The 57671-nt window shown below is 59.3% G+C and carries 40 protein-coding genes, 8 pseudogenes and 1 riboswitch; of the genes and pseudogenes, 25 read left to right on the top strand and 23 right to left on the bottom strand.

The window, feature by feature from the left end; all coding sequences use genetic code 11:
• Positions 1-125: 125 nt before the first annotated feature.
• The 11 genes and pseudogenes from EN786_RS16320 to EN786_RS39470 form a co-directional block, all read right to left on the bottom strand.
• Positions 126-908, bottom strand: a pseudogene (locus EN786_RS16320) (sensor histidine kinase); the annotation flags it as partial.
• Positions 909-937: 29 nt separating this feature from the next.
• A complete protein-coding gene (locus tag EN786_RS16315) occupies positions 938-1570 on the bottom strand; it encodes an Hsp20/alpha crystallin family protein (protein ID WP_126057616.1) in 633 nt (210 codons plus the stop codon).
• Between the two features lie 531 nt (positions 1571-2101).
• Positions 2102-2326 carry a DUF982 domain-containing protein gene (locus tag EN786_RS16310; protein ID WP_245454712.1) on the bottom strand — a complete coding sequence of 75 codons (225 nt, stop codon included), beginning with the start codon at positions 2324-2326 and terminating at the stop codon, positions 2102-2104.
• 627 nt (positions 2327-2953) lie between these two features.
• A complete protein-coding gene (locus tag EN786_RS16300) occupies positions 2954-3769 on the bottom strand; it encodes a hydroxymethylpyrimidine/phosphomethylpyrimidine kinase (RefSeq protein ID WP_126057617.1) in 816 nt (271 codons plus the stop codon).
• On the bottom strand, positions 3760-4365 hold the full coding sequence (locus tag EN786_RS16295; RefSeq protein ID WP_126057618.1) for a thiamine phosphate synthase: 606 nt from the start codon (positions 4363-4365) through the stop codon (positions 3760-3762). Before EN786_RS16295 ends, EN786_RS16300 begins: the two co-directional genes overlap by 10 nt.
• Positions 4362-5135, bottom strand: a complete 774-nt coding sequence (locus EN786_RS16290; protein WP_126057619.1) for a thiazole synthase — start codon at positions 5133-5135, stop codon at positions 4362-4364. Before EN786_RS16290 ends, EN786_RS16295 begins: the two co-directional genes overlap by 4 nt.
• 1 nt (position 5136) lies before the next feature.
• Positions 5137-5334 (bottom strand): sulfur carrier protein ThiS, encoded by a 198-nt coding sequence (gene thiS, locus EN786_RS16285; protein ID WP_126057620.1) that lies wholly within the window; start codon positions 5332-5334, stop codon positions 5137-5139.
• Entirely contained in the window at positions 5303-6304 is a 1002-nt protein-coding gene (gene thiO, locus EN786_RS16280; RefSeq protein ID WP_126057621.1) for a glycine oxidase ThiO, read from the bottom strand. Before thiO ends, thiS begins: the two co-directional genes overlap by 32 nt.
• Positions 6301-8136 carry a phosphomethylpyrimidine synthase ThiC gene (thiC, locus tag EN786_RS16275; RefSeq protein WP_126063809.1) on the bottom strand — a complete coding sequence of 612 codons (1836 nt, stop codon included), beginning with the start codon at positions 8134-8136 and terminating at the stop codon, positions 6301-6303. The genes thiO and thiC overlap by 4 nt, the downstream gene beginning before the upstream one ends.
• 103 nt (positions 8137-8239) lie before the next feature.
• Positions 8240-8356, bottom strand: a riboswitch (TPP riboswitch).
• Between the two features lie 121 nt (positions 8357-8477).
• Positions 8478-8705, bottom strand: a complete 228-nt coding sequence (locus EN786_RS16270; RefSeq protein WP_245454713.1) for a hypothetical protein — start codon at positions 8703-8705, stop codon at positions 8478-8480.
• 662 nt (positions 8706-9367) lie between these two features.
• On the bottom strand, positions 9368-9829 hold the full coding sequence (locus EN786_RS39470) for a hypothetical protein (protein WP_306283303.1): 462 nt from the start codon (positions 9827-9829) through the stop codon (positions 9368-9370).
• An 898-nt stretch (positions 9830-10727) separates the two neighbouring features.
• Here EN786_RS39470 and EN786_RS38635 point away from each other — a divergent pair.
• The 3 genes and pseudogenes from EN786_RS38635 (at position 10728) to EN786_RS16250 (ending at position 12816) form a co-directional block, all read left to right on the top strand.
• Positions 10728-11250, top strand: a pseudogene (locus tag EN786_RS38635) (SMC-Scp complex subunit ScpB).
• Between the two features lie 533 nt (positions 11251-11783).
• A complete protein-coding gene (locus EN786_RS16255) occupies positions 11784-12434 on the top strand; it encodes a DUF433 domain-containing protein (RefSeq protein WP_126057624.1) in 651 nt (216 codons plus the stop codon).
• 4 nt (positions 12435-12438) lie between these two features.
• Complete coding sequence (locus tag EN786_RS16250; RefSeq protein WP_126057625.1) at positions 12439-12816, top strand: DUF5615 family PIN-like protein; 378 nt, start codon at positions 12439-12441, stop codon at positions 12814-12816.
• 21 nt (positions 12817-12837) lie between these two features.
• Here the strand turns inward: EN786_RS16250 and EN786_RS16245 are convergent, their stop codons facing one another.
• The 3 genes from EN786_RS16245 to EN786_RS16235 are packed head-to-tail and all read right to left on the bottom strand — an operon-like array spanning position 12838 to position 22569.
• A complete protein-coding gene (locus EN786_RS16245; RefSeq protein WP_126063810.1) occupies positions 12838-15471 on the bottom strand; it encodes an ATP-binding protein in 2634 nt (877 codons plus the stop codon).
• Positions 15468-16592: a DNA repair exonuclease gene (locus EN786_RS16240; protein WP_126057626.1), complete on the bottom strand. Its 1125-nt coding sequence runs from the start codon at positions 16590-16592 to the stop codon at positions 15468-15470. Before EN786_RS16240 ends, EN786_RS16245 begins: the two co-directional genes overlap by 4 nt.
• Before the next feature lie 13 nt (positions 16593-16605).
• Positions 16606-22569, bottom strand: coding sequence for a DUF3320 domain-containing protein (locus tag EN786_RS16235; RefSeq protein ID WP_126057627.1), 5964 nt, complete (start codon positions 22567-22569; stop codon positions 16606-16608).
• Between the two features lie 671 nt (positions 22570-23240).
• On the opposite strand from EN786_RS16235, the gene EN786_RS16230 reads away from it, so the two are divergent.
• The gene (locus tag EN786_RS16230; RefSeq protein ID WP_126063811.1) at positions 23241-25925 is read left to right on the top strand and encodes an AAA family ATPase; all 2685 of its coding nucleotides are present in this window, start codon (positions 23241-23243) and stop codon (positions 25923-25925) included.
• A 21-nt stretch (positions 25926-25946) separates the two neighbouring features.
• On the opposite strand, the gene EN786_RS16225 is transcribed toward EN786_RS16230, so the two are convergent.
• On the bottom strand, positions 25947-26276 hold the full coding sequence (locus EN786_RS16225; protein WP_186815491.1) for a hypothetical protein: 330 nt from the start codon (positions 26274-26276) through the stop codon (positions 25947-25949).
• Between the two features lie 59 nt (positions 26277-26335).
• Here EN786_RS16225 and EN786_RS16220 point away from each other — a divergent pair, with 59 nt between their 5' ends.
• Genes EN786_RS16220 through EN786_RS16210 form a run of 3 tightly spaced genes read left to right on the top strand, consistent with a single transcriptional unit; the run spans position 26336 to position 30914 of the window.
• Positions 26336-27793, top strand: coding sequence for a metallophosphoesterase (locus tag EN786_RS16220; protein ID WP_126057628.1), 1458 nt, complete (start codon positions 26336-26338; stop codon positions 27791-27793).
• 2 nt (positions 27794-27795) lie between these two features.
• The gene (locus tag EN786_RS16215) at positions 27796-29862 is read left to right on the top strand and encodes a hypothetical protein (RefSeq protein WP_126057629.1); all 2067 of its coding nucleotides are present in this window, start codon (positions 27796-27798) and stop codon (positions 29860-29862) included.
• Entirely contained in the window at positions 29859-30914 is a 1056-nt protein-coding gene (locus tag EN786_RS16210) for a hypothetical protein (protein ID WP_126057630.1), read from the top strand. Before EN786_RS16215 ends, EN786_RS16210 begins: the two co-directional genes overlap by 4 nt.
• 606 nt (positions 30915-31520) lie before the next feature.
• Here the strand turns inward: EN786_RS16210 and EN786_RS16205 are convergent.
• Positions 31521-32579 (bottom strand): class I SAM-dependent methyltransferase, encoded by a 1059-nt coding sequence (locus EN786_RS16205; RefSeq protein WP_024504268.1) that lies wholly within the window; start codon positions 32577-32579, stop codon positions 31521-31523.
• Between the two features lie 57 nt (positions 32580-32636).
• Positions 32637-32857 (bottom strand): annotated as a pseudogene (locus EN786_RS16200) (insulinase family protein); the annotation flags it as partial.
• 1054 nt (positions 32858-33911) lie between these two features.
• Here EN786_RS16200 and EN786_RS38630 point away from each other — a divergent pair.
• Positions 33912-34277: an extracellular solute-binding protein gene (locus EN786_RS38630; RefSeq protein ID WP_245454714.1), complete on the top strand. Its 366-nt coding sequence runs from the start codon at positions 33912-33914 to the stop codon at positions 34275-34277.
• A gap of 464 nt (positions 34278-34741) precedes the next feature.
• Here the strand turns inward: EN786_RS38630 and EN786_RS16190 are convergent, their stop codons facing one another.
• The 3 genes and pseudogenes from EN786_RS16190 to EN786_RS38625 all read right to left on the bottom strand — a co-directional run.
• Positions 34742-36196: a glutamate synthase subunit beta gene (locus tag EN786_RS16190; protein ID WP_024504270.1), complete on the bottom strand. Its 1455-nt coding sequence runs from the start codon at positions 36194-36196 to the stop codon at positions 34742-34744.
• A 41-nt stretch (positions 36197-36237) separates the two neighbouring features.
• Positions 36238-36401 (bottom strand): annotated as a pseudogene (locus EN786_RS16185) (thioredoxin domain-containing protein); the annotation flags it as partial.
• Positions 36402-36676: 275 nt separating this feature from the next.
• Positions 36677-36862: pseudogene (locus EN786_RS38625) on the bottom strand (pyridoxal-phosphate dependent enzyme); the annotation flags it as partial.
• Here EN786_RS38625 and EN786_RS16175 point away from each other — a divergent pair.
• Positions 36777-37730: a TauD/TfdA family dioxygenase gene (locus tag EN786_RS16175; protein WP_024504271.1), complete on the top strand. Its 954-nt coding sequence runs from the start codon at positions 36777-36779 to the stop codon at positions 37728-37730. The pseudogene EN786_RS38625 and the gene EN786_RS16175 overlap by 86 nt on opposite strands.
• Positions 37731-38324: 594 nt before the next feature.
• Here the strand turns inward: EN786_RS16175 and EN786_RS37725 are convergent.
• Positions 38325-38594 (bottom strand): hypothetical protein, encoded by a 270-nt coding sequence (locus EN786_RS37725; RefSeq protein WP_024504272.1) that lies wholly within the window; start codon positions 38592-38594, stop codon positions 38325-38327.
• Positions 38595-39587: 993 nt separating this feature from the next.
• Between EN786_RS37725 and EN786_RS16165 the strand changes: the two are divergent.
• Positions 39588-39734, top strand: a pseudogene (locus EN786_RS16165) (multicopper oxidase domain-containing protein); the annotation flags it as partial.
• A 104-nt stretch (positions 39735-39838) separates the two neighbouring features.
• Here the strand turns inward: EN786_RS16165 and EN786_RS38620 are convergent.
• Positions 39839-39967, bottom strand: a pseudogene (locus tag EN786_RS38620) (LysR family transcriptional regulator); the annotation flags it as partial.
• A gap of 370 nt (positions 39968-40337) precedes the next feature.
• On the opposite strand from EN786_RS38620, the gene EN786_RS16160 reads away from it, so the two are divergent.
• The 11 genes from EN786_RS16160 to EN786_RS16110 all read left to right on the top strand — a co-directional run bounded on the left by EN786_RS16160 (position 40338) and on the right by EN786_RS16110 (position 52253).
• Positions 40338-40619 carry an acyl carrier protein gene (locus EN786_RS16160; RefSeq protein WP_029356603.1) on the top strand — a complete coding sequence of 94 codons (282 nt, stop codon included), beginning with the start codon at positions 40338-40340 and terminating at the stop codon, positions 40617-40619.
• Entirely contained in the window at positions 40620-41828 is a 1209-nt protein-coding gene (locus tag EN786_RS16155; RefSeq protein ID WP_126057631.1) for a beta-ketoacyl-[acyl-carrier-protein] synthase family protein, read from the top strand.
• Positions 41829-42681: 853 nt separating this feature from the next.
• Positions 42682-43272: a NodA family N-acyltransferase gene (locus EN786_RS16150; protein WP_024505875.1), complete on the top strand. Its 591-nt coding sequence runs from the start codon at positions 42682-42684 to the stop codon at positions 43270-43272.
• Positions 43269-43928 (top strand): chitooligosaccharide deacetylase NodB, encoded by a 660-nt coding sequence (gene nodB / locus EN786_RS16145; RefSeq protein ID WP_126057632.1) that lies wholly within the window; start codon positions 43269-43271, stop codon positions 43926-43928. The genes EN786_RS16150 and nodB overlap by 4 nt, the downstream gene beginning before the upstream one ends.
• Before the next feature lie 15 nt (positions 43929-43943).
• Positions 43944-45269, top strand: coding sequence for a chitooligosaccharide synthase NodC (gene nodC, locus EN786_RS16140; protein ID WP_032899868.1), 1326 nt, complete (start codon positions 43944-43946; stop codon positions 45267-45269).
• Positions 45270-45529: 260 nt separating this feature from the next.
• Positions 45530-46444 (top strand): nodulation factor ABC transporter ATP-binding protein NodI, encoded by a 915-nt coding sequence (gene nodI / locus EN786_RS16135; protein ID WP_024505873.1) that lies wholly within the window; start codon positions 45530-45532, stop codon positions 46442-46444.
• A gap of 3 nt (positions 46445-46447) precedes the next feature.
• Positions 46448-47236 carry an ABC transporter permease gene (locus EN786_RS16130; RefSeq protein WP_029356621.1) on the top strand — a complete coding sequence of 263 codons (789 nt, stop codon included), beginning with the start codon at positions 46448-46450 and terminating at the stop codon, positions 47234-47236.
• Between the two features lie 289 nt (positions 47237-47525).
• Positions 47526-48287, top strand: coding sequence for a sulfotransferase (locus EN786_RS16125; RefSeq protein WP_024505871.1), 762 nt, complete (start codon positions 47526-47528; stop codon positions 48285-48287).
• Positions 48288-48664: 377 nt separating this feature from the next.
• Positions 48665-49951, top strand: coding sequence for a dicarboxylate/amino acid:cation symporter (locus EN786_RS16120; RefSeq protein WP_126063813.1), 1287 nt, complete (start codon positions 48665-48667; stop codon positions 49949-49951).
• A 272-nt stretch (positions 49952-50223) separates the two neighbouring features.
• Positions 50224-51285 (top strand): LacI family DNA-binding transcriptional regulator, encoded by a 1062-nt coding sequence (locus tag EN786_RS16115; RefSeq protein WP_024505889.1) that lies wholly within the window; start codon positions 50224-50226, stop codon positions 51283-51285.
• Positions 51286-51449: 164 nt separating this feature from the next.
• Positions 51450-52253, top strand: a complete 804-nt coding sequence (locus tag EN786_RS16110; RefSeq protein ID WP_135908660.1) for a TIM barrel protein — start codon at positions 51450-51452, stop codon at positions 52251-52253.
• Between the two features lie 48 nt (positions 52254-52301).
• Here EN786_RS16110 and EN786_RS16105 read toward each other — a convergent pair whose 3' ends face one another.
• Positions 52302-53219 carry a LysR family transcriptional regulator gene (locus EN786_RS16105; protein WP_024505887.1) on the bottom strand — a complete coding sequence of 306 codons (918 nt, stop codon included), beginning with the start codon at positions 53217-53219 and terminating at the stop codon, positions 52302-52304.
• A 701-nt stretch (positions 53220-53920) separates the two neighbouring features.
• Here EN786_RS16105 and EN786_RS39465 point away from each other — a divergent pair.
• The 4 genes and pseudogenes from EN786_RS39465 to EN786_RS16090 form a co-directional block, all read left to right on the top strand.
• A pseudogene (locus tag EN786_RS39465) lies at positions 53921-54295 on the top strand (IS110 family transposase); the annotation flags it as partial.
• Positions 54296-54386: 91 nt separating this feature from the next.
• Positions 54387-54911, top strand: a complete 525-nt coding sequence (locus tag EN786_RS39460) for a transposase (protein WP_245265439.1) — start codon at positions 54387-54389, stop codon at positions 54909-54911.
• A gap of 1218 nt (positions 54912-56129) precedes the next feature.
• Positions 56130-56411, top strand: a complete 282-nt coding sequence (locus tag EN786_RS16095; RefSeq protein WP_126057635.1) for an acyl carrier protein — start codon at positions 56130-56132, stop codon at positions 56409-56411.
• Positions 56412-57620: a beta-ketoacyl-[acyl-carrier-protein] synthase family protein gene (locus tag EN786_RS16090; protein ID WP_127231680.1), complete on the top strand. Its 1209-nt coding sequence runs from the start codon at positions 56412-56414 to the stop codon at positions 57618-57620. It begins immediately after the preceding gene.
• The last annotated feature ends 51 nt before the right edge of the window (positions 57621-57671 follow it).

Below are 57671 nucleotides of genomic sequence, written 5' to 3'. Positions count from 1 at the left end.
CGACTGAGAGGTTTCGGCTTATGCGATGCGACTGGCAGTCCTGCGCTCCGGGGACAAGGCCGTGGCGGCAGAAGATCCCCTGGACATCAGGCGATGTCCGGAAGGCAGCATCGTAGTAACGGTTTTTACGCCGCTCGCGGCACGCGCGAGGTGAACGTCGCCCGGGTGACCGACACGCTGGTGCCGTCAATATCGCTGATAATCTCCACCCTGGCCTCCAGTTGTTTCACCAGTGCTTCGACGATGGCTGTTCCAAGTCCGGTAGCCGGTACGTCGTTGGCGATCTTGCCGACGCCATTGTCCGAAACCGTCAGTTTCCAGTCACTGCCCGCGGTCTCGTAGCTCACCTGGATGCGAGCGCCGGTTCTCTTCTTGGGGAAAGCATATTTGATGGCGTTGAGCACGAGTTCGGTGACAATTAGTCCCAGACTGACTGCCCTTTGCGAATCTATCCTGCCGCCTTCGGCCATTACGGTGACCGTGATCGGCTGGGCTTCGCCGACCATCGACGAGGCGAGGCTGCTGCACAATTTCGGTAGGTAAGAGCCGACATCGATCTCGTCGACGCCGGCGGAGGTGTGGAGATGGCGTTGCACCTCGGCCACGGACAGAACGCGCTGATGGGCGTCCTTGAGATGCTGGCGCGTCTCTTCCGACGTCACCGAGCGTGCCTTCAGCAACAGGATCGAGGCAATGATCTGCAGGCTGTTGGCAACCCGATGCTCCATCTCGCGCAGCAGGACGTCTTTCTGCCGAAGCAGGTCTTCGGTGCGACCGAGCAGTTCTTCCTTCTCCCGCTCGATGATACGACGGGCCGTTATGTCATTGAAGGCGAGAAGGATGGTGATGGCCGAACTATGGTCGTAAAGCACCTTGCGGGCATTGAGCAGCATGGTGCGACGGCCGATCCGCGTTCCTGAGCCATGCTTGCCTCCCTCTATCCCTTGATCTGGATCTTCTTCGGCCGATCCGCCTCCGGCCGGTGCAACTCGACTTCGAGCAGCCCGTTGGCGAAACGCGCCTCGACCCGTTCCGGGTCGACGCGGAATGGCAATTGCACTGTCCGGGAGAAGGTCCCATAGGCGCGCTCACGGCGGTGCCAGACGGATTTCTCGTCCTCCGTTCGAGGCTCGCGCGTTCCCTTCAATGTCAGAATGTTCTCGCGCACCGTGAGGCCGATTTCGTCAGGTGATATCCCCGGCAGTTCCGCGGCCACCGCCACGCTGTCCTCGCCAGTCCAAAGATTGATCGGCGGAAACTCCTGAGCGGCGCTGGCGGTCAGCCCGGCCAAACGCTGGTTTACTTCCTGTTGCATGCGCCGCATTTCCACAAACGGATCGAACCCGATGCGGCCGAAATCCGACAAAAGCATGTACATCCTCCTATGATTCACGACCTTGCATGATTGCCACGCGCGACACGTGCGTGCGCACCGGAAGCGGAATCGATCGATGGCAACAGGAGGGGCGATCAGCACAGAGACCGAGCGGCCCGATCGCGCAACCTCGCAGAATGCGAGAAAGAGGGGTTCGGGCAGACGCCGGAACACATCCTCCTTGCGAAGCGACATGAACCGAACTCGATCCACCGTAGGGCCGGACCGTCATTCCCGTGCCAGGACCCGATAGCGGCATCCGGCTTTATCATTAGGTGGCCCCAAATGGCCTTTCACGAGGTGATCTTTGACATTCCACCAGTCACCTCTTCGGCAACAGCGGGGTCCCTTCGAATCCGTAGCCACGTTGCCTCTAGTCGCTGATTTGGCTTCCCTTTGCGCAACTGTCGGGATCGACGAAGCGTCCCGAATTGCACCGCGGTTCGATCAACTGATCGCAGGCGACGCGCCGCATCGTCATGGTAGCTGACGAATGAATCGGCATGACACGTCGCAGTGACCGAGACATCAAGCCAGCACCTATGTCGGCTTGCCGCAAGTCAAAAGAATCCAGCCCTGCGTGCCGCGTTCGCTGACCTTCGCCAGTGACGCCATTTGCATTTCGGCCGGACAGATGGGCACAGACATGTGCAATTCCCGCATCGCCCATTATTGGAACTCACAAGGCGGCGTTCTTTCCGTCTTGGCGAGCAGCGGGCCAACGCGTTACCGGCGGTGATCTTCCTGCAGCTTTAAATCAGTCGCCACCAACGACGAAATCAGATTTGGCCAGCACGCCGGCAATCCTGGCAAATCCCACAATGCTTGCCGCGCCTGCTCGGGTGTCATCTGTCCGGCGATCGCTGCGTTGCTGCTTCTCACCGCGCAACTGAATACCGGTCCCCGACGCGCTTTTGGCCACTGATTCAGGAATACGAGCGCTTCGCGCACTGTGTTGATGTCGTGACGACGTCGTTGGTCTTAACCTGGACCGGCGATAGGAAAGCCAGACCGGTTATTCTTACCTCCCTGCGATCGCACGCTGGATCTTTCATTCGGTGGTTGGTTGCGTGACAGGTTTCGAACGTTAGGTCTTGTTTTCTCTGGAAGATCGGGCTGTACGACATAATCCAAATGTTGCGACGCAGCGAAGGCTTCTGCTGGTTCCCGAGTTGAAAAAGCCAGTTGCACCTGGATGAGTGTGTCGCCGCCACCCAATAGCCCATCAGATGTTCAATGGCAGGCGGCGTCCGACGCTCGAACAGCAAGCGCCACGGCCGGCGGGTAGCCGATGCCACAGCTTTGGAGCTGCCCCGGATACTATTATAAGACCGATTGACGCGGGGCTCGACGCGTTTGCGGCAAATAAGCTCGAGTGTGGACAGAGATGTGACGTTCTATTGAGTCGCTGACCCAATCGGTAGCGACCTGGTGATCCACGCAACCAATTCCGGTCGTTTCTGTCACTAAGAACTCGATATTCGCTATTTGCACCTCGAAAGTCGCATAATTGGCAGTGAGAAACTCAACGCGTTGTGAGGATGGCATAGAGAAGCAGTAGCCCCTTCTCTAGTCTCGCTACGGGAAAAATTCTGGAAAATGGGTCTGCTTGGCTGGACGCAGAACGCTGTGGTTATTCAGCCGGCATTTCTGAAGCCTCTCCAAGACAAACAGCTTGCCTTCGCGCACGCTGTCTTCGAGCGGCTTCGGCTTCGCCAGATGCGCCGCAATCGCGCTGGCCAGCATGCAACCTGTCCCGCGCATCGATGTGGCAAGGCGCGGTGCATCGAAGCGGATGGGTTCGTGCCCGGAGCGTAACAGAATATCGGTCGACCGGGTTCCCGACGCATGCCCACCCTTGATCAGCAGGGCTTGAGGGCCGGCGGCCAGCAGTCTTTTTCCTTGTTGGAGCGCTCCGTCCTCATCCACTGCCAGTTCGGAGCCACTAAGGAGCGCCAGTTCAGGGAGGTTGGGCGTGACAATGCAGCAAAGCGGCATAAGATCGCGCTTCATGGCAGCGATAGCGCCTGCTTGCAGAAGTGCGCGGCCTGAGGTGGAGGCCAGCACAGGGTCGAGTACTGCGGGGACATGCGGAAATTTGCGCAGCACTGCGGCAACGGCAACAATGATCTTGGCAGTCGCCAGCATGCCGATCTTGATTGTGGCCACGTCGTTGGCCTGCAGCGCGGCGCACATCTGATTGGCCACCAGGCTAGGTGGCGAATAATAGATTTCGATCACGGCGTCATGCGTTTGCACCGTTAGCGCTGTGACGGCGAGACAGGTGCGCACGCCAATGGCAGAGATCGTCTCGATATCGCGTGCAATTCCAGCACCGCCACTGGAGTCCGATCCACCGACGACAAGCACATGTGGTTCTCGCCTCAGCGCCATTGGTCCGTCTTTTCGATCCATTCTCGCGTGCGCGCCTCGGGGTCGTCGTTGAGCGTGATGTCGGTCACCACCGCCGCGCTGTCCGCGCCAGCCGCAAAGACACCGTCGAGCCGCTCAGGGTTGAGGCCACCAATGGCGACCAATTGAAACGGCGCGACCTGGCGCTTCCATTCGCTGATCCGTTCGACCCCTTGCGGCGCCCATTTCATCTTCTTCAGGATGGTCGGATAGATGGGTCCAAGCGCTATGTAGTCAGGCTCGGCGGCCATCGCCGTTTCCAGCTCCTGATGATCATGTGTGCTCAGTCCGAGCCTTACGCCGGCTGCCCGTATCGCCAAGAGGTCAGCGGTCTGCAAATCCTCCTGGCCGAGATGTATGAAGTCGCAGCCTTCCTCGATTGCCAGGCGCCAGTGGTCGTTGACGATGAGTTGGCACTGGTATCGAGCACACAAGGCCTTCGCGGTGCGGATCTCCGCGCGCAACCCAGCCTCATCCACGGTCTTGATGCGCAGTTGCAGAAGCCGGACTCCGAGTGGGACCAGCCGTTCGATCCAGGCAGCGCTGTCGACGATCAGATAAAAGGGATCGAGCTTCATGAAAAAACGGCCCTGCCGACCATCGGTGTCGATGGCACGGCGACGTCGCGCGGTTCGAGCATTCCCGAACTGAACGCCTCACGACCGGCGTCGACCGCCTTACCGAAAGCACGCGCCATGCCGACCGGATATGCCGCCTTGGCGACCGCTGTGTTCAGGAGCACGGCGTCAAAGCCGAGTTCCATGACGGTGGCCGCGTGCGACGGCCGTCCGAGCCCCGCATCCACAATCAGCGGGACGCCAGGGAAATATCCGCGCATCGAGCGCAGCGCCGTCATGTTGACCGGTCCCAAGGCGGAACCGATCGGTGCGCACCACGGCATCAGGACCTTGCAGCCCGTTTCCAGCAGCCGCTCGGCGACAACGAGATCGTCGGTGGTATAGGGGAATACCGCAAAGCCGTCCTCGCACAGGATGCGGGCGGCTTCAACCAGACCGAACACATCCGGCTGTAGCGTGTCGTGATTGCCGATCACTTCGAGCTTGATCCAGTTGGTGCCGAAGACCTCGCGCGCCATTTTCGCGGTGGTGACGGCTTCCTTGACGGAGAGGCAGCCGGCGGTATTGGGCAGGATTCTGGCGCCCAGCGAGCGGATCAACGACCAGAATTGTTCGCCGGCTCTACCGCCCGCCATCTCACGCCGCAACGAGACGGTCACCACCGACGTGCCCGACGCCTTGACTGCATCGGCAAGGATGGCCGGCGAAGGATATTGAGCGGTGCCGAGAAGCAGGCGCGACGAAAGCTCGGTTCCATAAAGCTCCAACATGCTAGCCGCCCTGCATGGGCGAGAGGATTTCGATCCGGTCGCCGTCGCTCAACTGGAACTCCGTGCGGTTGGCTTTGTGCACGAGGTCGCCGTTGACGGCGGTGGCGAGCCAATCGCCCTCATAGTCGAGCGCGGCAAGCAACTCGGCCAGCGTGGTGGCGGCAATCTCACGCGCCTCGCCGTTGACCATCAGTTTCATGAGCATGCTCCTTGGTTCTGTCTTGACTGAAAACCAGGCCGGCAGCCTGGCGCGCCATGGCGGGGGCGAGGAGAAAACCGTGACGATAAAGACCGTTGATCGCGATGATCTCACCGTCTGTTTCGACGCGTGGCAAATTGTCGGGAAATGCCGGACGGACACCCACACCGGTTTCAACGATCTCGGCCTCACCAAAGGCCGGATGGAGGGCATGGGCGGCGCCCAGCAGCTCCATCATGGAACGCGCCGTCACCGGTCCGGCGCTCTGGCTTTCAATCATCGTCGCTCCGATCATGAAACGGTGATCGGTGCGCGGCACGGCATAAAGCGGAAAGCGTGGATGAAGCAAACGGACCGGCCGCGACAGCGAGACATCAGGCGTGCGAAGGATCAGCATTTCGCCGCGAACACCGCGCAGCCTGTCATCGGCCGCTGCCATTCCCATGCAGTCTATCTGACGGGCGAAACCCGAAACAGGCCGGGCGTCGCAGCCGAAGTGGAATTTGACACCCATGGTCGCAAGGTTGTCATGAAGTGCCGCCATCGCCTGGCGTGGGTCGAGGTGAGCCTCGTTGGGGAAGAGCAATCCACGCCGGAAGCGGCCGGCGAGGTCGGGTTCCAGGAGCGCAATTTCGTTTTCATCGACGCGCCTATGCCCTGACGTGCGACTGGCGAACCGGTCAAGCTCACCGGCATCACGCGGCGCGGCCACGACCAATGTCCCGGCCCGTGTCACCTGACCCGACAGCACCGCATCCCACCAGTCGGCAGCGTCGCGTCCGAGATCCAGCACCGGCTGCTCCGCGCTTTCGCGCTCGCACCATGGCGCCAGCATGCCGCCGGCGAACCACGACGCGTTGCCGCCAAGGCCATGCCGCATCTCGGCGACTGTGACCGTCGCGCCGCGGGCGGCGAGTTCGAAAGCGACGGTGAGGCCGGCAACGCCGGCCCCTTTGACGAGCACCCTCATGATGGTTTGGGAGCCTCCGGCACGACCGGTACGCCAGTCTCGTCCGCCGGCATGTAGAGATCGCCGCCCTCCCGGTATTTTGCCGCCATTGCCGCCATGCCTTCCTTCTGAGCCTCGGCACGGATGTCGTGGGAAATGCGCATGGAGCAGAATTTCGGCCCGCACATCGAACAGAAATGTGCCAGCTTGTGCGCCTCCTTGGGCAAGGTCTGGTCGTGGAAGGACCGTGCGGTTTCGGGGTCGAGCGACAGGTTGAACTGGTCCTCCCAGCGGAACTCGAAGCGCGCGCGCGAAAGGGCATCATCCCTGGTTTTCGCTGCCGGATGGCCCTTCGCCAGATCGGCTGCATGGGCGGCTATCTTGTAAGTGATCACCCCAATCTTGACGTCGTTGCGGTCGGGAAGGCCGAGATGCTCTTTCGGCGTGACGTAGCAAAGCATTGCGGTGCCGAACCAGCCTATCATGGCGGCACCTATCCCTGAGGTGATGTGGTCATAGCCCGGCGCGATGTCGGTCGTCAGCGGCCCCAACGTGTAGAACGGCGCCTCACCGCACACTGCGAGCTGCTTGTCCATGTTCTGCCTGATCTTGTGCATGGGGACATGGCCCGGGCCTTCGATCATCACCTGGCAGTCCTTTGCCCAGGCAATCTTGGTGAGTTCTCCAAGTGTTTCCAGTTCGGCGAATTGCGCCGCGTCGTTCGCATCGGCGATTGAACCGGGACGAAGGCCGTCGCCGAGCGAGAAGGAAACGTCATAGGCTCTGGCGATGTCGCAGATCTCCTCGAAATGCTCGTAGAGGAAGCTCTCCCGGTGATGGTGCAGGCACCATTTGGCCATGATCGAGCCGCCGCGCGAGACGATGCCCGTGACCCGGTCGACGGTCAGCGGTATGTAGTGCAGCCGCACGCCGGCGTGGATGGTGAAATAGTCGACGCCTTGCTCGGCCTGCTCGATCAGCGTGTCGCGATAGACCTCCCAGTTGAGGTCCTCGGCGATGCCGCCGACCTTTTCGAGCGCCTGATAGAGCGGCACCGTGCCGATCGGCACCGGTGCATTGCGCACGATCCAGTCGCGGATGTTGTGGATGTTGCGGCCGGTCGACAGGTCCATCACCGTATCGGCGCCCCAGCGGATCGCCCACACCATCTTTTCGACCTCTTCGGCCATCGACGATGTGACAGCCGAGTTACCGATGTTGGCGTTGATCTTCACCAGGAAATTTCGCCCGATGATCATCGGTTCGCTCTCGGGATGATTGATGTTGGCGGGAATGATTGCGCGTCCGCGCGCCACCTCGTCGCGCACGAATTCGGGTGTGACGAAATCTGGGATCGCCGCGCCGAAGGCTTCGCCGTCGCGTTGCAGCTTGCCGCGCATCACCTCGCGGCCGAGATTCTCGCGGATGGCTACGAACTCCATTTCTGGCGTGATGATGCCGGCGCGCGCATAGGCAAGTTGGGTCACCGCCTTGCCCTGCTTGGCCTTGAGCGGCCGATTGCGTATCGGAAATTCCGGTGTCAGGCGCTCGCCGGTGGCGAATCCATTGTCTTCCGGCCGGACGTGGCGGCCGTCATAGGCTTCGACATCGCAACGCGCCGTGACCCATTCGTGGCGAAGCCGGGCAAGGCCTTTTTCGATGCTGGTTTGGACTGATGGATCGGTGTAGGGGCCGGACGGATCGTAGACGGTGACGGGCGGTTCGCCGGCCGTCGGATGGACGGAAATCTCGCGCATCGGCACCCTGATCTGCGGGTAGAGGACGCCGGGCTTGTGGATTTTCCGCGAGGCGGGCAGTGGTCCCGTCGACACGGCGGGGGTGAGGGCATTCATCGTGAGGCTCCTTTGCTCATGCATTGGAGACCCAGTTCTGTGCCGGAAGGATGAAAAGACGCTTCTGTAGACCTGCTGCAGCAGGACCTCGGGCGTAAACTCCCGCAAAGCGCTTGCACCGTCCCTACGCCAGTATGAACTGGATCAGGTTCAACGGGTCACTGCGCCGCGAAAGCCAGCAGTATCTCAGCCCCTTACCGGGACTCCCCTGGTGAATGCCTCAAGTTGAATGGGCCGGTGCTGCTTTGTCAAGCGCCTTCGGGCGCCTTCGGGCGCCTTCGGCCGGTGGCGACGTCCGGCGGCCGGCCGAGCGGAGAGCTCGCGCATGCATCGGGGACAAGTCACGCCCCGTAGACCAGGGCTGGAATGGCCAAAGTCTCATTCGCTTCGTGAAGGATGGAAAAACTGTATCGGCCATGTGCGTCGAGATCGACCGAGTAGCTCAGGCGGTCACGGATGTGGTTATCCTGGTCGAAGGCGACGATTTGCGGCTTCAGCGAGGTGATTTGCACCACGTCCAGGTAGATGGAGTTGCAGATATGATCTGGTCGTCGGGCTGGCAGGTGCAAGCGGCCGCTCTATTCAGGATGCGGCATCGGCGGCGTTCCCGATACCAATGATATCTTGCGGGCAACTTATGCAATCACCGGCTTCGTAAAACCCGACGGCGGCGGCCGTGTCCTGGCGCTGAGGATGTGCCGCTGTTCCAGCAGAGAAATCGCGTGGGCGCGGAGTTTTCGCTCTGCGAGGAAGAGTTGACGCAATCGTTTAGCTTGCTTGCAGTTCGTAGAGACCCGCCTTTGAAAGCAACTAAGCTATTGCATTGATATGTTGGTGCGCGATCGATCGCTACATAGCCGGCCGCCATTATCCGAGTATTGATCCGCCGGTGTTCGTGTTGCCGTATATGGCAATCCCTGCGAGATCGTCGCGGCCGGATCGGCCGCACCCTCTAGTCATAAAAGGGGAAGCGACCGAGAATTCCGCTGCCGAAAACTTCTCTGGCTTGGCTATGCATGCGGTAGATGAGATCGCCGCCTACCGCGACCTGGTCGAGGAAGGCATCGACGCCCAGTTCGGACAGCCTGGTTATCGCAATGCGTTAGCGGCTCAGACTTGCGGTCTCGAGAGCGGCCTTTGGGGGTCACCTCTTTTTTGTTTCAGAGGTTGGAAGACGGCTGCTCGTTACCCAATAGAAATGGCGACTACGGAACGCGATCGATCGCGGCCATCAGGAAACACCTGTCTTCGGCTCAACCTCGACATGGCGTCCGATCGACCGCAGATATACAGCTATCTCGTCCATGAGATGATCGCGTTCGCCGTAGATCTCAGCAATCCTGCGCAGCTGTGGCTCGACGGACCTCCGTTGCGCCGGCGTCAAATCAGCATCGCCAAAGACATATCCCAAGTTGCCAATCGCGCAAATGTTGCAGCCGGCCTCCACAACTGCTTGCACGAATGCCGGAATGTCTTTTTCTTGCATAGTCTTCATGTCGAACCTCTCGTGAATGGCGTGCTTGCGCGCCCATGCTGCCTTTTCAGCGTGTCCTCTGGGCGGCGCAAGCCTTGAGCGTAATTGTGCCGGGCAACCTCGACTATCCCGTCTGCCACGCTCTTTAGAGTCGGTGGGGTCTGGTGATTGCAGGCTGGGCCACTCAAAAGCCTGCAAGAAGAAAGTCATGGCGACCATTGCTCAAGATCGCGAGGGTGCGTGCAAGACCTTCCGTTGGCAGTCATGCACGCTCACCCAGCAACTGGGTATTGAGCAACTGGGTCTCACGTCGCGGGTCTCGTGTGCTTCACAGCCGAAAATAAGGTACCACCGTGGCTATTCTCAAGTGCAGGCTACCTCTTCAGGACACGGCGGAGTGCCTTCCGACGCACCCCTGGTGCAACGTGCGACCTAACGAGACACATCTCGTTCGCGTTCCCTCGACCTTTCTTCGTATTGCTGCTTGCCCTGCGATTTCAGGCCCTCTGCTAGCTTCTCGGCCGCTCTTTGGCCTGCAATGTCACTATTCAAGATCATATCCGACATCCCTGGATGGTCATAACCGTAATGCGCATGCAGTTTCCCTCACGAGCAGCGCCTATCCGTCGATTAGTTCGTCTTCCGGAACCCGAAGCCCTTTTTATCCGGCGTACCTATCCACCATTCAACCGGTATACCTTTCCCAACTTTGGCGGACCATTTACCTCAGGCATGATCATCTCGCGTGACATTTTTTTTTGGCGCCATCATCGCACGTGGCATTTTCTAAAAACCAAGACGTGTCAATTTGTAAAATCAAGGATGCGGCCGCGCCCGTTGCGAGGATTTGCAGGTAGCTCTTCAGCCCCAACACGATGTGTGAGGCGGCGGTGGAAAAGGCAACCGACGGCGTCGACGCGTCCTTTGATGATCGCAAGCGATATGCTTCGTCGCGAGCCCAGATTGCGGTCTCGGGCACAAGGCGAGATCACAGTTCTGCGATCTGTGGTAACGCGAGCCCGCAAAGCGCCGCTGCGGCCACCGCTTTTGGAATCTGGACGAGATTCGTCGTCGTCTGAGATCAGTTGATCGAGCAGTTCGCGCGCGCGGGACGCGCTTGCGGTGCAGTCTCTCCCGCGAGCTCGCCCGTGACCTTCTCATCGACGACATCCGAGAGCTGCGCGGACGGCCCTATGACCTCGTCGCTGTCGCCGGCGGCTGGAAGCACCTGACACGGCCGGCCTATGCCGATGCCATCCGCGCCTGCGGAAGCAGCGGGCGTGCCGTGGACCTGACGTGGTCGGACGTGCTGATGCTGATGTGCATCGGCACTTCCAGCCGATTACCCGCGCCGAATTGTCGTCGGTTTTCGGGAAGTAATCAGTCGCGACCTGATCGGCCATCTGCGGCACCGGCCTGATCGCGTCGAACCCGCGCAGTCCGACGCCCGGCGCTCCCTACACCTATGTGACGACAAAAGCGTCCTGCTCGAGTTCGGCCTCGACACGCTTCGCGATCTCCCGGACTGCGAGGCGCTCGAGGATGCCGGGCTGCTGAGCAGAGATGAGCTGCTTGCTGGTGAAATTATGCCAGAGTTGGCTAGTGGCCATGAGGATGCGGGTTTGGATACGGAGGAATAGCTTGGCGCTGCAGACGCTGTGGCCACCGGGCTTGCGAGTGCTTCCAGCTTTCCATAGCGAATCTAGCGCGCCCAAGGGCGTCCGAAATTTGTAGGCAAATTTCGGACATGGACACGGTCAGCGACGTCAAGCAGGCAGCGGTATGCGGCCTCTGCACCGCTGTCGCCCAAAAATTCGTGGCCATGGGCAAGCCCCACTTGAGACCCCCAGAGAGAACGCTCGTGAGCGATGGAAACGGTTTTGGTCCAAAGCTTGATACAGATGGCCTGCAGATGGGTGTAGGGTTTCAAAGCGCTCGAAGACGCGCCTTCGCAGAGTTAAAAGTCCGCGACGAACTCGTGTGTCGTTTGTCGCCAACTGCAAATTCGATAGTTAGCGCAATTATACTGCGCCGAGTCTGCCATCTCGAGCCCCAAGGGTTTGTGAGGCCTCTCGGCTCACCACCGCCTTTGCTAACCGCCGTGATTCCAAAGACGCGTGCCTTTACGGAGGGGGTCAAACGGCCTATATTATTCTTTATAAGGAGAAGAATAATGGGCACACTTGCTCGCATCTACACCCCCGCAGAGGCAGCCGCCGTCAGCGGGATAGGAATCAAGGCCGTGCACAATGCGATCGACAAACGCATTGTCGATACTGTGCCAAGCACTGCTCGGCGCATCGGTGGGGTCGTCCGACGGGCATTGACCGGCGAGGATTTGCTGCGGCTCAAGCTTTGGTATGGCGTGGGTGCGACATTGCCCGCTGATCGTCGCTACCGCCTGTTCGAGGAAATCAAAGCTGCCCCAAGGGCCAAGACCGTAAGGGCCGACGACCTGCTGATCGTCGACGTCGCCGAGGCACGTAAACAGCTCAAAGCGCGCATCGTGGATCTTGATGAAGCGGAGGCCGCCATCGGCCGCGTTAAAGGGGTGATGGGCGGAGAGCCTGTCTTCAAAGGAACCCGCATCCCTGTTCGTATGATCACGACGATGCTAGCGCAGGGCGCAGATGAAGCGGAGGTTCTGGAGGGATATCCGAAGCTAACGCCGCGCGTGATTGAGCTCGCCAGAATGTGGGTCGCCGCGCACCCGGTTCGTGGGCGGCCTAAGAAGCTGGTCGAGCAGGGCGTGAAAATAAAGTCGTCGAAGCGCGTGGTTTTGAAGGGCGACCCAGGTCCGTCGGCCAGGTCGAGACGCGTGTGACCTCGTGAGGTTTCTGATCGATGAGTGCCTGCACACGTCTCTGGTTGCGGTAGCCCAAGAACGCGGACATGAAGCAAACCACGTCAACTGGCTTGGGCTAAGCGGCGAAACCGACTGGGACCTCATGCCGCTCATTATCGATGAGGATTTCACCTTCGTCACCAACAATGCTAAGGACTTCAGGAAGCTCTATGCCAAAGAACCGGTTCACGCCGGCCTGATTATCGTCGTCCCTCAGGTCGGGCCTGAAAAACAGAGAGAGCTCTTCGATGCTCTCCTCGAGGATCTTGGCCCAGAGGAATTCCTGATTAATGAAGTTATCGAAATCGAGATCGAAAACGGCATTGCAATCGTAACACGATACGATCTGCCGTCGCCCTAGCTGAGGCTGCGCGATCTCCGCTTATGACCGACCCGGTTGCCAGTCGCTCATCTGCAAAATGTTACCGCCGAGTTTTGCAAACGCGCGTTGGCGGCAGGAGAAAACGAGAATCTGCTGATCGTGTGATTGACGATGCAAAGCGTCGAACATGCGCTCGATGCGGTCGTCATCGGAATAAACCAAAGCGTCATCCAGGATAACCGGTGTGGGTCGGCCGTCGCGGGCAAGCAAACGGGCGAAGGCCAGACGTGTCAGAACCGAAAGCTGTTCTCGCATGCCGCCACTCAACCTATCGACATCCTCATCCTGACCATTGCGGCGAACGGTCTGTGGCAACAGTGTGTTCTCGTCGAACACTATGGAGATGTCATCGAATAGCAATCCAAGCAGCGGTCGCAGCTCGGACATGACCGGCTTCAGATAAAGATCGCGTGCCGTCGAGCGCGCAGCGACCAGCGTCGTGCGCAGCCGGTCGAGGACGGCTTTTTCGAATTCGAAGCGTCTCGCTCGCTCTCCAGCGATTTCCAATTTTTCTGTGGCCTCGCGCAAAGCTTCTTCCACCGCGTCGTCGGACCGAGTGCGAATATGGCCATTGAGATCGGCCAGGGTTACACGCAACTGACTTGCTTCCTGTGTGGCGGCATCCTGAACCGAACGGGCGCGGCGCAGAACGGCTTCAGCGCTGGTGAGATCGCGAGCGCCGTCGCGCAGGGGAGCAGCGCGCATTTCGGCCGCTTCGCGCAGCTTTTGTCGTGCGGTGGCCTCGGTGAGCAGCAAGCGCCCCTTTTCCTCGCGCGCTGCATCGGGTCCCAATATGACCTCGAGGCTGGTCAGTTCCGCCTGGATGGTGACATAAGCCGTCTCCGCAGCCATGACAGCCTCGTCGGCATGGCTGCGCAAAGGCAAGGCCTCGCGCACGCTGTTGCGTGTTGTCGCCACACGCTGCTCGGCTGCGGCATGATGTTGCCGGATCTGTTCTGGATCGACTTTGAGTTCGAGGTCCCCGGCCCCGAGGGCACTCAGACGAGCAAGCTCCTCGTGTAATTGCTGTATCCCCTTGGGCGCGAGATCGGCAAGTCGCTGACGCGCCAAGCCCAGTTCGGTAGCTTTGTCGCGCGCTTCCACTAGGCGCTGGCGTGCCGTCCTGAGGCTATCGACACCGAGGGACGCAAGCAGGCTGCGGTGCTTCGCTTCGGCGTCTTCGATGGTCCGGTCGGCCTGCTGCGGCCGATTCGATCGCAGGGTCAAGGCTCCGATGCCGGCAATATCCAGGCGTACGGTGCCAGCAAAGCTTTGGTCTTCTGCATGGGGCAAGGGCTTGGCATCGATGGTCACCAAATCGGCGGCGCCGTCCCGGTATTCCATGCATAGCGTCGGCAGGGTTGCCAGGTGAGCTGCACGAAGGCTGGCGATCTCGATTTCGAGCGCCTGGAGTTGCTCGACAGCTTGTTCCGGCACCGCCAGCATCGCCAGTGCTGCCTCTCCATCTTCGATCTGGGTTCTGGCGACTTCGGCTTGTTTCAACCGGTTGTCCGAGCCGGCCAGTTGTTCGGCAGCGTCACGCGCCAAAAGAGTCGCATCCAGCCGCGCGAGCAATTCGCGTGCTTCGCGCTCTTCCAGTTCGGCTGCTTGAACTTCGCCCATCGCTTGTTCGTTTTCGGCAATGGCAGAAGCGCGCCGATCGAGAACCTCACTGCGGCGAAGCTGCGCAATCGTCGACTGCTGGCGCAAATCCGTGGCTCGTTTGAGCGCGGTCCGAAAACTATCGAGGGCCTGCTGCGCCGCGTCGTGGTGAATTGCGGCAAGGGCAGCTTCCGCCTCGGCGGCTTTCAAGGCTTCGCTGTGCGATTTGGCGGCCTCGACTGCGGCTTCCGCGGCCGAGATGGCTTCCCGCCGAGTGGCGCCTTCTTCGGGGTTTTCAAGCTCAGACAGACGCGCCAACGCCATGCGCCGCTTGTCGAGCGAATCGCGCAGACCGGTGACTTCGGCGCTGAGACGCTGCTCGTCTTTCACCAGCTTGTCACGCTCGTCGAGCGCTGCCGCATAGAGACCGCCGCTCTTGGGACGCAGCGTTGACGTAACCAGGCTATAGAGTTCTTCTTCACATGCCGCGGCGATTTCGGCCATGCGTCGCCCGCCGGTCAGGGCTTCAACTTCCCCCTGAACCGAGGACAGTAGGCTTTCGCGCACGCGTTTTTCGCCGTCCTCCTCGCTTTTGCTGCGCCTTTCGATGCCGGTGACCCCTTGGCGAACCCAGAGCAATCCTGCCGGTCCTGCGCTTCCGCCATGGATTAGTTTGCCGATAAAGGCTTCGGCCTCATCGGCTTGAGCCAACAGTCGCCCGCCGTCGAGGTCAATAACGCTGGCCAGCCTGCCGCCATAAAACTGCTTGGCAAGTCGATAGCGTCCTTCTGAAGTGGTGATGTCGGCCTCCACCACCGGATTGCCCCCACTGTAAGGCCGCAACAGTCGCACGCCTTCGGGTGTGCCCGTGTGAGGCTGGAAAAAGAGTGCGTGCAGCGCTTCGAAGAAGGTTGATTTGCCGAACTCATTGACCGCGCAAAGCACGTTGACGCCGTCGCCGATGTTTTCGATGGCGACGCCTTGCCCGGCGAACCGTTTGACGTTGTGGAGCCGAAGGGCCGTAAGTTTCATGATCCCATCGCCTCGCAATAGCTGAACAACCGAACCAGTGCTTCTCGCGATATGTCGCGTTCGACAGCCGACCGGGTTTCGTCGCTGCTTTCATCCAACAGTGCCTGCGCTGCCTCGCGAAGGGCACCAGAGCGGTCGATCCGATCCAAATCGCCACTTTCGCAGTCGGTCGCGAGCCCGTCCCCGTCCAGTTCCAGATAGGCGAAGTCGGGCGCGGCTACCGCGATCGCCGCTTGAAGGATCGTTCGCCCACTTAACCGCACCCGGCCAGACGCGGCAATTCGCAGCAAAGTCTGACGCCGCAGATGAGCCGGTGGAAGCAACGCTTCAAATGCCGCGGCGCTGTCGTCGCCAGACAGCAGATGCAGGGGAGCGGTTTTCCAGGAAAAGCTAGCTGTTTCAACGGCCACGATCTCGGGCACGGCGCCAGGCCCGGCAATGGAAACGACAAGGGCCTGACCGGGTGTATCATGCTTGAAACGGTCAGGTTCGGGCGCACCGCTATAACGGCTGCGCTCATTGATGGTGACGGGTCCGTGCCAGTCGCCAAGTGCCAGATAATCGAGGCCGGCCTTAGTCGCGCGATCTGGTGCAATGACATCGGACGCTGCTGAATCTTCGGAAAAGTTCTGAATAGCGCCATGAGCAAGGCCGAGCCGGATGGCGCCTTGCGGCGTCGCGGCGCTGTTCATCCACTCGGTAAGGTCGCGACCGGGTCTGCGGGTGGTGCAAGGTGCAGGCAGCAGCGCCACGTCCGCGCCAATGGTCAGGGTTTCGGGCCGCGTCGCCAGCAGGACATTGTCCGGCACAACGCTGTCCGCTGCACTCCACAATTGATCAGCCAACAGGGAATCATGGTTGCCAGGCAGCAATATCCAGCGCAGAGGCGCGCTCTGGCTCATCTCGGCCATGGCCTGCCGCAACATCGCTGGAGTGGGCGTTTCGGTATCGAACGTATCGCCGGCCAGAAGTATGGTGGATGCACCATGGACGCGTGCCTGCTCTGCCAGCCGGCTGATCGCGCCATGGCGCGCTTCACGGAGCCGCCCGCGCAGATCCTCTGGCATGTTGCCGAACCGCTTGCCGATATGAAGATCGGAGCTGTGGATGAATCGAAACATGGAGTCTCCGAGACTATGTCGATGCCAGGTTGCGCTGGGCGCGATCGATGGCTTCATCCAGCCGGGAGCGTGAAATCGCCGCAAGTCGCTCGACACCGAGCAGACGTGCAAGGTCGAGAGCGGGGTCGGACTGTTCCAGAATGTCCTCGTTCGCAACGACGACAGCGGCCAGCTCGGCGATTGGAATGTCGGCAATGGACCGGCGGGCATCGGCATCGAACGGCATGCGATAATCAAGCAGGTCGACCACCGTCCCTCTCTTCCATAGGAAGCTGCCGCTGGATTCTTCAGTTCTATCGAACTCGCGCAGATGCAGGTCGATCCGCTCCCGAATCTTGTTGCCCGTTCTGAGCCAGCCATGCGCCCGTGCGATGCGCTGCGCAAGGACGTCATCTCGCAGAGGTCCTTCCTGCTCGATCACCGCGTCGACCATGGACCGCAGCGTGCCTCGGTAGACGAAGTCATAAAACTGATCCGGGCTGGTGGAAAATCCGGTTAGATCAGTCAGGCGATAACGGCCGCCCGTCGGTACGGTATCATGCGTCGAATGCGCGGCCGCAGGCAAAATTCCTGCAGATGCCGATGGGCGCTCTCCCGTCGCGAGGGGAGCGGCGACAAGTTCTGGCTCTGATTTTATCGACGGATGTTCCGGTTCGCCGGCCGATGCTAGGTCTTCGGCTGGCAATGGGTCCATGGGGTCGACCTTATGTCCCATGTCCCAATGGATCGCGGCTTCACTTTCCTGTTGTTCAGCCTGTTTGCGACGGCTTTCCTCGAGCAGCGCGGCCAGGCTGGCATGAAGCCTCTCGGTGCAACCTTCGAGATCAAACCACCAATCGGTTGACCATACCCGGACAATGTTCCACCCGAGGCCGCGCAGGACCTGCTCGCGGACCTTGTCTCGATCTCGCGCCGTGGCAGAACTGTGATAGGTCGCGCCGTCGCATTCGACCCCAGCCAGATAGGCGCCGGCGAGATCGGGATGCCGGATCCCTATATCCACTCGAAAGCCCGAAATGCCGACTTGAGGAACGATGGTCCATCCGCGCTTCTCAAGCTCGGCAGCGACGGCCTCCTCGAAAGGGGATTCCAGGGCTCCGACCGATCCGCGTTCCTGCGCTGGCAATGCCACAGCGCCGCGTTCGGCAAAATCGAGAAAGGCTTTGAGATGCTGTACGCCGATCGCTTTGGTTCGGTTGGGGTCGATCTGGTCGGCGGCAAAACCTGAAAATACGATCAGTTCCTGCCGCGCACGCGTCACCGCGACATTCAGCCGGCGTTCGCCGCCGTCCCGATTCAGCGCGCCGAAATCCATGCTGCGCTTGCCGGCATTATCTTGCGAAAAGGTGATCGAAAACAGGATTATGTCACGCTCGTCCCCTTGGACATTTTCCAGATTCTTGACGATGGCGGGCTCAATACGCTCGTCGGCAAAGAACCATTCAAGCTCCGGCTCTGTCTGGCGTGCCTTGTCGAAAAGGTCGAGGATGAGCGACTGCTGTTGCGCGTTGAAAGTGATGACTCCGAGCGTGGGTCGGTCCTTTTCCGGTAGGGCCAGCCAACGCCGCATCCTGCTGACCGCCTCGTCGGTTACCGCTTGGGCTTCGATTCGATTGGTGCGGCTTTTGCCACGGTCATAGATGCCGGTCGTGATTTTTCGCAGCTGAACTGCCCGATCTTCCACCGTTGGCGAAGGGAATGTGATGAGCCGGTTCTGATAGTAGTGATGGTTGGAAAAGGCGATCAGCGACTCATTGCGGCTACGATAATGCCAGCGCAGGTCACGTACCGGGATGCCGGCCGCTTTGGCTTCGTCGAGAATGCTCTCAAGATCCTTTTCGTGTTCGACGACTTCCTCGTCCTCCTCGTTGCGGCCAAAGAAATTGGTGGGCGGCAACTGCTTGGGATCGCCTACGATTATGGTTTGATGGGCTCGCGCGATGGCACCGACGGCGTCCCAGGTGGTGATCTGCGATGCTTCGTCGAAAATCACCACGTCGAACAGGGCTTGGTCGGGCGGTAGATATTGAGCGATTGAAAGAGGGGACATCAGCATGCACGGCGCGAGCTTGGCAAAGCTCGTCGGCATCGCGCCAATCATCTCGCGGATTGACCGGCTGGGCCGCTGCAATTCCATCTGATGGCGCAACAGGCCCAACTCGGAATTGCGCGGGACGCCTTGCACAGCCGGCAAACCATGAGCGATGGCACTGATGACGCGAAGGCTTGCTTGAGCGCGGACAAGATCGTCGATTTCCCGGAAATCTTCGATGGCGTGCTCGTGCTGGAAGCGACGGAAATTCCGCAGCACCGGATCGGCATCCAGCGTGGCCGGCAGCCACCAGCGTACATAGGCCAGGCGGAACGCGGATTGAGCTTCAGCTGGTCGCACTAGACCCGCCTCGATATCGTCGACCAACGCTCCCAGATTGTGACTGACAGCCCTGCGACGAATGCCGCACCACGAAGTCCAGTCCCGGAGAAGATGACGGGCGTCGAGCAAGTCTCCCATCGCAGTCGTCAATTCGGTCAGCGGGTTATCATGTTCTGCCCAAGAAGGCGTCTTTCCAGCAGGGATCGCAAATTGGGTCTTGGCAGCCTCGAATGCTGCAGAAGCCGCAAGGAAGCGGGCTGCCCCATAGCGCATCGTGCTATCTGCTGCACCGCTTCGCAGGCTCGGGGCGGTTGCTTGCAGGAGCGCTTTGAAATCCTCCGTGCCGAGGCCGGGCAGGCGTAGCGTCTGTCGAAGCCTTTCGGCCATCGAGAGTATCTGATCGATACGGTGGGTGTCGGTATCAAGTGCGGCAAATCCGATCGGCTTCCCAGATAGGATGTTGGCTTCGACAGTGGCCCGGCGGTCCTGCATCAGGCGCAACAGCAGCAAGTCGTGCTGAGGATCGGCTACCCCCTCTGTGACATAGCCTTGAAGCAGCTTCTGGACTTTGCGTTTGCCCAACTGACTGTTTGGCCAGAATGCAGAAGCGGCCTGCTGCCATTGCTGCTCTATGTCCTCCACCCGTATGCGCGCAACGGCAGCCTCGTCATAGCGGGCCGACAGGTCCTTGCGAGACTTGCGATAGTCTCCGATTGCCTCATTGAGAGTGGCGAGGGCTCCCCGCAACTGGGCGAAATCTCGATCAAAGACAATGCTGACGTCATAGCCGGCACTGTCCTGGAGTGCCGCTGCTAGTTTTCGCAGCGCTTCGAGCTCCGCTTTTGACGCGTCGCCTTTGGCGCGCAGGCCGATGCTCACCAGGAAGGCGTCGAGTGCGGTCGCTAGAACCTCGGACGCATTCTTGAGGGTCTTTGCCCCTTCGAGCAAATTGTCCTGCCAGCCTGACGTCCACTCGGTGACATCTATAAGACGCAAGACCGACCGCATCTCCACCGACTGAAATGCGAGACCTGTTTCGGCGGCAATATGCTCCAGCGCCAGCCGGTTTGCCTCGTCATGGGAATCGCGCGATGGCCAGGACAATCTCGGAGCGTGCTGCCGCTTGTTCTTGAGAGCGATGCCGAGCGCCAGATAAGGCGTCAGACCATTGACATGGTGCCGATGCAGCGCTTCGACATAGGCATTCAGTTCGTCGCGACGGACGCGAAGCCGCTCGTTGATCGCAATCCACTCCGCTGCGTCCACGCGCACGCCGCTTTCCCAGCTGATCCTGAGCTGGGTGAGAAAGTTGCGTCGGTCCGCCTTGCTGGAATGGAGTTCGAGACAATGCGCGCCCAGGCCATGTTCGCGCAGGCGGCGATACACCACATCGAGCGCCGCCGTCTTCTCGGCCACAAACAGCACGGTTTTGCCAACTGAAAGACAGTTGGCAATCATGTTGGCAATGGTCTGGCTCTTGCCAGTGCCGGGAGGACCGATGATGACAAAATCGCGACCCTCAGCGGCGGCAAGACTTGCGGCGGTCTGTGAGGAGTCGGCCGGCAGCAGCAAAACCATGTCGGACGGGGCATAGTGCCGGTCGAGTTCGCGCTCGTCGCGGAATGATGCGCCATTGCCCTCGAAAGCTATCTCCGGCGTGTCGATCAGATGGCGCACGACACGGTTTTCGCGCAGCGCATCGGTACGCTCGACCAGATCCTTCCACATGAGAAACTTGGCGAAGGAAAAGGTCGACAGCGCCGTCTCGTCCACCACCTCCATGCCGGGGACGTCGCGCACTGCCTGGCGCATAAGACCGAGCAGCCTCGGCACATCAACGCCGCTTTCGTCCTCGGGCAGCTCACCGGAAAACTGTGGCAGTTTGAGCTCGAAGTCGCGTTCGAGAAACTGCAACAAGGTTGCGTTGAATCGCGGTTCATCTTCATGGAAGCGCAAGGTAAAATGCGATGTTGCGCTGCGGCGCTCGATTTTGACCGGTACGAGCAGCAATGGCGCGCGATAGCTGCGCTCGTCCTCGGCCTTCTTCTTCCAGCGCAGGAAGCCGACCGCCAGGAAGAGCGTATTCGCGCCGCCCTCGGCAAAATCGTTGCGCACTTGCCGGTAAAGATCGATCAGCCGGGATTCCAATTGACGCCCATCGAGCGTCGACGGGAGCTCGTCGCGCAGAAGCGCTTCCGCGGCAAAGCCACGCTGGAGGTCACGTCCGTGCACCTCGCGATAGAGGACAGCATCCCGCTCGCCCAGTGGATTCTGTTCGGGGAGCGAAATCAGCCGGATCGAAGCGCCTGCCATCAGACGGTCCTCGAGGTAGCCGACGTCAGTACAAAGAAACGGAATTGTCTTCTTGGAGTCCGGAAAATTGAGCAGGCGGTTCCGCAGTGTCAAATCGAGGAGCTTTTTCTGCCAGCGGTCGATCCGTCCGGCCGCTGTCGTCGGCTTTACCTCGACGATCTCGACCGGCAGGGCTACCACGGCCGGTGCGGCTGGCAACGGCAACGCGATTTCGGTTGCCGCCTCTGCATCCACGCTGCGGCGCGTCGGTTCGTGCGAAGCAAGCGGTGTGATGCCGCCGCTGCGCGAGCGGCGTATATCGATGGCTGCGACAAAGGTGGCTACCTGCGTTTCGTCGAGCCGCTGTTCGATTGCGTGTTGGGCAGCCTCCAACGTCATCGCCGGCCGATGCGTCACGCCTGTCGTCTCAAACACGATGAGTTCGCGCGATGCCAGCGCCTTGCGGACCTCCATGGCATCGGGTTCAATGGCGTTGGCGAGCGTCCTTTGTGTCATCCAGACGCCGACGGCCGCGTGTCCCTGAAACATCAAAACGACGGGATGCAAGCCCGTCGCCTCCAGGGCGGACGCGAATAACAGACTGGTATCGAGACAGGTTGCCAGCTTTTCTGCCGTAATAATTGAGGGACGTCGAATTTTTTGGCCGCGGCTTTCGAAGCTCGCAGGTGGCTCTGCATAATGCAGCGATAGGCCAGCAATGGCCGAATAAATTGCGGCCGCCAGCATGAATGCGCGTTGCGGATTGCCGCTTTGATAGCCATCGAGGCTGGAAGGATGACCATGCGCTGCGAGCAGCTCCGCTGCGGAACGCAGCAGTCCTGCGATCGCCGGGTCGTTCGGCATGACGAATGCGGCGAGCAATTGCGCCATATCGACGACGCCACCCCATTCGTCGCGGGCAAGCAGGCGCACCGCAACGCGCTGCTCGGCCAGCACTGCGCCTCCTGAGGTTAGGCGCAACGTTATCTCCCCGCGCTCAGCCTCGTTGAGACCGGCCAGATAGCCGGCGTCGAGATCGATTTTTCGATCGCTTAAGGGAAGCCGGTCGCCAGCAACGATCCGATCAATTGTCCAGCTTTTGGCGCGCAAAAAAGGGGGGTTCGATGTCAGCTCGAGAGTGCATTTTTCGAAACCCTGCTGGGTCGGGTTGTTGAGCGCGATAGACCGGATCACCGGAATAGCATTTTGGAAGGACGCATATGTAAAGCTGGCGGCGATGTCCGCCACGACTTCTATTACGGGCGCGGCTGATATACCGGCAGCATCGCCAGTCTCCGAACTCGTTTCCATACCCCATCCCCTATTTTCATTTACGATAGAACTTTGCCGCCAGAATTTGAAAGTAAATTCTCGGTATGGTCGCCGCTTATGTCCAGCAGCATAGATTTCTAAAAGTGTTACCGCCCAGATAACGGTCGAAATGGAGACAGGCGATAATCGGTCGTCACGATTGGAGGGGATCCAAAAGTCGCGGAAATCGGAGCGCCGGCGCACGCTGCTGAAACCCAAGACGGGCAGGACGTCATCCGCAAATGTGTGGCGGTCCGGGCGCCATGGACCAAGCGTTGCGCGCCTATCGCGAGCGCTGTCGTGGCGCCTATCGCGGACTCGGACCCAGCCCGACAGTGACGGCGAACCTCGATCGGCCTATCGGTGAGGCGGTCGAATTCCGCCCATAGACTATCGAAAGGCACGCACTTCCAGCTCTATCTCCTCGTACGCGTTGCCGGCTACCTAAATTCGTGCGCGCGGTCCAATGCCTTTGATTGCTGATGTCGTTGTGGAGACGTTTGATCGCTGAAGCATTTGTTTGCTGACCTAGCGGCGCGGGGGGAGGTCATTTATTGGGTACATCTCCAGCACTCTATGTGCGATCGCGAGGAAAATTTGTCCAGACAAGCGAATTCATCGAATCTGGACTAATCAATAAGTATAATGATGGTAAGATTCGGGGGGCAGGAATGGCCGAGGTTGGACTTTTGGAATGGGCGGATAAGCAGCCCGACTGGATTAGGGATGCCTTAAGAAGACACGCCGCGCGGCCGGGCTTCAACCTCGAGCAGGAGGATAAGGCCGGTGTAACAGCTCGGGTCCGCCACGTCGGTGGATTTACCGCTGATCTGCCCGAATGCTCTCCGCTCTCGGCGGAGCATTTGAGGGCCAACAGTTCGAACGAGCCGCGCGCGGTGCTTTGCTCACTCGGCCCCGTCAAGCATTTGAACCGCCTCGCCGAAGAGCAGCAACTGCGTTTCGCCACCGATGGCATCACCATTATCTACGGCGACAATGGAAGCGGAAAGAGCGGCTATTGCCGGATCGCGAAGAAGCTTTGCCGTAGTCTGACGGCGGATGATCTTCTTGGCAACGTGTTCGAGATCGGCACCAAACCGCCAGCCGAAGTGCTTGTCCGGTTTCTCGAAGAGGGTGCTACGGAACCGACCCCCATAACCTGGAAGGACGGAACGCTGCCCCCCGCGTCAATTGCACGGATCTCCGTTTTCGACTCCGCGAACGCTCGCCTCTACGTCGATAAGCAAAACCGTATCGGTTTTCTGCCCGCAGCCATCGCGCTTCTCGAAAGCCATGGACGTCACCGCACCGAGCTCGAAGCCGACTTCCGGGAAGAAATCAAAGCGATCGAAAAGAACCTAAAGACACCATTGCCGAGTGGGTACACAGCTGCCGGCGCGGTCGTAAAGCTGCTGGCTCGTCTCGAAATCAAGTCAAAGGACGTGATGCCTTCCGCAGCCGAAATCAAAAACCTCGCTGCCCTCTCAGAGCAGGACATGGCTGATCTCGCTGGCCTCGAACAGGCTCTGGCAAGCGACCCTTCAACGATGGCGACAAAGCGTCGGCGTGCCAAGGCGGCCTTGGAAAAACTGCTGACTGCATCTGAACAGATCGACGCGGCTCTCTCAGCGGCGGCCCTCGAGATTTATCGCAATCTATATGCAACAGCCGATTCTACAGCGCAGGCTGCACAACTTGCCGCCTCAGGAGCGTTCGCGACTATGCCGTTGAGCGGCGTTGGGCTTTCTCCCTGGCGGTATATGTTCGACCATGCACGAGCCTATTTAGCGAGCGTCACTGGCATCGATCATCAGCACTTGCCAGATCAGGAAGGCGATCGTTGCATGCTCTGCCAGGAGCCGATGACGGCGGACGCCGCGGGGCGGATCCAATCCTTCAATGACTTCGTAACGGGCGCCGCAAATAAGGCGGCGCAAGTCGCATCTATTGCCCATGAAGAGGCCCTGCGCCAAATCAAAGGACTCACCATTGCGACCGGGGAGGCGGTTGAGGCGGCTCTCGGAGAGTTTGGCGATCTGTCCGCCGCACGCAAGGCGATGGTGGCCCTGATCTCGGCATATTATGTCGAGGCAGGTAAAAGGCGTGATGCAATTGTCGTTGCGGCTGCGCTGTCCGAGTACGCTGCGTTCCCGCAACTTGCGGCGCCAGTTGCATCGAAACTCCGAACGGAGGCGGAGGCGCTAGAGGCCGAAGCGCTGACGGACGACAAGGCAGCGGCCGACGACGGGAACCGCGCTACCGATCGAGCTCGTCGCGATACACTCAAGGATCGGAAAAAACTGGGCGACGATCTCACCATCGTTCTCGCGCGCTTGGCGAATCTCGAAGAGCGGCGCAAGCTTCTCTCATGCTGCGATGCTGTCGAAACAGGCTCGGTGTCACGGCAGATGACGTCGCTTCGACGAAGCCTCGTCATGCAGGATCTCGAAAAGCGCGTCGTCGCCGAGATTGAGACTCTGGCGTTAACGCACATCCCGTTCGCAGTTAATGATCGTAGTCAAGATGGGCAGAGCTATTTCGAGGTCGGGCTCAACGCGGCAAAAGCGATCTCAAACAGCAAGGTCTTAAGCGAAGGAGAGCAGCGCGCGCTTGCCCTGGCCTGTTTCTTAGCCGAGGTCGGAGGAGACACATCGCGTCAAGGCATGATCATCGACGACCCCGTGTCATCTCTCGACCATGTTCGGATCAGGCGGGTCGCGGCAAGGCTCGTAAAAGAAGCGGCCACAGGACGTCAGATTATTATTTTCACCCATAATCTTCTGTTCTTCAACGAGGTGGTTGACGCAGCTGCGCAGGCCAATCCGCCGATTCCCCTTGTTCGAAACTACATCAACAAGTCCGAATCTGCCGGTTTTGGCTTGATTAGCGAAACTGACGAGCCGTGGATCGCACAGTCTGTCACGAAGCGCATCGAGACTCTCAAGACGCGCCTGAAGAGCTTCGACGGCGCCACTGATTTCACCACCGATGCTTGGCGAAGGTCAGCGAAGGATTTCTACAGCGATCTTCGGGAAACCTGGGAGAGGCTCGTTGAAGAAATCCTGCTCGGTAAAGTCGTCGAGCGATTTAACAGCGATGTCAAGACACAGAGCCTGAAGGGTGTGGTGGTCGAGGACGAAGACCACAAGCGAATCTATTGGGCCATGAAGCGAGTTTCGGAGCGTTCTGGACATGACATGGCGTCCGCCAAGGCCATTCCAGTTCCAACACCAAACGATATGAAGAGCGATCTTGATGGAATTGACCAATATCGTATCGACACCACCAAACGAAAAAAGGATGCCGAAAAGCGCCGGATTGAATTCGAACAGCCTCCCAAGGCGACTGTACTCTAGCCTAATGACTATTGTCGTGTATTACTGGCCCTCACTGGCTTCATCCTGCTGCGCATGCCGGTGTCCGCCTGCCGCGGGCGAAGCCGACGTGACGAGGAAGTATCGCGAGGGCGCCAAGCCATCAATGGCTGTGCGCTCGCTCTTCATCTTGGATTTCAGCGCCGAGAAGCCTGACCGCTGGTAGTGCTTCGCCTGCACAATGTCGCCGCCGGCAAGGGCATGTCGACCATCCATCGCGTCGTCCGGTCCCTCGGGAAAGGCCTCGAAACGCTTGTCGATCTCGCGACCTACGAGGTCGCGGGCCAAATCCTCAAACTCGTTATGGGACAAACTCGAGAAATCATAAGCCATGCGCCCAGATTGAGTGCCCATTTGGTGGGCAGACAAGCAACCGGGGGCACAATTGCGTCGTGCCTCTCCATTACCAACAAAAAGATAAACGCGCTTTCCAGGCGATGCGGTCGGATGATCGTTTCGCGCTTGGCAAAAGCGAACGGATTAGTCTATGGCTCTCGGCGGGGGGGCGAGTTATGCGACGGGTGCGAATCCTTCAAGTAGGCGATATTCACTATCCGGATTGGCATCCTTCCTCTAGCAACATCGATGCCAAGGATAGCAAGTTCGCTCCGAAAATAACGCAGAAGCTACGCGCGTCTTCGCTGCGTGCCGTCTTGACGAAGCTTCGGCGGCTGACGACTTCGAAGCCCTTGGATTCGATCGCCTTCATGGGGGATTTCACGAGCCGTGGCGACAAGACTTTCATTGCTTCGGCATTCCAGCATTTCACGTTGCTCTGCCGCGCACAGGGGCGCAGTTCAAAGGCGCTTCCGTTGATATTCGTACCGGGAAATCACGATGTGAACCGTGATGACGCGCGCGAACTTGGACCGACTGAGAAATTCAGCGAAATGGCGAGTTTAGCCGCCCGCTTGGGTTGGCAGACCGTTCCCGTGGACCAACCCGTGCACTTCAGACTTCCGACAGGATCCGCAGGCGCAAACTTCATCCTCGTCAACACAGCGATAGGCAGTTGGGAGCTTCAGAACCTTCCCGCGTTCCTTCGTGATCGTCTCGAGGCACTCGGTCCTTCTACAGAACCTGTAGATCTCGGCTCGCCGGACACCTCGGGACATTCGCCCGCGACACCTCCCAGCGATCCAGACAAGGAGGCGTCCGACGACGAGTATTACGGTCAGATGGACACGCCATACATCTCGCGTGAGATGCTTGCAGGCCTACAGGAATTGCTCCAGCAGCCCGACATGCGTTACGGCATCATGATCGGCCATCACAATCTGCTGCCACAAAAGACTCCGCGCATTACGCCATACGCGGAGATGCTCAACAGCGGATTTGTCAGAACTCAGCTGCTGCAGGGCAACAAGCCTATCGTCTACCTGCATGGACACATACATGCCGATCCGGTCGAGATCGTCAACGATCCAAGGTTTCCGGACGGCAAATTGATCTGCATCTCAGCACCAGAGATACAGTCAGGTTTCAATGAGCTCGTCTTCTTCACGACCGATCAGGGAGAGCTCGTCGGCATCCGACTTATACCCTACCGCACCAATGTCGCCGACGGGACGGTCATGGAAGGCGAACATTGCTTCATCTCGACTATGTCCAACGGCAAGGCCTTTCTGAACAACGACACGTTTGACCTGATGCGCCGACTGCGCGACCATGCCACCAGGCGCGGGAATGGGTTACTCTTCTGGGACGAGATCACTGAGATTGCCGCCTCCGCCGAGCTCGGGCTAGATTTGGAAGACTCTCTTCTGATGCTCCAAGCGGCGCGCTTCGTCGAGATAGACGGCCTCACGAAGGCAAACTCGGCTTGGCGCATTAAGGTAAGGGACGAATAGAGATGGAGAATCCGTTCGGCCCCAACAGGATCGAGTACGAAAGTCGCCCGATACTGTGGTTCAGTCAGAAGTCGGCCTTGATTTCTGCCGCCGCCAAGCCGGTCTTCGTCGCAGGGACGAGAGGCAGCGGCAAGACCAGTATTCTTCGCTCGCTTTCCACAGTTCATATCCTCGAAGACAAAAGTCTCGCGGACCAAGTCGGCAAGCTCGGCTGGTATGGCGTCTTCTTCCAGCTCAATGAGACATTTTCGCCCCTAATCGACAACGCGGTTCTGAACCTCATTCCGGAGCGGATACGCTTCGACACGGCCGCCGTGATCCCGCGGCAATTCGTAATCTTCTCTCACTATCTGGAGCTGAAGATAGTCGAACGCCTGCTCGAGAGCATCAGCCAGCTCAGACGCGACAGCCACTTGAAATACCGGGCCTCTGAAGATAGGGACGTCGCCTTGGCACTGCATCGCGAAGTGCTGCACTTCATACCCCAACCTGCCCGTCTCGACTTCTTCAGCATAGATGAGCTGCGGGGTGGGATAACCCGGTACGTCGACGAATGCTTCAACGCGTTCTTCTTTGCCGCCGATGAGGGAGCGACCGGCTTCAGAGCGACAGACCCTGGCGCGATCATTAACAAGGTCGCGACCGCGATCACCCCACTTTTAAATGGCCCATCTTTCGCCGGTGACAGGGCGCCCTTCTTCAAGATCCTGATTGACGACTGTGAGGCACTGACACCGCTCCAACAGCAGTTCCTGAACACCTTGGTGAGGAAGACGCGCGGCAATGTGAAATGGGTCCTCGCCTACATCGGCGGCCTTTACGACACGATCCGGACGATCATACCCGGCCAGTCGCTCTCGAATGCTGACCGGGACGTCGAGAATCTTGATTCAGTCGATCCGAGGGAGTTCGCCACGCTGTGCGAGAACGTGTCGTCGCTTCGGCTCTACTATGCGCTTCCTGACCATCTGCGGAGTGATCTCAAGCGCAACGATGCGCTCAGCGCGTTTTCGCTCAAAAACCGGCTGGGGCGGCTTTCCGTCAATGACATCATCGAGCGGGTTATCATATCGGGTCATTCCGAGGGCAGAGAAGAGCTTGTGGCACTCGCTGATGCAGCACGTGAATTCCTCTCCGTGAATTTGAGGACGGCGGATCAGCAGCAATTCCTTCTTGATCGAAAAGCGCGCCCTTATGCCGAAGGGCTGGCGCTCGCGCTCATGAACCCGGAAATCAAGCGCCGGCCCATGAGCAAGGCGGATGCTTCAAATCTGAAGAGGTCGATCGCCCGGAAACAGGGATGGGCTTTTCTGAAAGCGTGCCAGATGCTGCGTCTGCATGACTACCCGTACGTAGGGCACCAGATCATCACATCATTGAGCGACGTCTGTATACGCGATTTCCTTGATATAATGGGAGAGATCTTCCGCCGCAGTGTTCCGAGTTCCAGTGATCCACGAAAACTGGTGGAATTCATCAACTCGGATTTACAGATTCATCTCGAACAGCAGAGACAGGCTGTGAACGCCGCCTCTCAACGGAAGCTTGATGGACTTCAGGCGCTTTCACATCCGTACGAAGAAGAGAGCGTGCGCATGGTGCGGGCGTTGGGTTACCTGACCGCTCGCCTCCAGACAGAGTTTGCCGAAGAAAATGCTCTAGGAACGACAGAGAGAGGCATTTTCAGGGTTGATCTAAAGGAAATGCGCTCGCTGGTGAACCGACTGGAGCAACCCAGCGGAAAACTGGACGAGGTCCTGCGTCGGGCGGAAAGGGATGGGTTTATCCGGGAGGTCTCCGCCGCCGGCAACTTTGAGGTGGACCGCGCCGACCCCGCATCGAAGGAGATGCTGATCAGATTGCATCGGCGATTTGCACCTTACTTCGGGTTCTCCTATCGCGGCCCGTACGAAATCAACACAATCCCTGCGGCGCAGATGGTCGACCTGCTTTTTACCAGGCATCGGCTCCCAGAAGACTGGGCCGACTCGGTGTTTAAGGAGCTCGTCGCGCGGCCCGCACTCAAGACCGAATTCCAGCACTCGCTTTTCGAGAGCGATCTCGAATGACCGCTTCAACTGTCGAGTATCGAGTCTTCGGCCATCTGGCCGTCACTGAGAAGGCGAGAGATGCAGGTACCTGCGAAACGATGGAGGCAGATATCGCGATCGTCGCGCTTGGATGGGAAACGCGTTTCGCCGCGTTCGAAAACCATCTTGACCTGAAGGTCGGCAAAATCGTGGTTCTGGACTTTGCTCTGAAGGAAGCGAACGTCCCAGCCGTCGAAGAAAACCGGCGAAAGCTCATCGCTATGGGTACCCGATGGGGCGTCGAAGTGACTGCGATCACCCTCGAGCCTTCCATCGAGTATCAGAAGAACATCAATCTCCTCGATCACCTGCTCACTCAGATGGCCGCTTCATGTGGCTCATACGAAGGAAGCCTGCGGAAGGTTTTCGTCGAGTGCTCGACGATGCCGCGAATCTACATCCAATGGCTGATTGCGGTGGCATTCAAGAAAATGTCGATTCAGTCTCTCGAATTCGGGTACGCCGAAGGTATCTACGGGAACGCGATCGGCAAAGAGGATTTTTCCAGCGGCTTGGACCGATACGTCACCGTCCCTCATCTTCAAGGCAGCGGAGGAATGGGCGAAGAGAAAGTCCTGCTCGTGGGGATCGGAGGAGATGCCGACGTATTCTACGGATTGATCGATATCGTCAGTCCGGAACGGATCTCGCTCCTCGTCCCAAGAAGCGAGAAGAATGCGCATATCGATGCTTTGCTCGATCAACAGGTGGCCAAGGTACGTGAAACCCACCGGCTCGAAGATGGCGAAGTTCGCGACATCCAGGCTTTCGGGCTGATGGCCCACCTCGATGCTTTCGAGACGTATCTCGACGGGTTCGGCTCGCGTGCGGTGGTGAACGTTTTTGTCAGCGGCCCGAAGGTTCAGGCCATCGCTGCTGCCGTGCTCGCCTGCTCCGACAGCCGCGTCCATCTCAAGGCACGAATTCCCACCTCCTATGCCCATCGTGAAGTCTCAGCGAATGGGCGGTATCATATCTATAGGCTGATTGACCTGACATCCCCTGCCTGCAGCCTTCCCGGGACGTTCTGACACGATCTTGCATTCGAGTAGCATCATGGTCCCAGTAGCCGTTCCGCCAAGCCTTCAGCGCATGTTCGTGTCGCCCGATCCGGTCGATGGGGGACTAATTCCCACTTAGAAGCTGCTCTACATCAGATCAGGGGAAATGCAGACTGGCAGAATTCCATAATTAGCGACTCAAAACATATACTCAGGCGAGACTGTTTAGCATAGAAATAGTGAGCGCTCTCCAATATGTTAGGCTCTGTCGCAGTAGCGCAACAAGCTCAGTCTTTGGATGGGTGGTATGAGGATGAGACGACTGAATGTGTACAGGCTCAGTCATTTTATCGAGGCTCTCGTTTTTGTCGTAAGCGCGTTCGGTGCGACGTGGCTTACCAGCTTTGTGAACGCGCCATGGTGGGCATATGTGATTATAGCGGCCATCACTATGGGCATGTTCGTAGCCGTGCGTCGGGTCCTTTCTGAGCCGCAACGTATGGGACTCTTGGCACACAACTCGGCAGCGACCTCTGCGTGAACCCAGGCGCCTTGAAAATGTCCCCGATGCGTCCGGATTTTTGGCGGTGATCTTCAATCAAATGCGATGAGCTGCAATTTCTGGCGACGGCCACGCTAAGGGCGGGCCTCCAGCACCATGTTGAACGGTGTCTCCGCGGCGCGACGCAATCGCTTGAAGCCGCCGCCGGTCACAACCTTGCGCAGCCTCGCCTCACCGGCCTGGGCTCCAAGCGCGAGCCCGACTTCCTGCGACACGGATGCGGGCGTGCACACGAAAGTGGAAGCGGCATAGTAAACGCGGCCGACGGGATTGAGGTTCGCCGCCAGATGATCATGCGCGAACGGCTCGACGATCATCCACGTGCCGTCCGGCTTGAGCGATCCGTGGACATGGGTGGCGGCGCCCGTCGGGTCGCCCATGTCGTGAAGGCAATCGAAGAATGTGACGAGGTCATACGTTCCGGGATAGCTCTTGGCGGCCGCCACGTCGAACCGCGTGTTAACGCCGACGCCGGCTACCTCGGCCGCCTTGCGGGCGCGCTCAATCGAGGGGGCATGATAGTCGAAGCCGACGAAGCGCGAATTGGGGAAGGCCTGTGCCATGAGCACGGTCGATGCACCATGACCGCATCCAACATCCGCGACGTCCACGCCGCGTTCGAGCTTCTCGACGACGCCCTCCAAGGCCGGCAGCCAGGAGTCGATCAGATTGGCATTGTAGCCTGGACGGAAGAACCGTTCCGTACCGCGAAACAGACACGCGCTATGATCGTGCCACCCGACGCCCTTGCCGGACTGGAATGCCTGCCTCACCTTTTCTTCATCGAGCCACAGCGCGGACAGGAACTCGAATGCGCCTGCCATGAAGGCCGGGCTGTCTTCATCAGCGAACACCAGCTCTTGCTCGGCGTTGAGATAGAATTTGTCGCTCGCTTCATCGTAGTCGACGTAACCCGCCGCCGCCTGCCCGGAAAGCCATTCCCTTACGAGGCGTTCCTGGGTGCCGGTGCGTGTCGAAAGTTCGGCGGCCGTCATCTTGCCGCCTTCGCGCAATGCCTTAAACAGGCCGAGTCTGTCCCCCAGCAGGACTCCCGCGCCCGTTGCGATCGCACCGAGATCGCCGACCATTTTCCCCAAGAATGCGTCCAACTTTTCCTGATTCGCTTCAGACATCTGAATCTCCCTTTGGGTTCAATCTCTCCAGGCGACGGAGCCGTGCTCGTCATGAGGCGCCTTGAGCATCAGATGCTCGAAGACATGCAGATATCCCCGGCGGCTCATCCGCGCTGCCGATCCTGCACCAGACCATATCGGTGACGAGCGGCGCGGTGGTCGGGAATGACAGCCACCTCCATGCCGTTGAAAAGCAGGAAATCCGTCACTTTGCCCTCGTCGGTAACCGGCGGAGCCGGAGTGGTCGTCACCAGGGCAAGCCCTGTTGCAGCAGGTATCCTTGGGCAGCCTGTCAGAACATCGATGACTCCGGTTGTGGTGCCGGGGCGGGCGATCAGGGGCCAAGTGATTGTTCCGCGGCGGCTGTATGTTGTGGTAAGGTGATCATGCGAACTCTTGTTGGTCGGTCACGTGTTTTGCGGATGACCCGCATGTACTGTGCCAAATGAGAAAACCATTCAAACGCAATCCAGTAGATCTGACTGTATCCGACATTGTCGGAATTTGGACATCGCCGAACGCGAAGCGCTCGGGGCTTGTGACGATACTTGAGCGTGCTGCTTCGGAGGAGGGATGCGCCTCGAACCGGCCGCGAGGCCTTTTTCTGGCAACGGATATTCCGGCCGGGTTAGGCCGCGAGGAAAGCGACGGTGAATAAGAGGTAGAGGACCAACCGTTTTGAGCGGGTAGTTGCCGTGTTGCGCCCCCAGGCAAAGGCCAGCACCACGGAGCAGTATTTCTGGTGGCGATACTACATCGCCTTTAAGTGCCGGTTACCCGTTTTTACCCAGTTGGCCTGGTGCATTCAGAGCGAGGTCGTTGGAAACCGCTTATTGTGGCTATGAGCAAACTCGGGATGGAGGAGTGGACCCAAAAATTGGCAAAATGCCCCAGGGAGGATTACATGGGTCGCTCATTCCCCGTACTCGTTACAGGTGCGCGTCGCTACGCAAACAGCTTGCTTTTGACTTGGCGTTTCTTGCCGTTTCGGCATCGCTCACTAATTCGGCCGCTGCCGACACCGTGAACTGGCGTCAATTCGAAGGGACCAGCATAACTTGGGCCTACGACATCCACCCCTATGCGGATGCTCTCGCTGCGCAACTTTCCGGAGTTCGAGAAGCTGACCCGGCATCAAGGTCACGCCGGAACTCTACCCAGACGATTCTTACTGGAACAAGATGACGATCCAACTGACGACGAAGTCGCCAGCATGGGATGTGTTCGGCACTGGCATTCAGCCCGCGTAGGACCTCGCTCCGAGTGGCGCCTGCTGGACAAATACCTGAGTGATCCGAAGCTTACCGATGCTGGATACGACTACATTCGGACATGATCAAGAAGTGCGCGGCTCCTTCCTTCGCCAATGATAACTGGAACCAGGTCGTGGACGGCATCTCGTCCGGCCGCACCGCGATGACGATCGACTCAAAAATGTTCGGCTTCTGGAACGATGTTGCGGGGAAGCCGGCATCCGGCAAGATCGCCTTCGCTCCGCCGCTGCACGCACCGAGCGCCACGAGCTTGGATTCTGACATCTGGATCTGGGCTCTCGCCATGAACGCGGCTTCCGAAAAGAAGGGCACGGCCTGGCTGTTCATCCCGTGGGCCACCTCCAAGCAGGTGGCGCTCAAGGGTGCCCTTGCTGGCCAGCTCGTCAATCCGCCGCGCACGTCGACCTGGCAGGACGATACCTAGACTAAGTACGCTTCGCAGCCCGAGTTCAACAACTTCGTTGACAGCTTCAAAAAGATACAGGATCAAGCCGCGCTGGCTTTCACACCGCGTGTCGGCTTCGGCGAAGCCATGAACGCATGGGCCGTGGCGATGCAGAAGATGGCAAACGGCGATGACGTCGAGACGACGTTGAGGGCGCTTGCCGAAGAAATCCGCACTGGCCTCTGATCAAAAGGAACAGGGCAGTACTATTGCACTGCCCTGTTCCCGCCAACGGCGGAGATCACGCCGTGTCACCCCAAGCACTTAAACCCAGCGCTGCTTCGCCCGGCCGCGCCGACGATTTTTCTTGGCCGCCAAGGCGGCAGCCTGCGGCCGGGGCCACAACCGAAACGACCACGGCGATCAGTCCGTAAGCTGCCCGGGGCAGCGGAAGGGCGGAAAGCGCCTTCAGGTGGCCGCACAAGTAGGGTCTCGAGACGGACTCAGCGCGGCAGCACGCTCGATCCCATCAGCGCCTCATCGATGGCGCGCGCCGCCTGGCGGCCCTCGCGGATCGCCCAGACGACCAGCGACTGGCCGCGCCGCACGTCGCCCGCCGCATAGAGCTTTTCGACGCTGGTCCTGTAGTCCCGGTCATTGGCCTCGACATTCTTCGAGCGGCGGCTGTCAATGGCGATCTTCATCTGGCCGGCCAGTTCCGACACCGGCCCGCGAGCGGCTGGCCCGGCAAAGCCGATGGCGATGAACGCGAGATCGGCACGAATGACGAATTCGCTGCCGGCGATCGGCTTGCGCTTTTCGTCGACCTCGCAGCATTTGACCCCGGTCAGCTGGCCGTCTTCGCCGATGAACTCGAGCGTCGCCACCTGAAACTCGCGCTCGGCGCCTTCGGCCTGCGAGGACGAGGTGCGCATCTTGGTCGCCCAGTAGGGCCAGACCGAAAGCTTGTCTTCCTTTTCCGGCGGCTGCGGACGGATGTCGAGCTGGGTGACGCGGACCGCGCCCTGGCGGAAGGCGGTGCCGACGCAGTCGGACGCGGTATCGCCGCCGCCGACGACGACCACATGCTGGCCGCCGGCGAGGATCGGATGCGACGGCCACGCCACCGACTGGATCGGTTCGCCGCCGACACGCCTGTTCTGCTGCACCAGATAGGGCATCGCGTCATGCACGCCGCCGAGATCGTCGCCGGGAATGCCGGCCGCGCGCGGCGTTTCGGAACCGCCGCAATAAAGCACCGCGTCATGTTCGGCGAGCAGCTCGGCAACCGGCTTGTCGACGCCGACATTGACGCCGCAATGGAAGGTGACGCCCTCGCCCTGCATCTGCTCGATGCGCCGGTCGATATAGTGCTTCTCGATCTTGAAGTCGGGAATGCCGTAACGCATCAGCCCGCCGGGCCGGCTCTCGCGCTCATAGACATGGACGTCGTGGCCGGCGCGGCCGAGCTGCTGGGCAGCCGACATGCCGGCCGGGCCGGAGCCGATGACGGCGACGCGCTTGCCGGTCTTCTTCTCCGGCGGATAGGGCCTGATATGGCCGGTCTCGTAAGCCTTGTCGGCGATCGCCTGCTCGACCGTCTTGATGGCGACGGGAATGTCCTCGAGGTTCAGCGTGCAGGCTTCCTCGCAAGGTGCGGGGCAGATGCGGCCGGTGAATTCCGGGAAATTGTTGGTCGAATGCAGGTTGCGGATCGCATTGTCCCAGTCGCCATTGTAGACGAGGTCGTTCCAGTCCGGGATCTGGTTGTGGATGGGACAGCCCGTTGGCCCGTGGCAGAACGGAATGCCGCAATCCATGCAGCGCGCGGCCTGTTTCTCGACCTCCTTGTCCGACATCGGCAGCGTGAATTCACGGAAATGCCGGATGCGGTCGGAGGCCGGCTGGTACTTGTGCACCTGCCGGTCGATTTCGAGAAAGCCTGTTACCTTGCCCATAGTCCAGCTCCTGCTGTCCAGATGGCGCGCCTGGCGACGCCCTGCAGCTGGATCAGATGGGGCATCCCGTCCACACATGGGCCGCACCAAGTTGCCCAAAATTCGACTATGTACACTTGCCGGGCTCAAAGCTCGTGAGGGGCTCGCCATGCAGCCAGTTCTCGACTCTAATCGAAGGAGCCGGGGACTCCATCTGCAATACCACGTTGCGGTCCAAAGCTATTTCCAAAGGTTTCTGCACGAGCTGGTTTCCTCTCAGAGACGGCACACGGGTTCAGGGAGGAGCGCATCGCTCGTCTTGCCCCATTAAGTGCAGTCACAGTCACTCAGTCTCAAAAGCCATGCCAACGCGCTCAGCGCGCAGTTAGCGCCCATTGCTTCGAAAAACCTCGTCAGTGCCCAGATGTTGGTTGTAATGAACCTGACATTTGTCTGACGCTGTCAGCTTTTGGACACGCGATCACGCGCTTCGTGCCGCCAGGCCAGGCCGAGCCCTGTGTTGCCAGCGGTCGCTTCGATGATTGTACCGCCCGGCGCGAGCTGGCCACGCTGTTCGGCATTAACGATCATCGACAACGCAATGCGATCCTTGATCGATCCGCCGGGATTTTGGCTTTCGAGCTTGACGAAGAGAATTCCTGACTCCGACGTTGTACCGCTGACCAGCCGTGTTGGAGCTGAAATCAGAGGAGTTCGCCTTGGTGGAGACCTTTCGGACGCAGCGATAGCAGCCATCAACCAGCTTCTTCTAAAACACAAGGTGATCTTCTTCCGCGGCCAGGAGCATCTCGACGATGCGGAGCAGGAATTGTTCGCGCGGCGTCTGGGTAACCTTGTACCTCATCCCACGCAGGGGCCGGCAGCCGGCACGGCCTCAATCCTCAATCTCGATTCCGGCCGTGGCGGTGGCAGGGCAGACCAGTGGCATACCGATGTGACTTTCGTCGATGCCTATCCGAAATTCTCGGTCCTACGTGGCGTCGTCATTCCGGCGGCGGGGGGCGACACGATCTGGTCCAACACGCACGCCGCGTACGAGAATCTGCCGGCGCCGCTCAAAATATTGGCGGACAATCTGTGGGCTATTCATAGCAATGCCTACGACTACGCAGCCGTGCGCCCGCGCGCCACAGCCGAAGAGAAGAAGCACTTCGAGGAAGTTTTCACATCGACGATCTACGAGACCGAGCATCCGGTCGTGCGCGTCCATCCGGAAACCGGGGAGAAGTCGCTGCTGCTCGGCAATTTCGTGCAGCGCCTCGTCGGCCTTTCCAAGAGCGATTCCGCCAAACTCTACGAGGTGTTCCAGTCCTACGTCACTGCCCCGGAAAATACCGTGCGGTGGCGCTGGCAAGTAGGCGACGTCGCTATCTGGGACAACCGTGCTAACCAGCATTATGCGGTCAACGACTATGGCGACCAGCACCGGGTTGTGCGTCGCGCTACGGTTGACGGTGACGTTCCGATCGGCGTCGACGGTCGCCGCAGTATAACCCATGTCAAGGCAGCCAAGCCGGCGGCGAAGGCAGCCTGACCGTCTGAACAGGGTAAAGATGAAAACTTCGTATCGCCGCGGCCATATCGCGCTGCTTAACCGCCCCACAAAGCCTTATGATTTCCGAGAAGCAAGGCGAGTTGCGGGCTCGAGGCTTGGCCCGAAATCGAGGTCCTGCAGCGTGGCGCATGGCTCGAGTCGCTGCTCGTGGCCCCGCTGCAGCGGTACAGGTCCCCCACCGCCCCACCATCTCGCCCGCCCTGCACCTCGGATAGCGATCATTCACCGTTTGTTCATTATGATAGCGCACGATCATAACTGGACATGCTGGTAGCTCGTACATGCCTGAAGGCCCTGCGCGCCGACCCAGCGCCGGGGCCTTTTTACTTCCGCAAAATCGATTCCAGCAACGCGGGCACTTCGCAGGATGTCGGAATCCCGCGCTTGCGATGATACGCCGTACAGCGAATTGCGCGAGTCAAACGAATTTGGGTTTCTCAAATATAGAATCGTCGATACCGATCCTGATGGATCGAGCCTCGACGACGAAGTCAACCATCTTCAAACGGAATTATTCAACATTGCCGAGAGCTCCCGGTGTGCCGTCGAAGCCGACATTGGGGAGGTCAGCGGTCACCAACGATCATGGTGATCGCCAGCATCTTTCGTATTCACATAACCGTCGGCCTTGTACTTTCCCGAGGCCATGACATGAGTGGGTCTTCCAAGCACCGATTTGGCCCGGTAGGATTTGCAGGGGGCGCGGACAAGCGGATGAACAAACGGAATGATGCCGGAAAACTGCGCGCGCCTGCTGGGATTTAGCCGACCGTCGATAGGAACATAGCCCTGGTCGACGGCTTTCTGAAGGGCAAGAGTTTCGCCGACCTGGCTCAGGAACATGGCTTGTCGACAACGAGGGTGCGCCAAATCATCGAGAAGGCCGATCGGCTCGTGGGCGGCGCATTCAGACCAAGACTGAAACGTCCAACGCCTCGCCTCGGTCCGATTTCATGGTCGACTATCCCTATGTGTGCAAATGGCCGAGAAGCACCGGCTGGGTAGCGTCACGCCGCATCATTCTTTGCGGAGCTGGAGCGCGCGGGATCGCTGGAGCGGCTGGTGAAAGCGGTTGCCGGGGCGCACAACACGTGAGCTGGCGCCTCGTGTGGCAAAAGGAGAGGGCGAGAGCCCATGGCCTGCAATGAAGCGATCAAGCATTGCGATCGTGGAACCAAGCTAGTCGACCATCCGGACCGCGGCCTTCAATGCCAGCTCGCCTTGGAATCGGCCTTCCAGGAATTGGCTGAGCGCGCAGCGGAATCCGGCTGGACCGAGGAGATAGCCACGCGCTCCTCGAACTCGCCGGCGCGCGCCTCAGGAGCGACTCCGCCAATGACAGACTGAGAGGACGATTAATCGTGCCAGGGCAACGAGAGAGCGGCAGGTTCAAGAAGCTTCGCCTGAACCGATAGGAACGTCGCTGCGCCAATAAAATTGGCGGTGAAGGCTGACCGCGGCCGAGTCGGGCAAGCGAGCGAAGTGCTGAAATAAGGGCGTGAGAATCCAAGACATCGTTTGTAGAGAGCATCGAGCTTCGCGAGATTGTGGTACAGGATCGACCGCAGGTGTTCTCGCAGCGCTCGCAGAACCCGGGATTCTTCCGCGGCACCCGCCAAGGCGAAGAACGGTCAGAGTTGCACGATAACGTTTAAAAGCGAGCCTTCCTCCGAAAGTCTGCGCGCGCAGTTCCACGGTCCGATGCGCTTTCATAGCTATTCCAATCGCCGCGCCCATCCTCTCCCGGATCAGGTCCAGCGGGTCTGCAGTGCATGCGCCCCCAAAGTGGACGCCATTGGGCCGGGTGAACCGGGCTCGATTGCGCGCCGAAGGCCCGTTCCAGGCCCGGAAATCCGGGTCCGTCAGGGCGAGCGCGTGCGGGTCGAGGTAGAGAACGGCCTTGCCGAGAAAACGACCGTGCACTGGCATCGCGTGCGTGTGCCACATGCCATGGATGGCGTGCCTCACCTCACGCAGAAGCCCGCGAAAAGGCAACGGAAGATCTAGCATTTATGGGGGAAATGTTTTTTCGGAGTGCTTGACCCGCAGGAAGGGCAGGGCATGACTGCCTATCGCCCGACCCGGCCGGCCGCACTCATGACCGGCTGGGCTCGGTTAATCCTGCATGCCGCGCCCATGAGGTTGCGCTCTGTCGGGAGTGCGTCGAGCACAACGACGAGATGTAGTTCACGATCTTTGAAACGCGTGTCAACCATCCAAAGTGTGGATGCCTTTCATCGAAACAAACGATTTCATCAATGTTCTGGAATCCTGCATGGGCAGAACAGAAACCGCCCGAAAGGAGATTTTTCATGCGCTCTACCGGGCAGTGGAGTGCTGGGAAAGGGAGTTGCAACTGACCGGGTCCGACTTCTTCCGAGTCTATGGACAGACTGGGAGACGCGCACGGTGTAGCGGCTCACATCGTCATACTGCACCTACGCCACACACCGGCCGGACCTGATCCGGCTTTATGAGCATTGGGCTTTGTCAGTTGCCCAAGCGTGATGGCTTTCGCGACGCGGCGCGCCTCAGGAACTGAGCCGCGTCCAGGTCGAAACGCGGGAAAGAAAGACAGGAAACAGAATGGCCGATCAATTCGCAACGGACGTCATTGCCCTGATCAAGAAACGCGCCGAGTCGGAGAGCGGTGAGGGAATGCCTGCGTCATTCGTCGGCGAGATAACAATCGCCACGGAACTGGACGCGCTCGGGTTTGATTCGCTGGGTTTGGCGGACGTCCTCTGGGATGTGGAGCAGGCCTACGGCATCAAGATCGACATGAACACGGCCGATGCCTGGTCCAATCTCAAGAATGTCGGCGACGTCGTGGAAGCCGTCCGCGGCTTGCTTGCGAAGGAGGCTTGAATGGACAGGCGCGTCGTTATCACCGGAGTGGGCGGCCTGTGCGGACTGGGCACCGACGCCGCCTCTATGTGGAAAGAGATGCGCGAAGGCCGCTCCGCCATCGGCCCGATCGCCAATTCCGAGCTTCATGACCTGGAGGGCATGACCGGCGCTGAGATCAAGGCGCTGCCCCAGCACGACATCAACCGGGGGCATCTCATCTCCATGGACCGCTTCAGCTTGCTCGCCGTGCTTGCAGCGCGCGAAGCCATGCGGCAGGCCGGACTTTCCTGGGACGAGGGGAATGCCCATCGCTTCGGCGCGACAGTGGGCGTCGGATTTACCGGTTCATACGCAACAGAACAAACTTACCGCTCACTGCTTTTGGGTAGCGCAATCCGTGCTGAACTCTTCACTGGAGTAAAGGTGATGCCCAGCGCCGCTTCCGTCCATCTTAGCTTGAGCCTCGGCTTGCGCGGGCCGGTCTTCGGGGTGACCTCCGCATGTGCCTCGGCCAACCATGCGATCGCCTCGGCGGTGGACCAGATCAAGCTGGGCCGGGCCGACGTAATGGTTTCCGGAGGCAGCGACGCACCCTTCGCATGGGGCGTGCTGAAAGCATGGGAAGCAATGCGCGTGCTTTCACCCGATACCTGCCGGCCCTTCTCCGCCGATAGGAAGGGCCTGGTGCTGGGCGAGGGTGCGGGCATGGCCGTGCTGGAAAGCTACGAGCATGCCACGAGGCGTGGTGCCACAATTCTTGCCGAGATCGCCGGCGTCGGCCTTTCCGCCGATGCCTTCCACATTGCCGCGCCATCTGTCGAGGGGCCAGCGTCGGCGATGCGCGCCTGCCTTGCCGATGCCGGGCTGAATGCCGAGGACGTCGACTACCTCAACGCGCACGGCACCGGTACCAAAAGCAATGATCAGACTGAAACGGCGGCGATCAAGCGTGTGTTTGGAAACCACGCTTATTTGATGTCCATCTCTTCCACCAAGTCCACGCACGCGCATTGCCTCGGCGCAGCGAGCGCGCTTGAAATGATCGCCTGCGTGATGGCAATCCAAGAGGACGTCGTGCCGCCGACCGCCAACTATCGCGAGCCAGATCCCGCTTGCGACCTCGACATCACACCCAATGTGCCGCGCGAGCGCAAGGTGCGCGTCGCCATGAGCAACGCCTTCGCCATGGGCGGTACGAACGCAGTTCTGGCATTCAGGCAGGTGTAGAAGCCATGCAAGACGCCTCATTTGAGGTCACCTGTCGTATCTAGCTGCTTGCCGGACCACTATGTGAAGCGAGCGCTATTGGCTGCCTCTGCGATGCGGGAATTGGCAGCGGACGTCTCACGATCAAACAGGCATCTGCTTGTAGAATTCTTTTAATCGTGAAGCGGCGCGAGTGCGCTATCCGTTGAGGTGAGCAAGGCCGGCGCCCTGGGTGAGCGCTGGTGTCGGGTGGTGGAAAGTACAGGGGGAGCTGTGTGGCCCCCTCTTTCTCGGCCTCGACGATGTGCGAAGGAGCCTGTGCGGCGAACGGGCCGACGCCCCAGGCTCAGAACCTGGGCGAACCTAACTCCCGCCAAAGGACAGCCCAGAGCTGGATACACGAAAGAGATACTGAACCCGCGAATCAGATTCTGATCAATCGTCGTGTCTGAGCTCCGCTCGGCTCTTACGGAGATAATCGCGCGGCCCGGCAACGGCCGCGCGTGCCGCGGGCGTGAGCTTTGCGCTTCGTCAGAAGTGCCTCGAGCGTGACGACGATAATTGACCAGCCATATGGAACGCATTCGCCCAGTTATCCAAAGCGTGGATACCTTTCATCTAAACAAAGGATTTTACCGTTTTTGCTGCAGGTCCCATAGAGGCGCTTCAAGTTGGAAAGATAGGTAGTTCCCATGGTTGCGTTGGATCCGAGGAGCATCATCTGGTGTGCGGGGCGCACAAAGTCAGTCGCATCTGCATTACGGCTTGGTCTTTCGGCGGTCTCCACAAGTTACGCCCCGTTGGTGCGATGCCAATTATTTAACCAATGCTTGGACATTTATCTCAACCAGACAGCTCCAAGGTGAGGTCTTCCATGCGCCCGAATGTCGATTGGAAGTTGTGCTGGGAAAATGAGCTGCAACTGGCCGACCATGTCGAACTCTCCGACTTTTTTCGAAAGACCTATGGACGGACTGGCGCCTTCAACGCGGAGCCATTCGAAGGCGGCCGCAGTTGGGCCGGCGCGAGGCCGGAATTCCGCGCAATCGGCTACGACGCGCATGGGGTAGCGGCTCACATCGGCATGCTGCGGCGCTTCATCAAAGTTGGCGAGGTCGACTTGATCGTCGCTGAATTGGGCCTGTACGCGGTTCGTCCGGATCTTGAAGGGCTCGGAATCGGTTTTTCGATGCGCGTGGCGTACCCAGTGCTCCATCAGTTGGGTGTTCCATTCGCTTTCGGCACGGTTCGGCACGCGCTGCGAAACCATGTCGAAAGATTCTGCAGAGCCGGCCTCGCGAACATTGTGTCGGGCGTTCGCGTACGATCGACCCGTCCAGATGTGCATCCCGACCTGCCGCCCACGCGCCTGGAAGACGTACTCGTGTTGGTTTCGCCGATCGGACGCTCGATGGACGAGTGGCCGTCCGGTACCCTGATCGACCGGAACGGTCCGGAACTATGAAGCCTCTGGACTACATATGCGAAGGGCAGAGTGACAATGCCGATGGCACTGCAGAGCGCAGCGTCTATCTGACGTTTGACGATGGTCCCAATTCATTTTTCACACCGCAGATACTCAATGTGCTGGCGCAACATCAGGTGACGGCGACCTTCTTCGTTGTTGGGGCCTACGCGGCCGACGAGCCGGAACTCGTTCGCCGAATTATTACAGACGGGCACGGTATAGCCAACCACACGATGACTCATCCGGACCTGGCCAAATGCGGGTCCGTCGAAGTCGACTGCCAGATAGTTGAGGCAAACAGAGTCATAGGGATGGCTTGCCCGCAGGCCATGGTTCGGTACTTTCGTGCACCGTATGGCATCTGGACCGAAGAAGTAATCGCTGCATCAGCGGGTGCGGCATTGGCGCCCGTCCATTGGTCCATTGATCCACGCGACTGGTCTCGCCCCGGCGTTGACGCCATCGTCGACAGAGTGCTCGCCGATATCCGGCCGGGCGCAATCGTGCTGTTGCACGACGGGTGCGCTCCCGACGAATTGCAACCAGGCAATCAAGCCAGTCTGCGCGACCAGACGGTGACAGCGTTGTCACGCCTAATTCCAGAATTGCACGGCCGCGGATTTGTAATCCGATCACTTCCTCAACACCCCTGAACAAACAGAGATCCTATGGACCTTCTCACCACAGCCAGTACTGTTGCCGTTTCGTCTTATGCGGTGCTCTCGACTGTTTACAGAGGCATGCAAGCGGTCTACTCCCAACCGGAAAATGTTACGCCGCCGTCGGAAAGCTTGTTCGGATCCGACCGTTGGCCGAGCGTGGATGTCATTATCCCCTGCTACAATGAGGACCCGCGCACACTCGCGGCGTGTTTAGCTTCCATTGCAAATCAAGATTACGCCGGAACATTTCAGGTCTATCTGGTTGACGACGGTTCTGGAAATCGTAATGCCGTCATCCCGGTACATCACGCCTACGAGGGCGACCCGAGATTCAATTTCATTCTGCTCCGCGAGAATGTTGGCAAACGCAAGGCGCAGATCGCCGCCATCCGCCGCTCATCTGGAGATTTCGTGCTCAGCGTCGACTCTGACACGACACTTGCGTCCGACGTCATCACAAAGCTTGCAGTAAAAATGCGGGATTCCATGGTCGGAGCGGCCATGGGCCAGCTGACGGCATACAACCGCAGCGACACTTGGTTGACCCGATTGATCGATATGGAATACTGGCTGGCTTGCAATGAGGAGCGCGCGGCGCAAGGTCGCTTTGGTGCGGTCATGTGCTGCTGCGGCCCATGTGCAATGTACCGCCGGTCTTGTCTCCTTTCTCTGCTGGATCAATACGAGACGCAGCTGTTCAGGGGGAAACCAAGCGACTTCGGTGAAGACCGTCATCTTACGATCCTCATGCTGAAAGCAGGCTTTCGAACCGAGTACGTTCCAGGTGCCGTCGCGGCGACAGTCGTTCCGGACAAGATGGGACCTTATTTGCGCCAACAACTCCGCTGGGCACGAAGCACCTTCCGGGACACGATGCTTGCGCGAGGTCTACTGCGTGGCCTGGATCGCTATCTAACTTTGGATGTGATGGGAGAGAATCTCGGCCCATTGTTGCTCGGCATCGCGGTAGTAACGGCGCTCGGTGAGCTACTATTTTCACATACAGTAAATTGGTGGACGGTGCTGGCTATTGTCACGATGACCATAATCAGATCTACGGTGTTATCTTTCCGCACTCGGCAGCTTCGATTCATCGGCTATTCAATGCACGCGTTAATCAGGATATTCCTGTTGATCCCCTTGAAGGCTTACGCCCTGTGTACATTGAGCAATAGCGATTGGCTGTCGCGTAAAAGTGTTCCCCTGCCCAACAGGAGCACAAAGGAAATCACAAGCGCGATGCCGCTTGCCGGAGCAAATGCTGCGGGCAATTCTGGAATTGCGGAGTCACTTCATACTGCAGATCTTTCGCTCACAGCTGGTGAAGTCTGACGGCCTTGCAGCGCCGAGTGACCGAGTAAGTTGTGTCAGTCGACACGGGGTGAAGCTTTCGAGTTACCTATGGTCAGAACGGGAACTATCTGGAAGCGACACGTGGCATCTTGACGTTATTCTTTGGCGGAAGCGATACACGCGTCGCTCCGGCCGCGACTTTCCAAAGGTGCCATCTCAAGGCGGTGGCCTGCTCTGAACCAGAATTCGCAAGTAAGCTGCCGGTGGCCAATCGGACTCATTCCGCTTGAGATAGACGCATGTCCAATGTAGCAATCGACCTTACCGGCGTAACCAAATTATTCGGAAACAAGCTCGTTGTGGACGGGCTGTCCTTCACCGTTGCATCGGGAGAGTGCTTCGGTCTGCTGGGGCCGAACGGCGCAGGCAAGAGCACGATTGCGCGTATGCTCCTCGGTATGACCCGGCCTGACGCGGGTGATATAACAGTCCTCGGTCTACCAGTGCCGGCACGCAGCCGCTTGGCCCGCAAGGGCATAGGCGTGGTCCCGCAGTTCGACAATCTCGACCTGGAATTTACGGTACGCGAGAACCTGTTGGTGTTCGGGCGCTACTTCGGCATGAGTACAAGAGAGATCAACGCCGTCATCCCACGGCTCCTCGAGTTCGCTCGCCTTGAGAGCAAGGCGGATTCACGTGTCGGCCTGCTATCCGGCGGGATGAAGCGGCGCCTGACGCTGGCACGTGCTCTGATCAACGACCCCCAGTTGCTTGTGATGGATGAGCCCACGACCGGCCTCGACCCGCATGCCCGCCATCTGATCTGGGAGCGACTTCGTTTCCTGCTGGCGAGCGGAAAAACGATCATTTTGACCACCCATTTCATGGAAGAGGCTGAGCGGCTTTGTGATCGGCTGTGTGTTCTCGAGCGGGGACGCAAGATCGCCGAGGGCAGTCCTCATGCGCTGATCGACGAGTACATTGGGTGCAACGTGATCGAGATCTTCGGCGGCAATCCACAGGAGCTGATTTCGCTGATCAGACCGTACGTTCAGCGTGTCGAGGTAAGCGGCGAGACGCTCTTTTGCTATGCGCCTGAGCCGGAGGATGTGCGCATCCAGCTTCGCGGTCGAGCGGGTCTGCGTATTCTAGAGCGTCCACCCAGTCTGGAGGACGTTTTCTTGAGGTTAACCGGACGTGAGATGGAGAAGTGAGCAATGGGTGAACGTTTTGCGGCCGCTCTACCCGCCAACGCCTGGAACTGGATCGCGGTGTGGCGCCGCAATCATCTGGCATGGAAGAAGGTGGCATTTGCTTCAATGCTCGGCACCCTTGCTGATCCGATGATTTACCTTTTCGGGCTCGGCACTGGCCTTGGACTGTTGGTAGGCCGCATCGAAGGTGCATCCTACATCGCCTTTCTGGCAGCCGGCATGGTTGCGACGAGCGCGATGACAGCATCAACCTTCGAAACAATTTACGCGGTTTTCGGTCGAATGCGCGATCAGGGCACTTGGGAAGCAATCCTGCACACACAACTTACCCTCGGCGACATCGTTCTCGGTGAATTGACCTGGGCAGCCACAAAGGCCTTTCTGGCCGGTACGACAATTGCGATTGTTGCCGCCGCGCTAGGTTATGCCGCGTGGACGTCGGTTCTCTACGTGCTGCCGGTCATCGCTCTCACCGGGTTCGCCTTTGCGAGCCTGGCCATGCTCGTCATCGCGCTCGCGCCCAGTTATCACTATTTTATTTTCTATCAGACGCTTGTCATCACACCCATGCTGTTCCTTTCGGGCGCGGTTTTTCCAGTCGGCCAATTGCCAGGAGTGTTTCAGCAGATTGCGGCCTTCTCGCCGCTGGCGAATTCTATCGATCTAATCCGTCCGGTGATGCTCGGCCGCCTGGGCGACAATGTAGGGCTGCATATAGGCGCACTTTGCATGTTCGCTGTATTGCCTTTTTTTCTGTCGGCTGGACTGTTTCATCGACGACTAATGCGTTGACGCTTACCTACGCCCATCAACGAGAAGGAGGTCCGCAATGCCGGATTGCAAACTGCCCCCAGCGGCCCGGAGGCATGCGTGTGCCAGGAATCGCGAGTGGTACAACAACGCCGAAGCCGGGCGCCACCCAGCCGCTGCAGGCACGCGCCCATCTTCGCGACCACACCTCGGAGTACAGGCTGGGTGGTGAGGCGCGCGGACCCACCCGGAGCGTTCAAGCGATAGCAGCCAAGCTTCTTGTGCGCGTCCCCAGACCGTCGCGGCCATTATTTAGTTGGATACACATGCAATGACCCACAACGAACCAACTCCTGAGCCTTTTGTGATCCTTGCTATGCCAAGGACCGGAACACACTATTTAGAAGAATTGCTAAACGAGCATCCGACCGTTCTGAGTAACGGTGAGTTGCTAAACGAATATGATCCCAATTGGCCCAGCACGGATCGCCTGCTAGGCACGGATCGCGAGCTTCTTGAGCTTGCCTATGTGCGCTGCCCTATGCGCGACTACAAGAATGTGACGCATCTTGGCTGCAAGATCAATGAACCTCAGTTTCGCGAGCGTCCAGCATTCTTTGCGGAATTAGCTCGTTGGCCAGCACTCAAGGTCATCCTCGTTGTTCGCCGAAACGTATTGGAATCGCTCCGATCCTTTGTGCAGGCCAGGGAAAGCGGTCAGTGGCTGAAGTTCAGCTCGGACAACGATACCGCTCGGCCACCGAGCGTCAGGTTGTCAATCGCCGACTGTGAGGCTTATTTCAAAGCCGCCGACGATTTTCACGCTCGCGTTATGGACTCCTTCACGTCGACCAACCTGCTTGTAATGGAATACGAGAGCCTACTTCACGAACCTGCCCAATGCTTGGGAGCGGTTTGGGATTTCCTGGGCGTTCCAGCGCTTGAGCCATCAGATAACGCCATCTTGCAGCGCCAGGAAACGCGACCGCTTGATCAAACGGTGGAGAACTTTGACGAGTTGCGGATTCACTTCGCACGCGGACCTTATTCAAGATTTTTTGACCTCGGAGATTCAATGCGCTCCTACGCTTAATCGCTTGTACCGCGTGCTCTGATGGGCGTGTAGGATATCCTGCAGTTTGCGCGCATTCCGTTCCAAAACTGACAAACCAAAGTCACCAAGGCAACCGGCAGTCGATCTGCGGCGAACATCAAAGGGCACGGGCGCAAGGCGACCTGGTCAATTCCCTCTCTGATGAAGCACTTCCTCAGACGCGATCTTTGGCGAGCCTCGAGTGCAGAATTCCGGCAAGGTGGAGGGTTCCAGTGCGCAACTGCACCAATCTCGCTGGACGGGACAGGCGTCCAGTTGGCACGGCGCTTGCTCCGAGATGACAGCAGCGCTCGACCGGAGCGCAGCATGGGAGAAGGAGGAGCCCCCACCCCGATCCGGTCAGGGAGAGAGAAACGATGTTGGTTCCAAGAGTCCCCCGCGCGATCGCAGCGCCCCGCAAGCGCCATTTTGCCCGGACCTACGTGCAGGTACTTGCCGCCATGGTCCTTGGAGCCGCAATTGGCTACCTCTATCCGGAAACCGGCCAAAGCCTGAAGCCGCTCGGCGATGCCTTCATCAAAGTCATCAAGATGATTATCGCACCTGTCATCTTCCTGACAATTGCGACCGGCATTGCCGGCATGAGCGATCTGCAGAAGGTCGGCCGAGTTGCCGCCAAGGCGATGGTTTATTTCCTTACCTTCTCGACGCTTGCACTCGTTGTCGGGCTGATTGTCGCGAATATCGTTCAGCCTGGCGCCGGCCTCAACATCGATCCGGCCTCGCTCGATGTCGAAGCCGTTAAGGGCTATGTGGCCACGGCTCACGAGCAGTCCGTGACCAGCTTCCTGATGAACATCATCCCGTCAACGATTGCCAGTGCCTTCGCGGAAGGCGACATCCTGCAAGTCTTGTTCTTCTCGGTCTTGTTCGGCATTGCTCTGGCGATGACCGGAGAGACGAGCAGGCCGGTCGTTACCTTTCTCCAGGCGCTCACCGCCCCCATTTTTAAGCTCGTCGGCATTCTGATGAAGGCTGCACCCATCGGCGCCTTCGGCGCTATGGCCTTTACGATCGGCAAATACGGAATCGGTTCGGTGGCCAACCTCGCGATACTGGTCGCGACGTTCTATCTGACCGCCTTCCTCTTCGTGTTCGGGGTTCTCGGCGTGGTCTGCCGCTGCAACGGCTTCTCGATCTTTTCTCTTGTCCGCTACATCAAGGACGAGCTGCTGCTTGTCCTGGCAACGTCCTCCTCGGAGGCCGCGCTGCCCTCGCTCATGGAGAAGATGGAGAAGGCCGGCGCCGCGCGTTCGGTCGTAAGTCTCGTCATCCCTACTGGATACTCATTCAATCTGGACGGCACCAATATCTACATGACGATCGCCGCCCTCTTCATCGCGCAGGCGACGAACACAGATTTGTCAATTGCCGATCAGATCCTCCTGCTGCTAATTGCGATGCTTTCCTCGAAGGGTGCGGCAGGCGTCACCGGCGCCGGCTTCATCACATTGGCCGCTACTCTGTCTGTCGTGCCGAGTGTTCCCGTTGCCGGAATGGCTCTAATTCTTGGCGTGGACCGCTTCATGTCGGAATGCCGCGCGCTGACGAATTTAGTCGGTAATGCGGTGGCATCGCTCGTTGTCGCTCGCTGGGAAGGCGAATTGGACCAGTCCCGGATGGAAGCCGCTTTCCGCGGTTAGGGTTACATCAAACGGGCTCCCCGCAAGCAAGCAATAGCGCGACGTGTAAGTCACGGCCTTCACAGCAGTCGAATTGCCGGCCTCCAAAGAGCGCTGGAAATAGTGTACTAACGCGGAGAGTAATACAACACCATGAAGCCCCTAAGCAAACGAACGGTTCACGGAAACTCATCTGGGTCCGCATGGAGCGCTGTTCGTCGAATGCGTTATCAACCGTGGGGTGTGGTAACTATTTCAGCTTGCCGCCCCAAGCCGTCGCGGGATCGCACCGGATGACGGAGGACCGGCCGATCAGAATCGCTAGGGGAAAGCGCGTCACAATTGCCGATCTCGCCCGCGAAGCCGGAGTCAGCGTAGCAACAGTCGATCGGGTTCTGAACGTCCGCCTTCCGGTGCGAGAGGAGACCGCCCAGCGGGTCCATGCGGCCGCGCACGCGATCGGCTATCATGCTGCCGGTCTCATCAAACAGCGCTTGCAGCAGCACCTGCCGCACTACAAGCTGGGCTTCATCTTGAGAAAACCTGCCCACGATTTTTACCAAGATTTCGCTCGCAATATTGAAGAGTCGGTCAGTATGGCTAAATCCTTCCACGGCCTTCCGATCATCGAGTTCGCGCAGTCACATTTGCCGCGTGACCTGCTCCCGCTTCTTAAGGACCTTGGAAGCCGCTGCCAGGCGATCGCCATGGTGGCGGCCGATCACCCGAAAATCACAGCATCAGTCGAGGAGCTCAAGGCGAAAGGTATCCCGGTATTTTCGCTGTTATCCGACTTCGCCGATGGCGTGCGCGAGGGCTACATCGGCCTCAACAACAGCAAGGTCGGACGGACTGCCGCTTGGGTGTTTTCCAAGGCCGCAAAACGGCCCGGCAAGGTGGCGGTGTTTGTCGGAAGCCATCGCTTCCAGGCGCATGCGACGCGGGAAACGGCCTTTCGTGCCTATTTTCGTGAGAACGCGCCCAAATTCGAGGTGCTTGATCCGCTCGTGAACCTTGATGAACGGCAGCTCACTTACGAAAAATTGCTGGATCTTATGCAGCGGGAACCAGAGCTCGTCGGCTTCTATATGGCCGGCGGGGGTATAGAGGGAGCAATTTCCGCGCTCCGAGAAGAGGGGAGCGGTCAGGATCTCGTCGCGATCGTGAGTGAAATGACGCCGCAGTCACGTGGGGCGCTTGCGGATGACATCTTGACGATGGCGGTCGGCACGCCAATGCGCCGACTTTGCCAGGAGCTGATAATGGCAATGGAGCGGGCCATCAAAGCCGGCGTCGCGGAGAGCCCGGGGCAGACATTTCTGCCGTTCGACATTTATCTTCCGGAAAATATTTGACCTTGATGGATTTCTATCATGAGCGCCCATTTTCCTTTCACCGATGAAAGGAAAGCTCGATTGACTCGGCCGTCTCTGTCCGATCTGTGAACCGGCGTGGTTCCGTCTTGAAAGAAGCCGGATGCCGAAATGGCAGCCGCGCTTCATGGAAGGAAAGTCAAGCAATGCGCCAGGTATCGCCCCGCTTTGCACTCGATCACATGGCGGCGCCCCGCCTTGACGTCAGTGCGCTTTTCGCGCTTGCCCGTGACCAAGGCCTGACCGACGTCCAAATCCGTTACCCTCATTTCAGCAATCCTGTCGCACGCGGCATTCCGGCTGCGGACGTTCGGTTTGCCGCTACCGAAGCGGGCGTCACGATCATCTCTGTCAACGCCTTGCAGCGGTTCAACGACTGGACTCCAACGCGTCAGGCCGAGGCAAGCAACCTCGCCGATTATGCGACGGCGTGCGGGGCAGAGACGCTCGTGTTGGTGCCGGCCAACCGCAGCTCGTGGCCCACCAATAGCGAGCGCCAGGACAATCTTCGTTTCGCTCTAAACGAGATCAAGCCAATCCTCCAGTCGCGGGGTCTGATCGGTCTCATCGAGCCGCTGGGTTTCCGAACCTGCTCGCTTCGATCAATGAAGGAAGCGGCCGAGGCCGTTGCCGCGGTTGATGGCCAGTCCGTCTTTCGCCTCGTGCACGACACGTTCCACCACACCCTGGCCGGGGAGACATGCCTGTTCTGCGAGCTTACCGGCCTGGTGCACATTTCAAGCGTAAACGACCCGACCTTCTGGATTTACCCCGATCGCTTTCTTGCAGGTTCCGACAATGGCAGCCAGATTCAGGCGCTGCTGGATGGCGGCTACGCGGGACCTTTCTCGTTCGAGCTGATCGAGGAAGTCCATTCTCTGGACGATCTCGCAGGCGCACTTGCCGCCAGCATCGACTTTATCCGGCGAGGGCTATTGTCGTCAAAGTAGATGGTGACAGGTGTAGTGACTATAGGTGCGCCTGAATTTTCCGAGGGTTCACAGCGGGGCAGCCATCCGAGATGCCTCCTGTATCATTATCTCCCGCATCCAGATGCTTGCCGGATCGCTATTGTGGAGGGCCGGCCATTGGAGGGTCTCGGTGAATGTGGGAAATGGCAGCGGAAGTTCGATAACCCGCAGGGGGAACGTTTTTTCGAAATGCCTGACCAGCCGTAAGGGCATGGTCGCTATACGAGCTGTGCCGGACACCATAGGTGGAATCATGCTGAAGCCCTGCACGGCGACCTCGACACGTCTCTTAAGGCCATGCTCAAGCAAAAACCATTCCTCGATAGACGGCTTCATCGTACGCCCGAACCTGACCGCGACGTGCCTCATCGACATGTATCTCTCGAATGTAAGCTGCTGTGGCAGCTGCTTGTTTGTGGGACAGCCTACGCACACGAGCTTCTCGTCAAACAGCGCAATGCTTGAATGCACACTCGACGTGAACATATCCGGTAGAATTAGAAAATCGACGTCACCGCGCCGGAGAAGCTCATCGGGGCTATCGTCGACAGGCAGCAGTTCGAAGCTGACGGCGGGGGCTTCCCGTGAAATACGCTCCACAAGCTTTTCGAAAAACACGAGCGTGACGAAATCGGAAAGAATGATCCTGAAGAGGCGATCGGCTCGAGCTGGGTCAAACGGATCCGAAGAAATAATCGAGCACTGGATGTGCTGGAGAGCGTCGCGAACTGCGGGGGCAAATGCTGCCGCACGCGGGGTTAGAAATCGTTCGCGACCTCTTATCGTAAACAGTTCATCGCGGAAATAATCGCGCAGTCGGGCGACGGCCGCACTCATGGCGGGCTGACTCAGGTTGATCCTGCGTGCCGCCGCCGAGAGATTACGCTCCGTCAGGAGTGCGTCGAGCACAACGAGGAGATTTAGATCAAGTCCTTTGAAACGCATGTCATCAGCCATCCATGGGATGGATGCCTTTAACCGAAACAAACGACTTTAACAATTTAGCATTCTTGCAATCTTTTGTCGCAAAAAGTTTATGATGGATGACGTTAAGGTCCGACATATGAGCCGCGTGATCTGCCGAAGCGAGCAATCGTTCGTACTGTGCAGGTCAGAGATTGGCAGTTTGAAACGCCGGGCCGATGGCGCCGGGCTATCAACCAGCGTCTTCGGCGGCCCCGACCTAGCTGGGCGTGGAATCTAATAGGGTGCACCTTTCCAGTCCGAGGCGACTGATGGGCGGTTTGATCCTAAGCTGCCGTGAGGCCTGTGCCAATTGTATCGGCGAGCCAATGCAGCAGTCCGGCAGCGTTTTTGAGAGCTGTTGTAGGCTCGGCCTAAGCCCATTGGCGCAAGCCTATCTGAACGAAGCGCTTGGCCTTGCCGCTATCCGGTATGTGATCTGTGGTGTCTTCTCGTCCTGCTGTTCTTGTTTTGGAACGCCCTTATGGTGAGCCCATCCGGGACGTGGGGCACCGGGAGCACAAAGGTGCAGGCAGGCCGTCAATAGACCGTGGGCTGAGAGCCCGAGCTCGTTACATGGCCGCCCCTGGCGACTTTCCCGGATGCGCTGCGAGCGCGGATCAGTAGATGTCGTGTTGCCCGCCAGCTCCCGTCTTTGACCGAGCCAAGAAGGAGGAACGGGCATGCTTATCATCGGACTGGATATTCACCGCGCCTTCGCCGAAGCAGTGGCATGGGAGGAGGGCAGGCTCAGGCGACTCGGCCGCGTCGACATGCGGCGCGATCTGCTGGCGGCGTTCGCCGCGAAGCTGTCGCCGAACGATGTCGGGGTGATCGAGGCCACCGGCAGCGCGACGTCCGCTGCAGCTGTGATTGCGCCGCATGTGAAGAAGGTGGGGATCGCCAAGCCGAAACAGGTGTTTATCGTTGCCTATGCCAAGATCAAAACGACGATCGACGCCGACGTTCTTGCGCAGCTCTATGCCAGCGGCTTCTTGCCAGAAGTCTGGATTGCGGACGAGCCGACGCAGGCTCTGCGTCGACAGGTGACACGGCGCAATCAGATTGTCCGACAGAGATCTCGATTGAAGAGCGTCATCCAGTCGATCCTTCATAGCCACCTGATCCGTCCTGCCCGCATGCCGACCTGTGCGGCGCCAAGGGTCGGACCTGGTAATCGAGCAGGTCGTACCGCAGGACGAGCGCCTCGCGATCGATGGGCATCTGCGCGAGTTCGACCGATTGGGCGAAGACCTCCAGGTCATCGAACGCGATCTTGTCCGCTCGGCTCTCGAGGATGAAGGCGTGAAGCGGCTGATGACCATTCCCGGCGTCGACATCACCGTCGCGCTGGCGATGAAGGGCGGCGATCGGCGACGTGTCGCGCTTCGACGATCCGCAGAAGCTCGTGACCTATCTCGGGTTGAACCCAAGCGTCCAGCAGTCCGGCCAGGTCCGGCCTACCATGGGCGGATCACCAAGCAGGGCCGTGGTCATGCGCGCGGCATGCTCGTCGAGGCGGCCTGGGCGGCCGCTCGTGCTCCCGGACCGTTGCGAGCCTTCTCCCTGCGGCGTGCGAGCCCGGCGCGGACAGCATGTCGCGGCCGTGGCAACCGCACGCAAACTCTCTGTCGTGATCTGTCATCTGTTGAGAAGGGCGAGAGTTACGCGTAGGCTCGACCCTCCCTGCATGCCAAGAAGCTTGCGCGATGTGGAACTCAAGGCCGGGAGCAAGGCTGTGCGCGGCCAAAAGGGAGCGCACGCCTACAACATAAAGAGCCACCGGGAAGAAGAGCGCCGCTGGGTGGAGCAGGCCGAGGGCGCCTATGCACGCCTCGTCGCCGGTTGGAACCCACGAGGTCCGAAGAGGGTAGGCACGGATGCCGCAAACCGGGCGCCCAGCTTGGCATAAGGGCTACGTGGCCTCAGGAAGCGTCGTCGCCAATGCAGACCATGGACGAATTCCCAGCCGATGCCGAGATGCCGGTCGACCGTGCCTGTCGCCGTCCGGTGATGCGATGCCCCCGAGCGGATGAGTTCGCCCCGGATGCTCCCGGTCACGACGCACGGGTTCGGGTTCCAAGGCGCTCAGTTTTGTTCGCGCCCAATCGGTGTAGGACGCGGCAGAAAATACGAGCGTGACGAAATCGGGAAGAATGATCCTGAAGCGGCGATTCGGTAGAGCCGGGTCAAACTATCCGACGAAATAAACGAGCACTGGATGGGCGGGAGAGCGTCGCGAACTGGAGGGCAAGAGCTCCCGGACGCAGCGTTAAGTTTGAATACCTCCGCGGACATGGTCGCGAGCTTATCGCGCAAATAATCGAGCAGCCGAGCGCCGGCCGCACTCATGACCGGCTGGGCTCGGTTAATCCTGCATGCCGCGCCCATGAGGTTGCGCTCTGTCGGGAGTGCGTCGAGCACAACGACGAGATGTAGTTCACGATCTTTGAAACGCGTGGTCAACTATCCAAAGTGTGGATGCCTTTCATCGAAACAAACGATTTCATCAATGTTCTGGAATCCTGCATGGGCAGAAGCACCTGACGCACACCGATGCCCCCACTGCCTCATGGCGTGGCGAGCGTCTTAAGAAACCGCCCGAAAGGAGATTTTTCATGCGCTCTACCGGGCAGTGGAGTGCTGGGAAAGGGAGTTGCAACTGACCGGGTCCGACTTCTTCCGAGCCTATGGACAGACTGGGAGACGCGCACGGTGTAGCGGCTCACATCGTCATACTGCACCTACGCCACACACCGGCCGGACCTGATCCGGCTTTATGAGCATTGGGCTTTGTCAGTTGCCCAAGCGTGATGGCTTTCGCGACGCGGCGCGCCTCAGGAACTGAGCCGCGTCCAGGTCGAAACGCGGGAAAGAAAGACAGGAAACAGAATGGCCGATCAATTCGCAACGGACGTCATTGCCCTGATCAAGAAACGCGCCGAGTCGGAGAGCGGTGAGGGAATGCCTACGTCATTCGTCGGCGAGATAACAATCGCCACGGAACTGGACGCGCTCGGGTTTGATTCGCTGGGTTTGGCGGACGTCCTCTGGGATGTGGAGCAGGCCTACGGCATCAAGATCGACATGAACACGGCCGATGCCTGGTCCAATCTCAAGAATGTCGGCGACGTCGTGGAAGCCGTCCGCGGCTTGCTTGCGAAGGAGGCTTGAATGGACAGGCGCGTCGTTATCACCGGAGTGGGCGGCCTGTGCGGACTGGGCACCGACGCCGCCTCTATGTGGAAAGAGATGCGCGAAGGCCGCTCCGCCATCGGCCCGATCGCCAATTCCGAGCTTCATGACCTGGAGGGCATGACCGGCGCTGAGATCAAGGCGCTGCCCCAGCACGACATCAACCGGGGGCATCTCATCTCCATGGACCGCTTCAGCTTGCTCGCCGTGCTTGCAGCGCGCGAAGCCATGCGGCAGGCCGGACTTTCCTGGGACGAGGGGAATGCCCATCGCTTCGGCGCGACAGTGGGCGTCGGATTTACCGGTTCATACGCAACAGAACAAACTTACCGCTCACTGCTTTTGGGTAGCGCAATCCGTGCTGAACTCTTCACTGGAGTAAAGGTGATGCCCAGCGCCGCTTCCGTCCATCTTAGCTTGAGCCTCGGCTTGCGCGGGCCGGTCTTCGGGGTGACCTCCGCATGTGCCTCGGCCAACCATGCGATCGCCTCGGCGGTGGACCAGATCAAGCTGGGCCGGGCCGACGTAATGGTTTCCGGAGGCAGCGACGCACCCTTCGCATGGGGCGTGCTGAAAGCATGGGAAGCAATGCGCGTGCTTTCACCCGATACCTGCCGGCCCTTCTCCGCCGATAGGAAGGGCCTGGTGCTGGGCGAGGGTGCGGGCATGGCCGTGCTGGAAAGCTACGAGCATGCCACGAGGCGTGGTGCCACAATTCTTGCCGAGATCGCCGGCGTCGGCCTTTCCGCCGATGCCTTCCACATTGCCGCGCCATCTGTCGAGGGGCCAGCGTCGGCGATGCGCGCCTGCCTTGCCGATGCCGGGCTGAATGCCGAGGACGTCGACTACCTCAACGCGCACGGCACCGGTACCAAAAGCAATGATCAGACTGAAACGGCGGCGATCAAGCGTGTGTTTGGAAACCACGCTTATTCGATGTCCATCTCTTCCACCAAGTCCACGCACGCGCATTGCCTCGGCGCAGCGAGCGCGCTTGAAATGATCGCCTGCGTGATGGCAATCCAAGAGGACGTCGTGCCGCCGACCGCCAACTATCGCGAGCCAGATCCCGCTTGCGACCTCGACATCACACCCAATGTGCCGCGCGAGCGCAAGGTGCGCGTCGCCATGAGCAACGCCTTCGCCATGGGCGGTACGAACGCAGTTCTGGCATTCAGGCAGGTGTAGAAGCCATGCAAGACGCCTCATTTGAGGTCACCTGTCGTATCTAGCTGCTTG

This window comes from Mesorhizobium sp. M4B.F.Ca.ET.143.01.1.1, assembly GCF_004792275.1.
GTDB lineage: Bacteria > Pseudomonadota > Alphaproteobacteria > Rhizobiales > Rhizobiaceae > Mesorhizobium > Mesorhizobium abyssinicae.
Note: the sequence above shows the minus strand (reverse complement) of the source record. Positions and strands in the feature narration are given on the sequence as shown.

Coding starts and splice junctions, on each gene's coding strand:
- EN786_RS16130 (WP_029356621.1), top strand. CDS start 46,448: ATGGGTGAACGTTTTGCGGCCGCTCTACCCGCCAACGCCTGGAACTGG.
- EN786_RS16225 (WP_186815491.1), bottom strand. CDS start 26,276: ATGGCTTATGATTTCTCGAGTTTGTCCCATAACGAGTTTGAGGATTTG.
- EN786_RS16150 (WP_024505875.1), top strand. CDS start 42,682: ATGCGCCCGAATGTCGATTGGAAGTTGTGCTGGGAAAATGAGCTGCAA.
- EN786_RS16235 (WP_126057627.1), bottom strand. CDS start 22,569: ATGGAAACGAGTTCGGAGACTGGCGATGCTGCCGGTATATCAGCCGCG.
- EN786_RS16245 (WP_126063810.1), bottom strand. CDS start 15,471: ATGAAACTTACGGCCCTTCGGCTCCACAACGTCAAACGGTTCGCCGGG.
- EN786_RS16110 (WP_135908660.1), top strand. CDS start 51,450: ATGCGCCAGGTATCGCCCCGCTTTGCACTCGATCACATGGCGGCGCCC.
- EN786_RS16230 (WP_126063811.1), top strand. CDS start 23,241: ATGGCCGAGGTTGGACTTTTGGAATGGGCGGATAAGCAGCCCGACTGG.
- EN786_RS16120 (WP_126063813.1), top strand. CDS start 48,665: ATGTTGGTTCCAAGAGTCCCCCGCGCGATCGCAGCGCCCCGCAAGCGC.
- EN786_RS37725 (WP_024504272.1), bottom strand. CDS start 38,594: ATGTTCCTGAGCCAGGTCGGCGAAACTCTTGCCCTTCAGAAAGCCGTC.
- EN786_RS16105 (WP_024505887.1), bottom strand. CDS start 53,219: ATGCGTTTCAAAGGACTTGATCTAAATCTCCTCGTTGTGCTCGACGCA.
- thiS (WP_126057620.1), bottom strand. CDS start 5,334: ATGAAACTGATGGTCAACGGCGAGGCGCGTGAGATTGCCGCCACCACG.
- EN786_RS16160 (WP_029356603.1), top strand. CDS start 40,338: ATGGCCGATCAATTCGCAACGGACGTCATTGCCCTGATCAAGAAACGC.
- EN786_RS16175 (WP_024504271.1), top strand. CDS start 36,777: ATGCGATCCTTGATCGATCCGCCGGGATTTTGGCTTTCGAGCTTGACG.
- EN786_RS16125 (WP_024505871.1), top strand. CDS start 47,526: ATGACCCACAACGAACCAACTCCTGAGCCTTTTGTGATCCTTGCTATG.
- EN786_RS16190 (WP_024504270.1), bottom strand. CDS start 36,196: ATGGGCAAGGTAACAGGCTTTCTCGAAATCGACCGGCAGGTGCACAAG.
- nodB (WP_126057632.1), top strand. CDS start 43,269: ATGAAGCCTCTGGACTACATATGCGAAGGGCAGAGTGACAATGCCGAT.
- EN786_RS16300 (WP_126057617.1), bottom strand. CDS start 3,769: ATGGCGCTGAGGCGAGAACCACATGTGCTTGTCGTCGGTGGATCGGAC.
- EN786_RS38630 (WP_245454714.1), top strand. CDS start 33,912: ATGATCAAGAAGTGCGCGGCTCCTTCCTTCGCCAATGATAACTGGAAC.
- EN786_RS16215 (WP_126057629.1), top strand. CDS start 27,796: ATGGAGAATCCGTTCGGCCCCAACAGGATCGAGTACGAAAGTCGCCCG.
- EN786_RS16315 (WP_126057616.1), bottom strand. CDS start 1,570: ATGTCGCTTCGCAAGGAGGATGTGTTCCGGCGTCTGCCCGAACCCCTC.
- nodI (WP_024505873.1), top strand. CDS start 45,530: ATGTCCAATGTAGCAATCGACCTTACCGGCGTAACCAAATTATTCGGA.
- EN786_RS39470 (WP_306283303.1), bottom strand. CDS start 9,829: ATGGTCGCCATGACTTTCTTCTTGCAGGCTTTTGAGTGGCCCAGCCTG.
- thiC (WP_126063809.1), bottom strand. CDS start 8,136: ATGAATGCCCTCACCCCCGCCGTGTCGACGGGACCACTGCCCGCCTCG.
- EN786_RS16115 (WP_024505889.1), top strand. CDS start 50,224: ATGACGGAGGACCGGCCGATCAGAATCGCTAGGGGAAAGCGCGTCACA.
- EN786_RS16255 (WP_126057624.1), top strand. CDS start 11,784: ATGGGCACACTTGCTCGCATCTACACCCCCGCAGAGGCAGCCGCCGTC.
- EN786_RS16210 (WP_126057630.1), top strand. CDS start 29,859: ATGACCGCTTCAACTGTCGAGTATCGAGTCTTCGGCCATCTGGCCGTC.
- EN786_RS16155 (WP_126057631.1), top strand. CDS start 40,620: ATGGACAGGCGCGTCGTTATCACCGGAGTGGGCGGCCTGTGCGGACTG.
- thiO (WP_126057621.1), bottom strand. CDS start 6,304: ATGAGGGTGCTCGTCAAAGGGGCCGGCGTTGCCGGCCTCACCGTCGCT.
- EN786_RS16295 (WP_126057618.1), bottom strand. CDS start 4,365: ATGAAGCTCGATCCCTTTTATCTGATCGTCGACAGCGCTGCCTGGATC.
- nodC (WP_032899868.1), top strand. CDS start 43,944: ATGGACCTTCTCACCACAGCCAGTACTGTTGCCGTTTCGTCTTATGCG.
- EN786_RS16090 (WP_127231680.1), top strand. CDS start 56,412: ATGGACAGGCGCGTCGTTATCACCGGAGTGGGCGGCCTGTGCGGACTG.
- EN786_RS16290 (WP_126057619.1), bottom strand. CDS start 5,135: ATGTTGGAGCTTTATGGAACCGAGCTTTCGTCGCGCCTGCTTCTCGGC.
- EN786_RS16095 (WP_126057635.1), top strand. CDS start 56,130: ATGGCCGATCAATTCGCAACGGACGTCATTGCCCTGATCAAGAAACGC.
- EN786_RS16205 (WP_024504268.1), bottom strand. CDS start 32,579: ATGTCTGAAGCGAATCAGGAAAAGTTGGACGCATTCTTGGGGAAAATG.
- EN786_RS16240 (WP_126057626.1), bottom strand. CDS start 16,592: ATGTTTCGATTCATCCACAGCTCCGATCTTCATATCGGCAAGCGGTTC.